The sequence below is a fragment of the Oceaniglobus trochenteri genome, from assembly GCF_020529025.1.
Taxonomy (GTDB): domain Bacteria; phylum Pseudomonadota; class Alphaproteobacteria; order Rhodobacterales; family Rhodobacteraceae; genus Oceaniglobus; species Oceaniglobus trochenteri.
This window is the reverse complement of sequence record NZ_JACNMM010000020.1, coordinates 1-53698: the sequence shown is the minus strand read 5'-3', so window position 1 is coordinate 53698 and position 53698 is coordinate 1. Positions and strand designations below refer to the sequence as shown.

The 53698-nt window shown below is 65.4% G+C and carries 67 protein-coding genes and 1 tRNA gene; 23 read left to right on the top strand and 45 right to left on the bottom strand.

Annotated elements, in window-relative coordinates; all coding sequences use genetic code 11:
• Nucleotides 1-250 precede the first annotated feature (250 nt).
• The 6 genes from H7828_RS21830 to H7828_RS21805 all read right to left on the bottom strand — a co-directional run bounded on the left by H7828_RS21830 (nt 251) and on the right by H7828_RS21805 (nt 7241).
• Complete coding sequence (locus H7828_RS21830) at nt 251-2344, bottom strand: hypothetical protein (protein ID WP_226783194.1); 2094 nt, start codon at nt 2342-2344, stop codon at nt 251-253.
• Nucleotides 2341-2892: a hypothetical protein gene (locus H7828_RS21825; RefSeq protein ID WP_226783193.1), complete on the bottom strand. Its 552-nt coding sequence runs from the start codon at nt 2890-2892 to the stop codon at nt 2341-2343. Before H7828_RS21825 ends, H7828_RS21830 begins: the two co-directional genes overlap by 4 nt.
• On the bottom strand, nt 2892-5111 hold the full coding sequence (locus H7828_RS21820) for a phage tail protein (RefSeq protein WP_226783192.1): 2220 nt from the start codon (nt 5109-5111) through the stop codon (nt 2892-2894). The genes H7828_RS21825 and H7828_RS21820 overlap by 1 nt, the downstream gene beginning before the upstream one ends.
• Nucleotides 5108-5713 carry a phage connector family protein gene (locus H7828_RS21815; RefSeq protein WP_226783191.1) on the bottom strand — a complete coding sequence of 202 codons (606 nt, stop codon included), beginning with the start codon at nt 5711-5713 and terminating at the stop codon, nt 5108-5110. Before H7828_RS21815 ends, H7828_RS21820 begins: the two co-directional genes overlap by 4 nt.
• Nucleotides 5714-5768: 55 nt before the next feature.
• Nucleotides 5769-6227 (bottom strand): hypothetical protein, encoded by a 459-nt coding sequence (locus H7828_RS21810; protein WP_226783190.1) that lies wholly within the window; start codon nt 6225-6227, stop codon nt 5769-5771.
• A 63-nt stretch (nt 6228-6290) separates the two neighbouring features.
• Nucleotides 6291-7241: a phage capsid protein gene (locus H7828_RS21805; RefSeq protein ID WP_226783189.1), complete on the bottom strand. Its 951-nt coding sequence runs from the start codon at nt 7239-7241 to the stop codon at nt 6291-6293.
• A 352-nt stretch (nt 7242-7593) separates the two neighbouring features.
• Here H7828_RS21805 and H7828_RS21800 point away from each other — a divergent pair, with 352 nt between their 5' ends.
• Nucleotides 7594-8037 (top strand): type II toxin-antitoxin system PemK/MazF family toxin, encoded by a 444-nt coding sequence (locus H7828_RS21800; RefSeq protein ID WP_226783188.1) that lies wholly within the window; start codon nt 7594-7596, stop codon nt 8035-8037.
• Nucleotides 8038-8222: 185 nt separating this feature from the next.
• Here H7828_RS21800 and H7828_RS21795 read toward each other — a convergent pair whose 3' ends face one another.
• The 4 genes from H7828_RS21795 to H7828_RS21780 are packed head-to-tail and all read right to left on the bottom strand — an operon-like array spanning nt 8223 to nt 10555.
• A complete protein-coding gene (locus H7828_RS21795) occupies nt 8223-9176 on the bottom strand; it encodes a hypothetical protein (RefSeq protein ID WP_226783187.1) in 954 nt (317 codons plus the stop codon).
• Nucleotides 9085-9480: a hypothetical protein gene (locus H7828_RS21790; protein WP_226783186.1), complete on the bottom strand. Its 396-nt coding sequence runs from the start codon at nt 9478-9480 to the stop codon at nt 9085-9087. The genes H7828_RS21795 and H7828_RS21790 overlap by 92 nt, the downstream gene beginning before the upstream one ends.
• The gene (locus tag H7828_RS21785; protein ID WP_226783185.1) at nt 9477-9710 is read right to left on the bottom strand and encodes a hypothetical protein; all 234 of its coding nucleotides are present in this window, start codon (nt 9708-9710) and stop codon (nt 9477-9479) included. Before H7828_RS21785 ends, H7828_RS21790 begins: the two co-directional genes overlap by 4 nt.
• On the bottom strand, nt 9707-10555 hold the full coding sequence (locus tag H7828_RS21780; protein ID WP_226783184.1) for a BRO-N domain-containing protein: 849 nt from the start codon (nt 10553-10555) through the stop codon (nt 9707-9709). The genes H7828_RS21785 and H7828_RS21780 overlap by 4 nt, the downstream gene beginning before the upstream one ends.
• 269 nt (nt 10556-10824) lie before the next feature.
• Between H7828_RS21780 and H7828_RS21775 the strand changes: the two genes are divergently transcribed.
• A complete protein-coding gene (locus H7828_RS21775; RefSeq protein WP_226783183.1) occupies nt 10825-11019 on the top strand; it encodes a hypothetical protein in 195 nt (64 codons plus the stop codon).
• Nucleotides 11020-11042: 23 nt separating this feature from the next.
• On the opposite strand, the gene H7828_RS21770 is transcribed toward H7828_RS21775, so the two are convergent.
• The 18 genes from H7828_RS21770 to H7828_RS21685 form a co-directional block, all read right to left on the bottom strand.
• A complete protein-coding gene (locus tag H7828_RS21770) occupies nt 11043-11276 on the bottom strand; it encodes a hypothetical protein (protein ID WP_226783182.1) in 234 nt (77 codons plus the stop codon).
• 201 nt (nt 11277-11477) lie between these two features.
• On the bottom strand, nt 11478-13127 hold the full coding sequence (locus H7828_RS21765) for a portal protein (protein WP_226783181.1): 1650 nt from the start codon (nt 13125-13127) through the stop codon (nt 11478-11480).
• Nucleotides 13124-13315 carry a hypothetical protein gene (locus tag H7828_RS21760; RefSeq protein WP_226783180.1) on the bottom strand — a complete coding sequence of 64 codons (192 nt, stop codon included), beginning with the start codon at nt 13313-13315 and terminating at the stop codon, nt 13124-13126. Before H7828_RS21760 ends, H7828_RS21765 begins: the two co-directional genes overlap by 4 nt.
• Before the next feature lie 11 nt (nt 13316-13326).
• Nucleotides 13327-13845, bottom strand: coding sequence for a hypothetical protein (locus H7828_RS21755; RefSeq protein ID WP_226783179.1), 519 nt, complete (start codon nt 13843-13845; stop codon nt 13327-13329).
• The gene (locus H7828_RS21750) at nt 13827-14171 is read right to left on the bottom strand and encodes a hypothetical protein (RefSeq protein WP_226783178.1); all 345 of its coding nucleotides are present in this window, start codon (nt 14169-14171) and stop codon (nt 13827-13829) included. The genes H7828_RS21755 and H7828_RS21750 overlap by 19 nt, the downstream gene beginning before the upstream one ends.
• A gap of 17 nt (nt 14172-14188) precedes the next feature.
• Nucleotides 14189-14599, bottom strand: coding sequence for a hypothetical protein (locus H7828_RS21745; RefSeq protein ID WP_226783177.1), 411 nt, complete (start codon nt 14597-14599; stop codon nt 14189-14191).
• Nucleotides 14600-14672: 73 nt separating this feature from the next.
• A complete protein-coding gene (locus tag H7828_RS21740; protein ID WP_226783176.1) occupies nt 14673-14936 on the bottom strand; it encodes an Acb2/Tad1 domain-containing protein in 264 nt (87 codons plus the stop codon).
• The gene (locus H7828_RS21735; RefSeq protein WP_226783175.1) at nt 14937-16739 is read right to left on the bottom strand and encodes a hypothetical protein; all 1803 of its coding nucleotides are present in this window, start codon (nt 16737-16739) and stop codon (nt 14937-14939) included.
• Between the two features lie 238 nt (nt 16740-16977).
• Nucleotides 16978-17643, bottom strand: coding sequence for a hypothetical protein (locus H7828_RS21730; RefSeq protein ID WP_226783174.1), 666 nt, complete (start codon nt 17641-17643; stop codon nt 16978-16980).
• Nucleotides 17644-18077: 434 nt separating this feature from the next.
• Nucleotides 18078-20018, bottom strand: coding sequence for a DUF927 domain-containing protein (locus H7828_RS21725; protein WP_226783173.1), 1941 nt, complete (start codon nt 20016-20018; stop codon nt 18078-18080).
• Nucleotides 20015-21016 (bottom strand): hypothetical protein, encoded by a 1002-nt coding sequence (locus tag H7828_RS21720; RefSeq protein ID WP_226783172.1) that lies wholly within the window; start codon nt 21014-21016, stop codon nt 20015-20017. The genes H7828_RS21725 and H7828_RS21720 overlap by 4 nt, the downstream gene beginning before the upstream one ends.
• Nucleotides 21013-21243: a hypothetical protein gene (locus H7828_RS21715; protein WP_226783171.1), complete on the bottom strand. Its 231-nt coding sequence runs from the start codon at nt 21241-21243 to the stop codon at nt 21013-21015. Before H7828_RS21715 ends, H7828_RS21720 begins: the two co-directional genes overlap by 4 nt.
• Nucleotides 21240-22388 (bottom strand): DUF7146 domain-containing protein, encoded by a 1149-nt coding sequence (locus H7828_RS21710; protein WP_226783170.1) that lies wholly within the window; start codon nt 22386-22388, stop codon nt 21240-21242. The genes H7828_RS21715 and H7828_RS21710 overlap by 4 nt, the downstream gene beginning before the upstream one ends.
• A gap of 1 nt (nt 22389) precedes the next feature.
• Nucleotides 22390-22578, bottom strand: a complete 189-nt coding sequence (locus H7828_RS21705; protein WP_226783169.1) for a hypothetical protein — start codon at nt 22576-22578, stop codon at nt 22390-22392.
• Nucleotides 22578-23513 carry a helix-turn-helix domain-containing protein gene (locus H7828_RS21700; RefSeq protein WP_226783168.1) on the bottom strand — a complete coding sequence of 312 codons (936 nt, stop codon included), beginning with the start codon at nt 23511-23513 and terminating at the stop codon, nt 22578-22580. The genes H7828_RS21705 and H7828_RS21700 overlap by 1 nt, the downstream gene beginning before the upstream one ends.
• Nucleotides 23513-23878, bottom strand: a complete 366-nt coding sequence (locus H7828_RS21695) for a hypothetical protein (RefSeq protein WP_226783167.1) — start codon at nt 23876-23878, stop codon at nt 23513-23515. Before H7828_RS21695 ends, H7828_RS21700 begins: the two co-directional genes overlap by 1 nt.
• A complete protein-coding gene (locus H7828_RS21690; protein ID WP_226783166.1) occupies nt 23871-24059 on the bottom strand; it encodes a hypothetical protein in 189 nt (62 codons plus the stop codon). Before H7828_RS21690 ends, H7828_RS21695 begins: the two co-directional genes overlap by 8 nt.
• 142 nt (nt 24060-24201) lie before the next feature.
• Nucleotides 24202-24522, bottom strand: coding sequence for a hypothetical protein (locus H7828_RS21685; protein ID WP_226783165.1), 321 nt, complete (start codon nt 24520-24522; stop codon nt 24202-24204).
• A gap of 86 nt (nt 24523-24608) precedes the next feature.
• Here H7828_RS21685 and H7828_RS21680 point away from each other — a divergent pair, with 86 nt between their 5' ends.
• The 12 genes from H7828_RS21680 to H7828_RS21625 all read left to right on the top strand — a co-directional run bounded on the left by H7828_RS21680 (nt 24609) and on the right by H7828_RS21625 (nt 29183).
• Complete coding sequence (locus tag H7828_RS21680) at nt 24609-25226, top strand: helix-turn-helix domain-containing protein (protein ID WP_226783164.1); 618 nt, start codon at nt 24609-24611, stop codon at nt 25224-25226.
• Nucleotides 25227-25228: 2 nt separating this feature from the next.
• Nucleotides 25229-25585, top strand: a complete 357-nt coding sequence (locus tag H7828_RS21675) for a hypothetical protein (RefSeq protein WP_226783163.1) — start codon at nt 25229-25231, stop codon at nt 25583-25585.
• 86 nt (nt 25586-25671) lie between these two features.
• A complete protein-coding gene (locus H7828_RS21670; protein WP_226783162.1) occupies nt 25672-25932 on the top strand; it encodes a hypothetical protein in 261 nt (86 codons plus the stop codon).
• Nucleotides 25932-26237, top strand: coding sequence for a hypothetical protein (locus H7828_RS21665; protein ID WP_226783161.1), 306 nt, complete (start codon nt 25932-25934; stop codon nt 26235-26237). Before H7828_RS21670 ends, H7828_RS21665 begins: the two co-directional genes overlap by 1 nt.
• A gap of 112 nt (nt 26238-26349) precedes the next feature.
• Nucleotides 26350-26487: a hypothetical protein gene (locus tag H7828_RS21660; protein ID WP_226783160.1), complete on the top strand. Its 138-nt coding sequence runs from the start codon at nt 26350-26352 to the stop codon at nt 26485-26487.
• Nucleotides 26468-26725, top strand: a complete 258-nt coding sequence (locus H7828_RS21655) for a helix-turn-helix transcriptional regulator (RefSeq protein ID WP_226783159.1) — start codon at nt 26468-26470, stop codon at nt 26723-26725. Before H7828_RS21660 ends, H7828_RS21655 begins: the two co-directional genes overlap by 20 nt.
• Nucleotides 26722-27042 carry a Rossmann-fold NAD(P)-binding domain-containing protein gene (locus H7828_RS21650; RefSeq protein WP_226783158.1) on the top strand — a complete coding sequence of 107 codons (321 nt, stop codon included), beginning with the start codon at nt 26722-26724 and terminating at the stop codon, nt 27040-27042. The genes H7828_RS21655 and H7828_RS21650 overlap by 4 nt, the downstream gene beginning before the upstream one ends.
• A complete protein-coding gene (locus tag H7828_RS21645; protein ID WP_226783157.1) occupies nt 27039-28211 on the top strand; it encodes a hypothetical protein in 1173 nt (390 codons plus the stop codon). Before H7828_RS21650 ends, H7828_RS21645 begins: the two co-directional genes overlap by 4 nt.
• Entirely contained in the window at nt 28208-28414 is a 207-nt protein-coding gene (locus tag H7828_RS21640) for a Lar family restriction alleviation protein (RefSeq protein WP_226783156.1), read from the top strand. Before H7828_RS21645 ends, H7828_RS21640 begins: the two co-directional genes overlap by 4 nt.
• Nucleotides 28407-28664, top strand: coding sequence for a hypothetical protein (locus H7828_RS21635; protein WP_226783155.1), 258 nt, complete (start codon nt 28407-28409; stop codon nt 28662-28664). The genes H7828_RS21640 and H7828_RS21635 overlap by 8 nt, the downstream gene beginning before the upstream one ends.
• Entirely contained in the window at nt 28661-28864 is a 204-nt protein-coding gene (locus tag H7828_RS21630) for a hypothetical protein (protein WP_226783154.1), read from the top strand. Before H7828_RS21635 ends, H7828_RS21630 begins: the two co-directional genes overlap by 4 nt.
• Nucleotides 28865-28946: 82 nt before the next feature.
• Entirely contained in the window at nt 28947-29183 is a 237-nt protein-coding gene (locus H7828_RS21625; RefSeq protein ID WP_226783153.1) for a hypothetical protein, read from the top strand.
• 81 nt (nt 29184-29264) lie between these two features.
• Here the strand turns inward: H7828_RS21625 and H7828_RS21620 are convergent.
• Nucleotides 29265-29340: transfer RNA gene (locus H7828_RS21620), tRNA-Lys, on the bottom strand.
• A 141-nt stretch (nt 29341-29481) separates the two neighbouring features.
• On the opposite strand from H7828_RS21620, the gene dapF reads away from it, so the two are divergent.
• Genes dapF through H7828_RS21595 form a run of 5 tightly spaced genes read left to right on the top strand, consistent with a single transcriptional unit; the run spans nt 29482 to nt 33423 of the window.
• Nucleotides 29482-30285, top strand: a complete 804-nt coding sequence (dapF, locus tag H7828_RS21615) for a diaminopimelate epimerase (protein WP_226783198.1) — start codon at nt 29482-29484, stop codon at nt 30283-30285.
• A complete protein-coding gene (gene mtaB / locus H7828_RS21610) occupies nt 30282-31529 on the top strand; it encodes a tRNA (N(6)-L-threonylcarbamoyladenosine(37)-C(2))-methylthiotransferase MtaB (protein WP_226783152.1) in 1248 nt (415 codons plus the stop codon). Before dapF ends, mtaB begins: the two co-directional genes overlap by 4 nt.
• Entirely contained in the window at nt 31526-32140 is a 615-nt protein-coding gene (locus H7828_RS21605; RefSeq protein ID WP_226783151.1) for a glutathione S-transferase, read from the top strand. Before mtaB ends, H7828_RS21605 begins: the two co-directional genes overlap by 4 nt.
• A gap of 23 nt (nt 32141-32163) precedes the next feature.
• Nucleotides 32164-32790, top strand: a complete 627-nt coding sequence (locus H7828_RS21600) for an FMN-binding negative transcriptional regulator (RefSeq protein WP_226783150.1) — start codon at nt 32164-32166, stop codon at nt 32788-32790.
• A gap of 30 nt (nt 32791-32820) precedes the next feature.
• Nucleotides 32821-33423 carry a glutathione S-transferase gene (locus H7828_RS21595; RefSeq protein ID WP_226783149.1) on the top strand — a complete coding sequence of 201 codons (603 nt, stop codon included), beginning with the start codon at nt 32821-32823 and terminating at the stop codon, nt 33421-33423.
• On the opposite strand, the gene H7828_RS21590 is transcribed toward H7828_RS21595, so the two are convergent.
• The 12 genes from H7828_RS21590 to iolD form a co-directional block, all read right to left on the bottom strand.
• Nucleotides 33424-33882: a hypothetical protein gene (locus H7828_RS21590; protein WP_226783148.1), complete on the bottom strand. Its 459-nt coding sequence runs from the start codon at nt 33880-33882 to the stop codon at nt 33424-33426.
• A complete protein-coding gene (locus H7828_RS21585) occupies nt 33882-34364 on the bottom strand; it encodes an RNA pyrophosphohydrolase (RefSeq protein WP_226783147.1) in 483 nt (160 codons plus the stop codon). Before H7828_RS21585 ends, H7828_RS21590 begins: the two co-directional genes overlap by 1 nt.
• 168 nt (nt 34365-34532) lie before the next feature.
• Entirely contained in the window at nt 34533-35867 is a 1335-nt protein-coding gene (locus H7828_RS21580) for a S41 family peptidase (RefSeq protein WP_226783146.1), read from the bottom strand.
• Nucleotides 35868-35874: 7 nt separating this feature from the next.
• Nucleotides 35875-37011 (bottom strand): murein hydrolase activator EnvC family protein, encoded by a 1137-nt coding sequence (locus tag H7828_RS21575; protein ID WP_226783145.1) that lies wholly within the window; start codon nt 37009-37011, stop codon nt 35875-35877.
• The gene (gene gpmI / locus H7828_RS21570) at nt 37008-38525 is read right to left on the bottom strand and encodes a 2,3-bisphosphoglycerate-independent phosphoglycerate mutase (protein ID WP_226783144.1); all 1518 of its coding nucleotides are present in this window, start codon (nt 38523-38525) and stop codon (nt 37008-37010) included. The genes H7828_RS21575 and gpmI overlap by 4 nt, the downstream gene beginning before the upstream one ends.
• Before the next feature lie 122 nt (nt 38526-38647).
• Complete coding sequence (gene rlmH, locus H7828_RS21565) at nt 38648-39118, bottom strand: 23S rRNA (pseudouridine(1915)-N(3))-methyltransferase RlmH (protein WP_226783143.1); 471 nt, start codon at nt 39116-39118, stop codon at nt 38648-38650.
• 12 nt (nt 39119-39130) lie between these two features.
• Entirely contained in the window at nt 39131-39502 is a 372-nt protein-coding gene (gene rsfS / locus H7828_RS21560) for a ribosome silencing factor (RefSeq protein WP_342592313.1), read from the bottom strand.
• Between the two features lie 178 nt (nt 39503-39680).
• Complete coding sequence (locus tag H7828_RS21555) at nt 39681-40523, bottom strand: class II fructose-bisphosphate aldolase (RefSeq protein WP_226783141.1); 843 nt, start codon at nt 40521-40523, stop codon at nt 39681-39683.
• Nucleotides 40520-41374: a 5-deoxy-glucuronate isomerase gene (locus H7828_RS21550; RefSeq protein ID WP_226783140.1), complete on the bottom strand. Its 855-nt coding sequence runs from the start codon at nt 41372-41374 to the stop codon at nt 40520-40522. The genes H7828_RS21555 and H7828_RS21550 overlap by 4 nt, the downstream gene beginning before the upstream one ends.
• A gap of 12 nt (nt 41375-41386) precedes the next feature.
• The gene (iolC, locus tag H7828_RS21545; protein WP_226783139.1) at nt 41387-42364 is read right to left on the bottom strand and encodes a 5-dehydro-2-deoxygluconokinase; all 978 of its coding nucleotides are present in this window, start codon (nt 42362-42364) and stop codon (nt 41387-41389) included.
• Nucleotides 42361-43200 carry a phytanoyl-CoA dioxygenase family protein gene (locus H7828_RS21540; protein ID WP_226783138.1) on the bottom strand — a complete coding sequence of 280 codons (840 nt, stop codon included), beginning with the start codon at nt 43198-43200 and terminating at the stop codon, nt 42361-42363. Before H7828_RS21540 ends, iolC begins: the two co-directional genes overlap by 4 nt.
• Nucleotides 43201-45072: a 3D-(3,5/4)-trihydroxycyclohexane-1,2-dione acylhydrolase (decyclizing) gene (gene iolD / locus H7828_RS21535; protein ID WP_226783137.1), complete on the bottom strand. Its 1872-nt coding sequence runs from the start codon at nt 45070-45072 to the stop codon at nt 43201-43203. It lies immediately after the preceding gene.
• A 109-nt stretch (nt 45073-45181) separates the two neighbouring features.
• On the opposite strand from iolD, the gene H7828_RS21530 reads away from it, so the two are divergent.
• From H7828_RS21530 to H7828_RS21520, 3 genes are read left to right on the top strand one after another with little or no spacing between them, the layout of a single operon-like run.
• Complete coding sequence (locus H7828_RS21530) at nt 45182-46285, top strand: Gfo/Idh/MocA family protein (protein ID WP_226783136.1); 1104 nt, start codon at nt 45182-45184, stop codon at nt 46283-46285.
• A gap of 12 nt (nt 46286-46297) precedes the next feature.
• The gene (locus H7828_RS21525; protein WP_226783135.1) at nt 46298-47185 is read left to right on the top strand and encodes a sugar phosphate isomerase/epimerase family protein; all 888 of its coding nucleotides are present in this window, start codon (nt 46298-46300) and stop codon (nt 47183-47185) included.
• A gap of 7 nt (nt 47186-47192) precedes the next feature.
• On the top strand, nt 47193-48350 hold the full coding sequence (locus H7828_RS21520) for a Gfo/Idh/MocA family protein (protein WP_226783134.1): 1158 nt from the start codon (nt 47193-47195) through the stop codon (nt 48348-48350).
• Nucleotides 48351-48435: 85 nt separating this feature from the next.
• Here H7828_RS21520 and H7828_RS21515 read toward each other — a convergent pair whose 3' ends face one another.
• The 4 genes from H7828_RS21515 to H7828_RS21500 form a co-directional block, all read right to left on the bottom strand.
• Nucleotides 48436-50928: a GcvT family protein gene (locus H7828_RS21515; RefSeq protein ID WP_226783133.1), complete on the bottom strand. Its 2493-nt coding sequence runs from the start codon at nt 50926-50928 to the stop codon at nt 48436-48438.
• A gap of 176 nt (nt 50929-51104) precedes the next feature.
• Nucleotides 51105-51611, bottom strand: a complete 507-nt coding sequence (locus tag H7828_RS21510; protein ID WP_226783132.1) for a pyridoxamine 5'-phosphate oxidase family protein — start codon at nt 51609-51611, stop codon at nt 51105-51107.
• 3 nt (nt 51612-51614) lie between these two features.
• Complete coding sequence (locus H7828_RS21505) at nt 51615-51812, bottom strand: CsbD family protein (protein WP_226783131.1); 198 nt, start codon at nt 51810-51812, stop codon at nt 51615-51617.
• Nucleotides 51813-51920: 108 nt separating this feature from the next.
• Nucleotides 51921-52907: a 2-hydroxyacid dehydrogenase gene (locus H7828_RS21500; RefSeq protein WP_226783130.1), complete on the bottom strand. Its 987-nt coding sequence runs from the start codon at nt 52905-52907 to the stop codon at nt 51921-51923.
• A gap of 148 nt (nt 52908-53055) precedes the next feature.
• Between H7828_RS21500 and H7828_RS21495 the strand changes: the two genes are divergently transcribed.
• Nucleotides 53056-53571 (top strand): SH3 domain-containing protein, encoded by a 516-nt coding sequence (locus H7828_RS21495; RefSeq protein ID WP_226783129.1) that lies wholly within the window; start codon nt 53056-53058, stop codon nt 53569-53571.
• The last annotated feature ends 127 nt before the right edge of the window (nt 53572-53698 follow it).

Here is a 53698-nt window from a genome sequence, read left to right as displayed (position 1 = left end):
GTCCCCGCGGGATCGTCAGATCCGTCATTCTTCGGGGGTGGAGTGCGGTTGACCGGCACTTGCACCGCTTTGGGCAAACGGGGACTGGCAGTTGCATCGTCCCTCGCACCCCGGCCAGCAGGTTCCGGTTCGGGGCGAGTGTCCCTGACCTTGCGCGGTTCAGGTTCCAATACCTGCGGCCTCACCGCAGGTGTCAACTTCGGCCCTGGCTCGCCGCGATCTTCCGGCGCCAATCCAAATTCCGTCATGCTCATTCGCGCGAACCTTCGATTAGGTCACGCAAACTGAAGACGAAAGTCGCGCCTTCGGTATCCTCTACGAAATACGGCTCCCCCGAACGCTCATAGCGCAGGTAATAAAGGTCATCGGCCCCAGGTAGCTTGATGAACCGCACATCCCGGAACAATCCAGCAGCACGCTCGGGGGGGCCAAGAACCGGATCTTTCCCGTTTATGCTAGCCGCACGCAACCCTCGCAGGATAATCTCATTGTCCTTTGCTGCGAACTTGCGAAGACCATAGCCTTGATTGTCCCGCCAACCATCAAGCTGATCTTCGATGCGATCATAGGCATCCTGAACCTCGGCCGCCGTCATGTCCGGCGGCAACAGGGTGGGTTGGCCGTTGATCGTCTGGACGCCTCCCTTGGCCTTGCGGGGGCTGTCATAGGGGCCAAGGCCGCCATTGGCTTCGTGCAGCGCCTGGCGATAGACATCCTCGTCGATGTCGGCGCCGGGATCGATGCGCCCCATGCGCGCCGCATAAAGCGCATCGGCCGCTGCGATCGTCTCGGCCTGCAGGGCCTGCCCGCCCCGCACATCGGCATAGATGTCACCGATCTCGGAAAAGGCCGCATCCTGCCGCGACCGTGCCGGGGGCAGGCTGACGTTGCCCTGGGCCAGGGCCTGCTGTCCCTTGAACAGCTCTTCGGCCGTGACGGGGTTCAATCCGCTGGACAGCATCCGGCCGACATGACGGAACACCGGATCATCCGACACCGTCTCGAACAACTCGGGCGCTTCGGTCAGGCCGCCGTGAAGCGCGGCGGCCAGAACCGTGCGCGCGTGCGGGTCGGCTTCGGGCCCCGTCTGCTGTTTCAGCGCGGCCCTCTGTTCGGCATCCAGCACCGCCAGATCATCGATATAGCCGTTTTCCTGAAGGTATCCGGCATGACGCACCCGCGCCGCGATGCCCCGGGCATAGGCTTCGGGATCGGCCGGATCGAAGTCGGGCAGTTCCGGGAACGAAAGCACGTTGTCCTTGGTCCCGGCATAGGCGACGGCGTCGCGCTTCCACCCGGCCTCGGCCTCGGCCAGGGCATCGCGCAGCACCTTCTCCCGCTCGAGCTGGAAAGGCTTCTCGACAGGATCGTTGCGCTCTCTCTGCAAGGCCTGGCGCAGCTCCTGCGGCGTCAGCAGTGCAAGGTTCGGGATCTCCAGCGCGAGATCATAGGCGGCCGAGGCTTCGGCATAGGCCGGGTGGGCCTGCACCTCGGGATCGTTCAGGCGCGCCACGTCCTTCAGCTGGCGCCCGGATTTCAGAATGGCGGTCGCATCGCTCAGCCAGTCGCCGATCCCGGCCTTGCGTTCACGATCCGCCTTTTCGCTGGCGCGCTCAAGCTCGGCCGCCTCGGCATCCAGGCGCGCCTGCGCCTGCACCTTCTTGGTCGCCAGTGTTTCGGCACCCAGGCCGTCATATATGCCCGCCTCGGCGGCAGTCAGGAAGGCTGCCGGGTCTTCCGCAATCAGGGAAGTCGCGCTGGCGTTGTCGGCATCGCCGATCAGCCTCACCTTGCGCAGTGCGCCTTCGTCGGCCGTGATGGTTCCATCCGTCACCAGGCTGTCGATCTTGGCCAGGCCGGTCGACAAGAGCTCGTCGCGCGTTTCGGGGTCGGAACGGGCCGCCTGGTTCAGCGTCTCGTGACGATAGGTGATCCAGTCCGCTTCGCGCTGCTGCTGACCCAGTGCGATCGCGCGTGCGCCCAAGGCGTTGGCGTGCGTGTTGGCCAGGCGATCGAACCCGATGTCCAGGCGGTCTCGCACGCGCGGGTCCTGCCCCTCGATGTACCTGGCCTTCAGCTCGGCCACCCGGGGGCCCCACTGGGCATCGATCTCGTCGGGGTCGGTCATCTGGTCGAATTCCAGACGCAGCTGACCGATGTCCCTGGTGAAGTCGGTTTCAGCCCGGGCAGTGGCGCGGCTCAGCCGGTCTTCCACGATCCGCGTGCCGACCTTGTTCATCACCTGGCCGAATTGCTCGATCGCCTCACCGGCACCGTTGGCCTCGACGCGGACCTGGGGGGCACGGCCAGGCCGTGCATTGCTCTGGGGAACCGTCAGCGTCATCGCAGAAGCTCCGGCCAGATGTCCGGGGCATCATCCAGCAGGGTGCCCGCCGCCGACAGGCCACCCTTGAACAGGGCGGTGCGGCCCCGCGCGCGCAGGGCGCGCTGCTCGGCGCTCAGCTCGGTCTGGCGGGCCTGACCGCCCGCGCGCACCGACTGGCTTTCATAGGACAGCTCGCGCGCCGCATTCTGGCCCAGCGTCACCGCCGTGGGGCTGTCCAGTGTCACGCCACTCGCAACCAGCTGGGCCGACTGCTGGCGGATCGCCGACATGAACTTCATGCGCGACCGATGATCCTCGATCGCATTGATCTGGGCTTCAGTCTGCTTCTGCTCTTCGATCAGCGCGACGTTCTGCTTTGCCGCGCGGTATTGCGAAATGCCCGAGAACAGCGCACCGCCCATCGACACCAGGGTGCCAAGGCCCTGCAGCGATGCCAGGCCGGTTGCAGCGGTCGTGGTACCGGCTAGCGCGCCAGCGCCGGCCGCCGTGGCGGCACCGCCTGCCCCCGCCGCGCCAAGAGCGCCAAGAATTGCCGGAACACACATCAGCCGCCCGCCTCTTCCACGACTGGCACCGAGGCCAGGATTGTCAGGGGTGCACCGCCGTCAGGCCGAAAGCGGTAGAACACTTCGCCGGCATGGCCACTGGGCACCGGGATCTCGCAGGGGCCGCTGTAGGTGGTGACCAGCTCTGCCGCGACCTTGCGCGGCAGGATGCCCTGCGCCTGGCCGACGCGGTCGGGTTGGCCTGCATCACGTTCCACCGCCTGCACCTTGCCGGCGGCGCTGCGATGCACCTGCAAGCCCAGCCCCGAGTGCAGCCGCTTGCGCCGACCCAGGCTGTTGCCATCGCGCGCCGGTGCCTGCACCGGCAGGGTTTCCACCTGGTGCGTATCGTCAAACAGCCCGATAAAGGCATGGCCCACCTTTTCGGGAAGGACGATCGACCCATCGCCAGCGACGGTCAGGTCGGGAAACTGGCCCTGGTCTGTCCAGGCCGTCACGGTCTGCCCCGCCAGATGCGGCACGCTGAAGGTATCAATCGCGGGATCCGCGGTGATGTCGGCGGCCGCGAACAGGTGGTTGGCCTCGCTCAGGGCCTGGGTGCCCGTCAGGATGCCATAGGTCAGGGATTGCTGTTCGAACATGCGCACGACCTGGCCATCGACAACGCGGCGCACGACCAGGTCCACCACGTCGACGGCGCCTGTCGGGTCGGCGGACACCGTCACGCTTTCGACCTCGCCGCCGGCCACCGGAACGGTTGCCCAGCCCAGAACGTCCTGATCGGGGTCATAGATCATCAGCGCCAGATCGGCATTGCCCAGGCGCAGCCATGCCATCTGCTGGGGCGACGATTGCCAGACGATGTCGCGAAACCCCGAAGCGCCGATATGGTCGGACGGCAGGCTCAGTTCGCGCGGGCGGTTGGCGTCGCGCTGCAGGGAATAGTCGATCTCGAACAGGCGGGCGCCGTCGCGCGCGATGAAAATCGGGTTGCCCGCCGGCGCAATGGGGGTCGCATCGGCCGATCCGATGGAACTGTCCCGCCCGAAGGTGGCCGTCGTGGGGCCGATCCCCTGTTCGCCGCTGGTCGAGCGGGTGGAATACTCCTCGCCCAGGGCGCCGATATGAAGGGCGCGCGCACCGCTGCGCAGCCACAGGATGCGGTTGACGCTGGAGCGCCCGGCGATCGCATAGCCGAACGAACCGTCGGCTTCGCTGCTGGGCTCGAAATCATCGAAGGCCCCCGCCGCCGAGAACCAGACGGTGCGCGGATCGCTGGCCGTCGCCGCTGCGACAAGCCGCTGATCGTGGATCTCGATTGCCGCCGGATGGCCAAAGCGGCCGGACCAGGCGCCCTCGGAAAAGCGATAGGTCGGACTGGAAACGCAGGGGGCGGGCACGGCCTCGATCACCTCGGCCGTGGCCGATGTCGGGCTGTCGATCGCGGTGATCCGCACGATCCCGATCCCGTCGGAAAGGAACTTCCACGAGGTCCCGTCTTCGAAATCGTATTTCTGAACCCCCGATGTATGCACCGGCGGGTTCACTCCGGTATCCGTTCCGGCGGTCAGCTCGTAGATGTTTGCCCCGTACCGCATGACATCGCCGACCGTGACGGAGGTATTCCCCGACCACAGCGCGATGTCCGAATAGTCCTCGCCCTCAAGCCGCAGAAGGCTGCCGACATGATCCGCGACGAAGAAGTCCTCTGAAGCGGTCAGCGTGATGGTGCCCGTCGCCGCCGAACACTGGATCGTCAGATCCTCGTCCAGGTTCTGAACGCGGAACGGCCCGCGATCCAGCGCAAGAGGCGCAATCGTCCAGTTGTCCAGCGCGAAGCGGCTCAGCTTTTGCACCGGCTGAAGGCCATCACAGAAATAGATCACATCCGCCGACTGCACCCATTGAAGCCGGTCGATGGCCGCAAGGCTGTAAGGGGTTTCCAGTTCATAGGGCGAACCGCCATCCATGATCAGGGCGCCATAACGCCATACCCGCATCCGCCCAGCGGTGAACTCCAGCACCACGGCGTCGTCACGGGCAAACTCGAACGGGATAAGGCGCGCGCGCGCATTGTTGCGGGTGTAGCCTTTGAACAGGGTGCCGGGCGCCCGGGTGAAGCCGCCCTGGCGCAGGGGAATGAACCCGCGACACACGGCCAGCCCGGTCTGGAAGCGCTGATAATCGTACCGGACACGCAAAAGCGGCGAAATCTCACCGCTTGAAAAGGCGTTCTGGGGCGGGCTGAAACGGGTCACCAGGTTGCCCCCGCGACCCAGTCATCCGACCAGCGCGCATCGCGCCCGTCATAACGGGCGGACGATGCCGAACGGGCGTCGATCCGCTCCGCATCCTGCAGGGTTTGCTGGCCTGCGGTGGCCAGGTCCGCGATCTTCGTCCGGGTTGCCATCCAGCGTGGCGCCAGCAATGTCGCCAGGCGATAGGAAACCGCCGTCTGGAAAGTGGCGGGCAGCTGCGCCTCGTTCTCGATCCGGGCCGTGTAGCGCACCGTCAGCGGCCCGGCGACATCCGCCCGCAGGGTCAGACCGTCAATGCGCCAGCGCACCGTCACGGGCTGCACTTCGCGCAGTCGCACGCAATCGGCCGGCACAAGGAAGGCGAAGGGCAACGCCGGGTCGACGATCTGTGGTGCCTCCAAGGCAGCCTCGGAAAGTTGGCGATAGGTGCTGGCAAAGGACCAATCGCAGGCTTCAAGGCAGCTACGCAAGGCGACCGGGTACTGCTGCAGGGCATCCTGCGCCTGCTCGCTGTCATCCTGGAACGACGATATCGGCCCCATTTCCATGAAACGGAACGCTTGCGCGGCGATGCTGCTGGCGGCGATGGGCGTTTCAGGCATGGGTGCGATCCGGCAACGGGAAAAGAACCGGGCCGCACTGGCGGCCCGGGGCAGGTCAGGCGGTGATGTACTTGATCACGAAGGGCATATTGCCCGCGCCGGTCGCATTGGCCTCGGCGTGTTTCCACAGCGCGATGTTGCCGCCGGGATCGGCCGCAAGGCCAAGGATTTCCCACAGCCGCTTGCCATGGTTGGCATCGCCGAAGGCGAAGGGCGTGATGGTGTTGCCGCCGCTCTTGGCGACATCGATCAGCGCGTCGGCATCGCTTTCGGTGCCGATCACGATCTGGGCAAAGCCGTCGTTCTCGACATCGAACTGGGTGCCCGGGTCCATCAGGCAGTTGGACGGCAGATCGGCCAGGTGATACTTCGACCCGTTGCTGTCGGTGGCGGCATTGAGAAGGATGCCGGTCATCACCACGATCCGCCCGCGCGCCACCGCCGGATCGGGCGGACGGCTGGCAGGGTCATAGGGATCGTGGATCAGGCTGGATGTTCCGTTGATGATGGCCATGGGGCCCTCCGTTCATGTTTCAGACAGGAAAACGGCTGGCCCGCCCGGGCCAACCGGGGGGCATCAGGTCTCGGCGCAGAGAACGACGCGCACGCCGCCATCTTCGACGCGGGCGGCGTCGACATAGGCATCGGCGTAGATGTAGGGCAGGTTCTTGGCGGCCGTGTCGTTCCACATGTCGCCCTGAACATCCTGCCAGAAGCCGGCGATGATGTTCTCCTTGCTCCAGATCGGGCACATGCGATGGCCGGCACTGTTGGTGGGAAGGCGGTTGGTGAACATCCAGTTGATGCCCAGAAGGCGGCCGGGCTTGCCCTCGCGGATGTTCTCGACATCGAAGGGGTTCAGCGATGTCTTGGTTTCCAGCGCAAGGTTGATCAGGTCCGTCTTCTGCTTGGGCGTGATCAGGCCGAAGATCTGCATGTCGGTCTCAAGGCCGAATTCTTCCAGCTCCATCGCCTCGGTCGCGGCGCGCAGCTTCAGCGCGGTCAGCCCATGGGACGTGCCGCTGTCGCCCAGATCGGCCGCCAGGATGTTGCCGCTGGGCAGGGCCACGGCAGTGCCGGGCGTCTTGCCCTCGGCCACGCTGCCCAGGATACCGCCACCCGCGACGACATAGGGGCCGTTCTTGCCCTGCTTGCGCACGCCCAGGATGCGGTCATAGACCCCACGCTCGACCGTCACCACGGTGTTCTTGCTCAGCATGGACGTGGGGTCCATCGCCTGGTCGAACTTCTCTTCCTTGGTGATGTACTGGCCGGTCTCGATGACCTTCGGGCGCACCAGCCACCGGCGGCTGCGTTCCGGGGGGTTGTCCGGGTTGCGGCGGGAGTAATCCTCGCCCTCGATGTAATCGGTCTTGCCGACCAGGTCGGCAATCGACTGCGCCTCGCCGTCGGCATCCACGACGGTCACGGCCTCGCGCAGCGGATTGCGCGTCTGCTGGGCGACCATCATGATGTTGGATTGATACGTCAGGCGATGATGCGCCTCGACAAGCTGCTGATAGGACATCCAGGTCCCCTCCATGAAAACTGTGTTGGTGAGTTTTCGGAGGGGTTACCCGGCAAATCCGGACCCGCGCCTGACCGTATCGTGGCCTGCCCGGCGGTCTTTCCCGCAGTCATCCGGACCCCACGATGCGGGGTTGCCCATTGGGTTTAGGCATATTCTGGGTTTAGAAACAATGTCAAGAAAAAACGCGGCGAAGCTGGTTCGGGAAGTTGATGAGCAAGTACTTGGGTGGAAAGACTCGCCCACCAACAATTGGTATGCTAAATGCAAAAGAGGGAACCACTACATGTAGTGGCGCCCCCTAAAGAAACTGCTGTCGAGCAGAGACTGTGCAAAAGAGGTGTCACACAGAATGGACACCCAAGTCAATCTTCGGCAGCCCCATGAGGGCAGTTATTTGGCGATCGGCTTCCATCCTCGAGCAGGGCAAATTTTGGTATGTGACTTTGAGGGGTTCGTCGAACCTGAAATGGTCAAGGTTAGACCTGTTATGGTGATTTCGCCCCGCCTTCCTTATCGATCATTCATCGTCACGATTGTCCCGATCAGCTTGACAGCGCCAACCCACTGCGAACCGTATGTCGTCCAGCTTTCCAAGAACTATCACCCCAAAGAATGCGACACGCTGCCCTGTTGGGCAAAATGCGATATGGTGATGAATGTAGCGCGGAGCCGCCTTGACGGGTTTAAGGTTGACCGCCGAAAATATCTCACACCGACTGCCGATGCCGAAGATCTGCGTCGTGTTAAACTTGGCGTGATACACGGCTTGGGGATGCAATCGCTCTTGAAGTAGCTACTACTGACTTGATCTGGTGGCGATGCCGCACTAGGTATGATGCGTATCCCGTCTATCGGGCTTTAAGACCTAGAGCACTAGGCAGGTTGGCCACCGAGCGATGACAAGCTCAGGTCAGCCTAGATATTGTCAATGTCCTTGAAAGCCCCGCCTTGGCGGGGCTTTCTTGCTTTCTTCACCCCCTACTGCGCCGCGATCTTCGTCAGCGCATCCATCTTGGTGCGCAGCTCCTTCACCGCCCGCTTGTCGCCCTTGCTGGTTGCCTCGTAGTAGGCACCGCCCGGGCTGGTCTGCTTGGAGATTTCGGCGCGCGCCTCGGCGGGCGTCATTCCAAAGCCGCTGGTGCCCTTGCCCAGGCCAAGCCCGCTATCCTCGCCCATCATCGCGCCGGCAGCCTGGAAGAGGCGCATGACATTGGCATCGCCCGTGTCGGGCTTCAGGGCCATGAAGACCGACTGCATGGCGGCATCATCCAGCCCCGCCGCCTGGGCCAGGGCCTGCGCGCCCTGCTTGGCCTGGGCAATGCGCGCCGGGGTCTGATCGCCCCATTCCTTCTGAAGCGCACCCATCATCTCCGCCTGGGCGCCGGCCAGTTCGGTGTCGGCATCGCCCAGCAGCGAATTGACCCGTTCGGCATAGGCGCCGACCATCGCGTCCAGTCCCGCCTGGGGGATGCCGTGCTGGTGCGCGATTTCGCGGGCGGTCTTTTCGAACCCCTCGTCCCAGGTCACGCCCTCGGCCAGGTTGTCGGGCCGGGTGATCTCGTACTTGTCGGGGCTTTCGGGGATCCCGAACAGCTCGCCGTTGGCCTTCATCCAGTCGGCCACCGGCTGGTCGGCCTTGGGCCGGGTCAGCAGCTGGTCGGCCGGCACGCCCAGGCGCTTCTCGGCGCTGATATGCCCGTCGATGATCTTGGGCAGCGCCGCCATGGGATCATCCACCGTCAGGCCCTTGGCCGTCAGGTACTGGCGCTGACCATCGGAAAGGCTCGAGCTTTCCCACCACTTGGGTGTCGGGGGTGTCCCGGCGCCCTGCCCGCCGGCGTTACTCGTCGCCGTATCCGTAGGCGTCGTCTGAGTTGGAGGCGGGGTGCCGCCAGCCGTCGTGTCGGTCGTATCTGTGGTTTGGTCGGTCATGGTTCAGCTTCTCCTGCAACTGGTTCAACTCGAGGGGGGTAAGGCTCATCATCGCCAACAGCTTGACGGCCATGTCGCGCTGGCCCTGCTCATAGGCCAGACGCACGGGGTCGATCGGATCGGGCGCCGGATAACCATCGACATAGCGCTCGGCGCGCAAGGCAAGGACACCACCCACCCGGATCAGATCGCCGGCCATTTCCGGCTCTGCCCGATAGGCGCGCGTCCAGCGCAGGGCTGCATCGTGCGCAGGATCTGCCTTGGGGATCAGGGCACGGACGATGGGGATGCGGGCGAAGATCATGGGGTTTCTCCAAATTCATCGCGTGCCATGGCCCGGGCAACGTCTTGCGCCCGACGCCGGAAAAGACCGTTCGCCTCGAACAGCGAAAACACCGCCCGCCCCCGATCGGGCGTCCGGTCCAGATGCGGCTCCAACAAGGTCAGAAGGGCGCGCTCGATGCCTTCGGCATTGTTCAGGGCATCCATGATGTCTTCGGCGTGATCGAACCGCCGCTGCGATGCGCCGCTCATGCCGCCACCTCGCGCAGCAACATCCCCGGCACAACGATGCCGCGCACCGACTGGCGCGCGATGGTCAGGGTGCCGGCATGAATTTCGACGCCCGGCAGGGCCATAAGCGCACTGCGATGCCGCCCGTCGCACCACGGCGTGTCGCGGTAAAGATGCAGAATGCCGGGATGGGCGTTGGCGACGAACAGCCCGGACTGCACCATGCGCAAACCCAGCGGGGCAAGCGCAACGTCAGTATGCGCAAAACCGCCGTCCAGATGATGGGCAAGCCCGTTCAGCAGATGATCCAGACACGCCTGCCCCTCGGCTGGCGATACGGTCAGCGCTTGGCCCGCCGTGGCCAGCAACAGCGGCGGAAGGGGCGAACGTGCCCACATGCTGCGCCCGGCCTTGGTGCCACCCAGAAGCCGCGCTTCGCGGATCATCGACAACCACAATTCGGCATCCCGCGACGTGCTGTCGTCGAGACCACCGCCGGTGGCAGGTTGATCGATGCCGGGATGATCGTATCGCCCGGTACGCCGGATCGCGGGCAGAACCTCGGCCGTGATCCACTTGCGGAACCGGCGCGCCTGTTCCTTGCGGCTGGTCAGGACAAGAGCGTAAAGACCGCTTTCGTTGATGATGGTCGCGTTCGGGTTTCCGCGAATACCCTCGATAGTATCGAGGGTATTCAGATTGATCTTCTGCCGCTCGTCGTTGTCGAGCCGCGACACGGCATCGCTCGGATTTCCGATTTCCAACACCCGGCACACATCGGCGGCGACGAACCACGGATCGTCACCGCGCATCACGACCCGCACGGCCTGCTCTTCAAAATCAAATGGAATAACATCGGCGCTCATAACTGGCCCCTATTGGTTCGATTGAACCCGGGGCCGTCGCCAAACAGGTGCCCGGGCAACAACAGGTTGGCGAACCGGCCAATAGGAACCGGCAGGGCCGAAACCCTCCCATTGCGCCCGGACATGAGTAAAGCCGCACTTGTGGCGCGGCTTTTCGAGCGCCTATTGACAGACAGGTCGCCAAACCCGGCGCGAACTTTTCCCTCGCGCACCTTGAAGGTGACGGTATAGCATCCTTCTGTCAACAGGATCGTGAACGGGAAAAAACTATGGACAGCAAAGAAACGGGCGCCATCGCCGCCTTCTGGATCTACAAAATTGGCAGCTTCGCGACATTTGCCTACCTCACAGCCATGGATAGTGCCGACTTCAACGCCTGGAACTGGCTGATCCTCATCCCGATCAACATCTTCCTGGGGATCATCTGGCCGATCTACTGGGGAATTCTGCACTGGATAATGTGAGCCAACGATAGCAGTTTCCGGCGCTAATCCTCGAACTGCGGGGCGGGACAGCCGACGCTTCCGCCCAGCCGACACTGCCAGTAGGCCACAGCGTCCTCGCTGTTGAACCGGGCAGAATTCAAATGATCGTCGATTTCCTGCTGCGCTTCCGCCTTCACTGCTCGAAGGTTGAAGATGTTTGCACGATCCAACTCCTGTTTGTACCAGCCAAGCAAGCAATCGCGATGTTGATCCACCTCGCTCAGATATTCTTCCATCCGAGCTTCGCAATCTTTGGTTGAGGCGACGGACTGATATGTCTGATTTTGATCGATGCATGTTGGCGGAAATGGCTCCCAACACGTCGGGAAGCCGACAGTTGATGTTGGTACGACCAAGAGAAGAGCCATCAAACACATGCGCATGACCCCTATATTGGGATGGATGGGGCGAAATCGCAATCTTGCAACCCTCGACGTTCACCGTGCCCCCCCCATGCCCGGCGCCATCGCCTGGACGGCGCTGCCCAGGTCCTTGGCCACGCCGCCGCCTGCCTGCACCATCTGCATCATCTGCGCCTGTTGCTCGGCCTGGGCGCGGGCCTCGGCGATCTTGTCGGCCTCTTCGCGCGGGCGCAGCATGGTGGCCGGGCCGCCGCGCGCGGCGTGCAGGGCCTCGATCGTGGCGTCGGGGTCCAGCCGCTCGATGTAGCGCGGGTTCATCTGGGCCAGCGGCGCGATGTCGCTGATGATGCGCACGATCGCGGCACCCTCGGCCGACCGCTGCGCCGCGGCCGCCGCCGACAGATAGGTCACCTCGATCGCGGTGCCCTCGGCCCCTTCGGGGGGTGGCGGGATCTGGCCCGCCCGCCACAGTAGCGCAAAGCGGCGTTCGATCTTCGGTGCCAGGTATTCCTCCTGGATGCGCCCCATGTGCGGCGCCATGAGCCGTTGGCGCTCTTCGGTGATCTCCATCACTTCCGTGGCCGTCATGCCCGTCCGCCCGGCCAGCGACATCAGCGAATAGTGGAAGGCATCCTTGATCTCTTCGACCTTGGCGCTTTTCTCCTCCATGGTCAGCCCGATGTTGCCGGTATTGTTCAGCGGGCGCACCAGGGGATCGCCCCGCATCGTCACGCTGCCATAGATCACCTGTCCGGGCCGCACGAAGCCGTTCAGCGGCCAGGCCTCGCGGTCGGGCGCCAGAAGCGTCGGATCGGCGGCAAACTGGGCCGCCCGGATCGTGGCCGCGTCCATCTGGTGATGCACGCGCGCGGCGGCCAGCGCGGTAAAGCCGGGGCCGGTGCCCACGGAGAACCCGCTGTCCACTTCCCAGCGCGGCACGCTGAAGGGCATCTCGGCATAGCCGCTTTCGCGGATCACGGCGCAGCCTTCCTCGCTGACATAGGTGGACAACCACCGCTTGCCCTTCGGGCCGAACTTGCCTGCCTGGTAATCGTAGTTGCGATGCACATGCTGGTAGAACACCAGCTTGTCGGTGCTGCCCTTCTGGGCCATGTCCTGGACCTTTCCGGGCAGGGCATCGCGCCCGAACATCTGCATCGCCGCGCGGGCGTTCAGACGAAACCGGCGCACCACCTCGGTCACGCGGCCGAAGGCGTCGATGTCCCAGACCACCTCGGACAGGCTCAGGGTGACATCCATGATCTTGCGCTCGGCCGTGACCAGCTCGTCGTACTGTGCGGCGTTGCCGAAGGCCGCGATGTCGGAATAGAGCTGGATCGCGGCGGAATAGAACGGCGACACGGCCGGCCGGAAACTGGCCAGCACCCGGCGCGTGGCATCGTCCAGCCATTCCTTCATCGGCTGGAAATCGTTCAACTCGGGGTCGGATGTCTGAAGGCCCATCCACTTGTTGGCCGGGTTGGTCAGGGCACCATAAAGCCCCGACGCAAAGTTGCTCTGCGCAACGATCGGCGCCGACGACAGCGGCTTTTGCAGGGTGCGCTGCACCGAACTGTCGGTACGGAACCCGCCCCGCTGGGGGCGGATCAGGCGGGCGATGTCTTCCCAGTCACCCTCGAACTGGGTGCGGTCCTGTTTCAACTCGGTCCAGCGGCGCATCGCCTCTTCCGCGCGTGGATCCTTCTCGATCAGCGAATGCTTCATGCCACGCGCCCGCCAAGCTGGCTGGTGGACTGCCCCGAGGGGATGCCCATGGCACCGGTCAGAACATTGGCCGCGGCTCCCGACCGGCGCCGGCGCAGGCGCGCCTCGATGTCGGACTGGCGCATTGCTTCGCTGTTGTCATAGGCCGCGATCTTGGGCGCGGAAACCTTGGGGGTGGACAGGCACATGGTGATCTCCTTCAGAGGCTGGAAATGAACGCGAATTGACGGAAGGTGCCGGCGCCCTTCGGGGGGAAGCCCGGCAAATCGGCCTCGTGGCGAAAGCCGACGGATTGCAGCAGGGTTGCGGCCCGGGGATGCCCCGCCCAGCAGCGCGCCTCGATCCGGGCGATGCCGTTCTGGCGCGCATAGATGCCCATGTCGGCCCGGATGCGCCGGGCCGCGTGAACCAGCTCGCGGCGAAACCGGTTGTGGTCGCGCGACAGAAGGGCCGCCTGGGCCACGCCGCCCTGGCCGGTGTGCGACAGGCCCAGCACGGCAAAGGGCACAGAGCGCGCGCCGCGCGTACTGACCAGCACCAGGGACAGCAGCCGCGCGCTTTCAACCGACCGCCAGTCGGCAAACAGCCCCGGCGCGGTGACGCTGGCACCGCGCGTGGCCTCGGCCTCCAGCCAATCCCAACCGTCCAGGTTCTGGAACACGGCCCAGGCATCGCCGTCGTTGAAGGGGCGCGCCTCGATCATCCCCAGAACCTCCACCAGGGGCGCCGGGCACTGGATACCACCGCGCGCACACGCTTCAGGTCCGCCCTGATATCGCCACTGCGCACCGGTTCCGGCCGCGCCTGCGCCAGGATGCCCGCAATCGGCGCAGGCAAATCCGCTGGCTGATCCTCGATCCGATCGCCGGTTTCGGTGCGGGTGGCCCAGGCCTTGTCGACAAGCGCGTCCTGTTCGGCACCGAAATAGCCGGGTTCACAGAACAGACAGCGCCGCAGAAGAAGCGACCACCCTTCGCTATCCTGCTCGAAGCGGAACGTGCCGTTCGGCCCGACAACGATCACGCTGCCGGGCGGAAGGTCCATTCTGGTCGGGATGCCGCTCATCCCGCGGCGTTCAACGCGCGACGCGCTGCGTTGCCCCAGTTGATGACGGCCTGCATCTCGCCGCCACGGGCGCCGGCCTCGATCCCGGCCATCTTGGCATAGGTGCGCCCCTCGGAAGTGGTGCGCAGCTTCAGACCCTCCCGCGATTGCAGATCGCCGATCAACTCGACCCGGTTGTGCGGCGCCTCGGCCGCGATCCGCGCGGCCAGGCGGCGCCAGGTCTCGGCCCGCTGCACCTTGGCGGCGTCCTTGACCGCTTGCGCTTCGGCCTCCTTCGCCGCCATGGCTTCGGCATCAGCTTTCACCTTTGCCTCGGCATCCTTCGCCGCCTTGGCATCGGCTTCGGCTTTCGCCTTCTCTTCGGCGTCCTTCGCCGCCTTGGCGTCAATCTTGCTGTCTTCGGACATGGTATTTTCCTTTCAGGGTTGATTGATCATGCGATGTCAGGAGAACCCGACATCGCACTTGCAAAAATTCAGGTCACAGATCGGCGGTGGCCGCCGCCACAGCGAACATGCTGGCGCCTTGCATTTCCGTGATGGCGATGGCGGCCTCACGCCCACCCGCACCGCGCGCATCACGAATGACCTCGCATTCCGAAACGAAGGCGGCGGCCAATGCCTTCAGGCGATCGACCTTTGGCATTTTCGAGGGGTTGAACCCCATCCGAACCAATTCGGCCGCGCTGCTCGAGATCGTTACCTCTTCATCCGGCAAGGCCGCCGTGTGAATTTTCAGGTGCATCTATCGTCCCCCATATGGGTTGAGCACATCGTGCCCGGTTTGCAGGCCGCCCTTCATCCCCGACAGGGGCGGCCCTCCGTTGTGGCCCATGCGGCCACGGCGATTGTCGGGAAAACTGTTGGGGCTGATCCCGTCGGCCCGGTGTTCGGACAGCGCCACATATTGCAGCGCGTCATGCACGTTGGCCTCGGTGAAGCTCTTGTCGGGGATCTTGCGCTTGTCGCCGCTGGCGTTCACCGCATCGGTCCAGACATAGCGCGCTTCGAACCCCCGGATCAGCATCTTGCAACTGGGATCGATCAGCAGCCCGGGCTGCCCCCCGTCCAGGTATTCCAGCGCCGCGCGCACGGCCTCAAGGCGCGGGCTGATCCGGTTCGTGCCCAACCGCTGGGGACGGATCGCGAAGCCGGCCGACTGGGCCACCAGGCGGTTCCAGGTGTCGTTCTCGTCGGCCGCCTCGCTGGCGCCGTGTTCGCCCGCCATGTCGCCCCAGCCCGCCTCGATGCGCAGCCCGAAGAACCGTTCGTCCAGCAGGTCGCGCAGGCGGTTGCCAAAGACCTTGGCCAGCAGGCGCTCCTGGGGAAAGTGCATCTCGGCGTAGACACGCCAGTGGAAGGGCGGCACGAACTGACACACCACGGCCGCACCCTTCAGGCCCTGGTCAAGGCCGATCCGCAGCGGTTCACCCTGGATGATGTCCAGCGGCCCGTCGCTGACATGAACCCGCCGGTTGAACTCGCGCTTGAAGACGGGCTCGCCCACGCGCAGGTAAACCACCTTGTTGTAGACCAGCCGGTCGATCATGTCGCCGCGCCCGGCCAGCTTCATCGACGCGATCTGGCGGGGATAGTAGGCGGGCGACAGGTTTTGCAGGTTCTCGGCGCCGGGCTGGCCATAGCCTGGCTGGTTGAAGAATTCGATCGTGATCGGGCGGGTGCCCTGGGGAAGGGCCGCCGTCAGCTCCGCCGCGATCCGCATCCGCTCCTCGGCATCGTGGAACACCCGGAAGGTCCAGTTGTCTTCGTCCGGCGCGTTGAAGTCGCAGTCGATCTGCCCGTAGCTGCGCAGATCCTCGGGCAACCCGGCAAAATGTTCGCGGGCGGGCCAGCGGTCGATCCGCCCGATCCCCACGGTCAGGATCTCGACCGGCATGGTGTCGGCTTCGTTCAGGTCGATGTCGGTTGCCTGGATACCGCGCATGGACGCGATGATGTCATCGCCGAAGGCCATGAACTCGGCCACGAACTCGATCTCGCCGTGCCCGTCGTCGAACCGGATCACATGGGTCACCGGATCGCCCCGCCCGCCCGACCAGGTGCCCATGCTCTTGGGAAACTGCTCCAGGTAGCTGGGGATCGTGGTCGACCACAGCTGGCGATAGGTCTCGCGGATGTAGAGCACCTTGTAGCGCCGCACACCGTCGATCTTCGATCGCGGCATCATGATCGCCCGGCGCAGCTTGCGCTTGTTCTTCGTCGTGGTCTTGCCCGACCCGACCGGCCCCTGGATCGCGACCACATCGTCGTCGGACCAGTAATAGGCCTCGGCCATCGGCCCCGGGAAGGTCACCACCGGATCAAGATCCAGCTTGTCAGCCGCACCCGGCAGGTCTAGGCTCGCAACTGCCTCCTTCGCTGACAGACCTTCCAGCGCATCATCCGTCACGCCCCCGGCCATCGGCCCGGCGGCATTGCCCCCCTCGCCCCCGGCCATCGGCCCGGCGGCATTGCCCCCCTCGCCCCCGGGCGCCGAACGGGCAACACACCCCCCACCCCATTTGAACAAACCAAGGTTCGCGCTCATAGGCTCACCTCGGAGCAGGCCAAAATGCTGTATGGGGTCACACAGAGGGGGAGAGAGACTGACGCGGGCAGGCCCCCCCGGGGGGTCGCCGCCGCGCGGATCGGCCCGGCCAGGACCGCCGCCACGGTGCGGCACTCGTTCACCGGGAAAGCGGCGCAGCGGGCGATGTCGCCCCGTGCAGAGCATCCGCCGCACTGATTTTCAATCAGTTGCAGAACCGGGTTTTTGCCTCGGGATTTCAACGGCTTGGCCCTTTCGTCCGAGTGTCGCCGTCCGAACCGGGCTGGCCCGCTTTGCTAACGTCCTGTTTTTGCTGCATTTCATGGCGCAGGTCGGCGGGCAGCATCCGAACGTCCGAACGGGGCGAAACATCGCGCATCGCGCGGCCCTGGTCGCGGCTGGGGGCGGCCGGGACATGGACGTGCACCGCCTGCTGCACCGTCACGTCCGGCGTGGCCTTGGGCGCGCCATAGGGCATCAGGGCATCGGCGGCGCGCAGCTGGGCCACCAGCACCTGCTGGAACGTCGCCAGGCGCTGGGGCAGCGTCTGGACCTTGGGCGCGCCCTTGACGCTGGTGGCACCGGCCTCGGCCCATGCCAGGATCCGCTCGGCCTGCGCCATGGCGGTGGCGATGGCGTCCTGCCCGCTGGTCAGCCCGGCGATCTCGGCCAGCACGTCCTCGGGCATCCGGTATCCCTTGACCGCCAGGAACTCCCGCAGCTGGTTCAGCGCCTTGCCCTTGCCGCGCTTGCCGGTCCCGTCGCCCTCGCCCTGGTCAACCATCTGCGCGCCGTCCACCTCGTCAGGCAGCAGCGACAGCTGGCGCACCGCCTCGCGGTCCCCCTCGAGCCGTTCGGCCATCTGGCGGGCCAGTTCTTCGTATTGCGTCGGGCGCCCCGGCATCAAAATGCACCCTTTTCAAGGGCTTGGCCGGAAATGGGCAGGCAGGCGGCAGCGGGGGTAACACGGAATATCGGGATTGTGTTACCCTGTGTTAGGGCCTGTGTTAGGCTAAGCCGCTGTTTTCCATATATATATCTACCCCTAACACAGTAACACAGAGAGAAAGAGAGTGCGCAGGCGCGCGCGCGCGCGTACGTGCGTGTGCGTGTAGGGTTCGCGAAACCTTGTGTTAGCGTGTTACCCCCGGCGCAAACGCCATGTAACCCACGGAAAACAAAGGGAAACAGGGCTAACACAAGGCTAACACAAGGGCTAACACACTGTGTTACCCCTTCCCCCCGCCGCAGCACGCGAATTCCGGCCTGCATAACAGGGTGCGGGAGGGTTGGAAAGGCGTGGCGCGCCAAGGTGTTAGCGGATGTGGTCATGATCGGTCAGAAGTCGCTTATGTCGGAGATGTCGGGTGAAGAGGACGGCGGCGCGTACCGCGCCCCCGACTGTTCTTTCTGGGGAAAGGCCAGGATGCCGGGCAGCGAGGTGAAGGGCACCAGCGTGGCGCGGGACGATACCTTGGCGAAGGTCCGGCTTACGCCACGCTCGACACCCGGCAGACGCTCGGCGGCCTGTTTCCAGACGCCTCCGGCCCACTGGGTGCCTTCGAAAATCTTCAGCATCTGGCAGCGTTTGGAATTGGCGATCGCCAGCCGGGCGTTCTCCTGCTGTCCCTCGACGCGCAGACCATAGGTGGCGATCAGCCCGTTCACCTGGTCGGGCATGGTGTTGTCGCTGGGTGCCCTGGCACCGGGCAGATTGGCGGCATAGGCCAGCCATTCGGCCACGGGCATCTGACGGCCATTGCGCCAGGGGTCCAGGGGTTGGCTCAACAGGTGCGTCAGCATGTCGTCGGCGTTCGTCGGATCGTCGTCCGGCTCGTCCTCCAGCGCCTCGCCCAGGCGTTCGACCCAGTTGGCCGCCACGTCGGCGCGGATGTCGTGGGGCGACAGCAGCATGTCGGCCAGGGCCATGACGGTGCCATAGTTGTCGGCGGCACGGCCGTGGATGTCGGCCTTGGCCAGGGCCGCGTGCCAGACGCCCTGACGCTCCAGCCAGGTGGGCCAGGCATCGATCAGCGCACGGCGCAGCTGCGCGCCGATGCGACGCAGCCGGCGCAGGTCCAGCGTCAGGCGCGGCGCACCCTTGGGGATCGGCTCGAGGTCGAAGACGATCAGGCGCGACTTGTCCTGTGCCTCAAGCGGCGGGATCAGGATCGAGGAGAACAGGAACACCGAATAGATGTTCGCGCTGTGCCCCTTGTGATCGGCCGATCCCCGCAGGGTCATCCCGCCCGACGACGCGATGCGCGCCAGCTTGATGATGTCACGCTCGCGCAGACTGCCCCGATCGTCGGGCTCCAGCTCGTCCAGGGCAACGGGCAGGCAGGACGCGCGCAGCTGGCCCTGGATACCGGCCTTGGTGCTGTCAGACGACTGCACCAGCCCGCTTTCGCCGCCATGCACCGCCAGCAGAAGGCGCTGCAGCTCGGACTTGCCCCGCGCCCGGTCGCCGGTGAACCAGCCGACCGGGCGCCAATCCAGCGCACCGCCCAGCATCTGGGCGGCGATGAACCCCATCAGCATGTAGGGGTCAAGCTCGGGGCGGCGGAAATACCACCGCCGCAGATCGCCCAGCAGATCCTGCGCCGCCTCGCCGCGCCCCGGGGTGTCCGAGGGGAAGGGCGTGGCCTCCTGCGCGGCATAGGTCTTGCCCGCATATCGGCCGGGCGACTGCCATTCGCCGTTCACCATGATCTTGGTGCCGCAATGGACGATCAGCTTGCCATCGTCATCGACCCAGCAGCCTGCCCCGCGCAGGGACCGCGCCGGGGACCACACGCCCTGTTCGTCACAGGCCGCCATCATCGCCAGACTGGCAGCCGTGGCGTCATAGGTCTTCATGTTCTGCTCGAAACCGCCACCCGGTGCCTTTTTCATGGCCTTGAAATGGCTGCGCAGAAGCGGCAGGCGCCCGCCGAACAGGTGGCTGATCTCGGCCGCCTTGTGGTGTTCGATCCCGATCACCTGGCCGCGCACGTCCTGATACCAGCACCGCTTGCCCTCGACGCCCAGGGCCTTGACCGGGCTGCCCTCGAAGATCTCGCCGTGGGGGCGCTTGGGCTTGCCACGCTTCCCGCCCCTGCCGCTTTCGGTCGGGGGCGGGCCGCTGTCTTCTGGCGCATCGGGGCCCGGATCCTCATGATCGCGGTGCAGATCGGCATCGGCCCCCTCGGCCCGGGTGCCTTCGATATGGGCGGCCAGGTCGGTGATGTTGTCGGGCTGGGCGGGGACCGGGCGATCGGGCGACTTCGGCGGGCTCATGATGGCACCGCATCGATGTTGCCGCGCCCGACCGTGAAGCTGTAGGCGACAACCCACGGGTTCTCGTCCCAGCCGAACCCGCGCCTGGCGTTCAGGGTGTCCCAGAGGGTGCGAAATTGGCCCAGGACCGTCTCATCGTCGGTAAGGTCCGGGTCGGCCCCTGGCGCGTTGTAGTACCCAGGACACCCCTCGGCACCGGCATCTGTGGAGCTTATCTCCTGCAACCGCTGCACCCGCACATCGGTGACGGTCAGCGTCAGTCGGCTGGCCCAGCGGGGCATGTGGATAGAGGGGCGCCAGATGGCTTTCCCATGTTGGGGATGATCGGGCAGCTCTCCGTCGGCGCGAAAGCCCACGACACTCCGCCTGCCTGGGCAAGCCGGAATACCCATCCGCCCTGCGTTCGACGACTGCCGTTCGGGCGGGAGCTCGTCCTGGAAGAACTCTTGCCATGCCTCTCGAACCCACAGACGGTCTCCAGACTTCGGCAGATGTTCGATGTCGTGACGCGCGCCGCCGTCCCAGCAGGCGATAAACCCGCTGCCGTTCCGCGCGACACTATGAGGTGGTGGCAGGTCTTTCCGCGTCCAGAACACCCGCCGCGTCTGGGTTTTGCTACCGTCCAGCAGAGCGCGCACCATGGGGACGGAGAAGATCATGGATTTCTCCCTCATAGCGGCACCTCGACCGGCAGTGACCGCAGAAAGGCATTCGCCTCCGATGCGGTTATGCCCCCCCACCAGTCGGGTAACCGACGTGTCCGCACCGCGGGCCAGATCGACACCGATCACGGCGCCATGTCCGTTTCGGGACAGGCCATCATAGTGATCGCGCCGGTTGCTGATGATGTGGTGCCGCAGCTCGGCATTCAGTGCGCGGGCGATCCAGTCTGGATGTGCACGGCGGGCATAGGGCATCGCGCGGATAACCGCCTGCAACTCTGCCTTGGTCATCCGCTTGACATAGCAGGTCAACCATGATCCATCGGTCACCCTCATCCCGCCACCTCGCGGAGCCGGTAACGGATGATCCGGTGGTCAAGGTAGCACTCCGGCAGCGTGTCCCAATTCCAGGTCGAGTACTCCCCTGGCGCAGTCACATCACAGGCCTGCATCTCGCCCACCTCGTCGCGGCCGTTCTCGGTTACGACGTTCATCCACGCGCCTTTCAATGCCGGGCGCGGCTTGCCGTCATGTTCTATCCACGGGCCCCATTCCTCGCTCATCGCGCCACCTCGCGCCGCTGGTCGCGGGTCTCCTGCGCCAGCAGGGCGCGCCATTCGTCGTTCAGGTCCTTGCAGCCCGGGGTGCGGGGCAGATAGACGCCGGCGCGCCGCCCTTCGGCCCGGTGCGCCTCCAGCGCGCGGTTCAGCGGGGTCAGATCGCCGTCGTTGTCCCCCAGGATGATCACCTCGGCCACGTTGGCGGGCAGGCGCACCTGGGCAAAGTTGCCGATGGCGATGGCGGTCAGATGGCGCGCATGGGGCAACATCATCATCGCGGTCAGCGCGTCCTCGATGCCCTCGGTGATGTAGACGCGGGTGCCGGGCGGGCACATCGCCAGGCTGGGCGGCTTCTTTCCGTCCGGCCGGGTGCCGCGCCAGAGGTTGATGCAGCCGCCCGCATAATTGCCCAGCACCATCTTGGCCTTGGGCAGGGGCGCCTTGCCCCAGACGCCATCGCGCCCGCGCGCCAGCCAGGTGCGGTGGGTGCTGACATGCTTGCCGTCGCGCGTGATCGCGGCCACCATGGCCGGGCCTTCGCCTTCGAAACATTCGCCCGTCTCGGCGTCGATCTGCTTGAAATAGCAGGCGGGCGCATAGCGCAGCGCGCCGGGCTGGCGGCCCAGGCGGCGCAGGTCGATGGCGCGCTGGTCGCGCAGATAGGCCTCGACCGGCGTACCGGCGATGCCGGGCTGCGCCGACAGCCAGATGGCCTGCGCCTGGCGCGCACGCCGGGCCTCGGTGGCGCGCAACCGCGCCTCGGCTTCCTTGCGCTGCGCCTTGGCCTTCTCGGCCGCCTCGGCCCGGATCCGGCGGGTGGCAGGATCTTCGGTATCCAGCCCCAGATAGGCGCGCGCCTCGCGCAGGGCATCGGCATTGCTGCACCCGAGGTGCAGCTTGATCAGGTCCAGGATGTCACCGAACTGTCCGGTCGCCTTGTCCTGCCAGCTGCCGGCCTTGGCCCCGGTCAGGCGCACCCAGAAGCTGCCGACGTTCCGGTCGGCCCGCCCCGGGTTCAGGGTGAAATAATTGCCCTGGTTCTCATAGGCGCCCTTCACCCAGGGCGCATAGTGATAGGCGACGCCGGGCATCTGCGCCAGCAGAAGCGACTTGATCTCGTCCAGCGTATGATAGGGGCGCGCGGTCATGTCAGGCCAGCGCGATCGTCGTGGTCGTCAGCAGCGCGCTGCGCAAGGGACAAAGATGCTCAACCGCCGCACCCATAGCCAGGCGGGCAACAGCCGCCTTCACGTCCGGATGGACAGGCTTGCGCTTCCTCATGGCGTCCAGCCTGGCGATCATTTCCGGCGACGGCAGTTCGTTCAGAACCCCCACCATCACGCCACCCGCGCCTTCAGCGCGACGATCAGCGCGTCGATCGCGCCGATCACCGTGCGGTCGGGGCAGATCGCGTGCCAGCGGTCCAGCACGTCCTGGACATTCAGCTCCATCAGCTGCGCCACGGTGCCCGCCTTGTTGCCGCCCTTCATGTGTTCGGCCAGCATCAGGTCCATGTCGGGCTGCCAAAGGGGCGTGCTGCCCAGCGTCTCCAGCCGGTCCCAGACCTTCTGCGACACGCCATCGGGCGCCACCCGGGCGGCGACGATCCGCGTCACGGCATGGTGGAACCCCTGCGCCCGACGCCCCAGCTTCGCGGCGATCTCGCCGTTGCTGGCGCCGGCGGCGTGCATCTTCAGGATCGTCTCGGTTTCCCGCGGGCTGTAGGGATCGGCGGCCGGGATCAGATCCGGCGATGGAGATGCGTCGCCGCCCGCCTCCGGCAACGCGGATGCGACGGGTTCCGGCCCGCCGTCATCGGGGCCTGCACCATCGGCAACCGCGGCGGCGCCCATGGCGGGCGGGCCCGCTGGTATTTCGTCCTGTTCCGGCGCGGGGTCCGGGCTGGCTGTATCCGCCGGCGCTTCGGCCGGTTCTGGTGCGGGGCCCGGCCCGAGGGTCGGAACAGGATCAGCCTGGCGTTTCGCCAGGAAGGGATGGCCCGACCGCTGGAACGCCTCGCGCAACGACGTGGTGCCCGCCGATGCCGGGGCGGTGGCGCCATCCTCGAACCAGATATCCAGCGTCAGGCCCAGGCTGCCATGGCGCACCGACACGTCGCAGCCCTCATAGGCGCAGACGCTGGTGACGAACTTGCGCGCCAGGTCCATGACATCCAGCTGCCGGCCGGCGGCACAGGCACGCTCATCCGCCTCGGCCCAAAGGCGCTCGATCTCGCGCAGCGCCCTTTCGTTTGCCTTGAAATCACCGTCCATCACGCCACTCCCCTGACATTGGGCCCGGCGTCCTCGAGGGCGCTTTGCATCAGCGCCGCGCGCCAGGCGAAAAAATCGGCCAGCTTCTGGCGCAAATCCAGAAGGGCCATGTTGTGATCCTCGCGCACCCCCTCGCCGTGGCGCAGGGGATCGCGCAGGTTGCCGTAGGCCTTCACCGCCCGCGCCGCCGCCACGATCGGCCCGATCCAGCGGTGCGCCCCGTCGACCGATGACATTTCATCCAGCGCGACGATCATGAACATGCTGTGGTTGGCATTGGGGAACGGGCTGATCAGCGCCGCCGCCAGGGCCTGCACGAACAGCTGTTCATGGGCCGTCAGCTTGGGGCGCAGGGGATCAGCCATCGCGCGCCTCGGCCTCGATGGCGATCAGGTCATCGACGGTCAGCGGCACGGCCACGAAGGGCCGCAGCCCCTGGAAACTGTAATGGGCAGGGGAAAAATCTGTGGGCGGCGCAACCCTCATCGCCCGCACCACGCGGCCGCCGGGCATCCGCACCGTTGCGCTCACGCCGTCTCTCAACATGCCGCGCCCCCGGAAACGAAAAATCCCCGGGGGGTGAACCGCACACCCCCCGGGGAAGTACGCCGCGCGGGAACAGGAAACGCGCGCGGCGTGGCATCGGCCCGGGACACCGGCAGCGCGGTGGGGAGGAGGCACGATGCGTTCATTGCGCCGCCATCCTGTTCAGGACGCGGGGCATCTCCATGCTGCGACGGCTGGCCAGTATGGCCTCGATCTCGGCACTCTCTGCGCCGTAGATCAGGTGATCCGCCGTCAGACCCAGGCCGTGCTCGTTGGAGTAATCCAGCAGGCGGCGCATGACGATGGCACTGGGGAAATCCCCGGCCGCGCGCCCCTTGGCCGCATGGCGCCAAGGATAGCCCGATTTGCGGTCATACTGTGCCGCCTCGGCCACATCCTCGATATGGCCGAACAGGGCTTGGGCTACTTCCAGTGGTGTCAGGTGGCAAGTCATAAGCCACATCTAGGCTGAACCGATTTGGTAAATCAATTACTTTTTTTGTACATTCCGCTCGCGAATTGGTAGTGCCAAGTCACTACCTGTCACCAATGGATGACAAATGGTTCAAGCAACGCCAGAAGATCGCGGGCGTGACAGCCGATGAGATTGCAGCCCGGCTTGGGCGCGACCGTTCGCTGATCTCGCGGATCTATGTCGGCCGACAGGCCATGACCCTGGAACAGGCCCAAGCCTTTGCCGAAGTTCTGAACGTGCCGCTGGACGAGGTGCTGAAGCGCGCCGGCGTCCTCGATGAACCCAAGGCCCAGACATTTGCGCCCGGGTTTGCCGAAAGCGACGCCGCGCCCTACCGCGCCGCAATACCCGAGATGCGCAAGGCGCAGACCGTCGCAGAATACTTCGGCGGCAATCGCCCCGGCGTCGATGTGTGGCGTGTCCAGTCGCAATCGATGCTGCTGGCAGGCTATCAGCTCGATGATTTCATTCTTGTCGATACCCACGCCGCCGACCGTGCCGCGCCCGGCGACGCCGTGCTGGCACAGGTTTACGATTGGAACCAGGGCACCGCGCGTACAGTATTTCGCCGCTTTTCACCACCGGTCTTGGTCGCGGCCAGTTCGCTGCCCGAAGATGCGGGTGTGTTCATTGTCGACAACAACAACGTCTCCATTCGCGGCAAGGTCATTGCCAGCTGGCGGCAGGCCTGACCGTGACCCAGCGCCCCGCAGCCATTGCACGCCGCATCCAGGCCGAGACACGAAAGCCCATGCGCGAAATGGACGAAGATCTGATCTACCTTCTGGAAGGCGAATTGCGGCGGGCCATCAAGGCTCACGCGCAGACACCTGCCTTCATTGCGTTCTTCGCCGGGCTTTTCCTGATCAACGGCGCCGTCTTCGTGGCCGCCGGACCGGAGGGAAACCGTATAGGAACGATCACAGCCGTGATCCTTCATAGCAGCGGCGTGGCCTCATCTTTTACGCTGGCCTTACTGGCCGAAAAGGCAGCGATGCGCCACCTTAAGGCGAAGTACCGACACTGGATGGGTGAGGACGCGGATCACTAATTTAGTACAACTTACCAATTTTGTATTGACAGTAGCGGGTGGCGACTCCTAACTCTTGTGCAGAACACGCACAGGAGTTTCCCCAAATGTCCCTTTCCCACCCCGAAACCTGCATCGTGCCCCCCGCATCGGGCGGGCCGATCTGCGACCGCACGCTCGACCTGGTCGCCCGCCACATGGAGCAGGCCAGCAACGGCACCCCGATCAGCGACGACGCGATCGACCTGGTGCAGATCTGCGTGGCGCCGCTGCTGCGCGAACTGCAGGGCCACCGCGCCCGCGCCGCCGCCGGCTTCGACATGCCCGCCACCGGCAACGTGGTGCATCTGCCCCGGGGGAACCGGTGATGGACACCTACGATCACGCCAACCGGCAGGCCTGGAGCGATCTGCGCAGTGCCATGTTCAGCGCCAATCTCGATGAACCGGCCGTCGCCACGGCGATCGCGCGCGGTGAACTGCCCGTCGCCTGCCTGATCGTCGGCACCATCCAGAAGATCGACCAGGGCAATGCCGCCGAACGCGCCGCCAATCTGGCCGACCTGGAACAGGAAATCGTCGAATACATCGAAACATCCCAGGGCCGCGCCGCCATGGTGCAGACCCTGCATGCCATCCTCGGCCGCGCCCTGGCGCGCGCCCCCCGGCACTAGGCGCCCCGGCGCCAGGCATCCCGCTCACGGGACCAAAGGGGGGCCGCCATCCCCAACGCCCCGAAACTTCCGGCCGTCCGGCGGCACGGCCGGGTCAGAGACAAGGACGGACATGATCCTCGCCTCGATCGCGATCATCGTCACAACCGCCTCCGGGTTGATCGTGCTGGCGCATTTCCTGCGCGTCGCACTGCACCGCCTCGAGGCCAGGAAAAGGAAAGGGCCATCCCATGGCAAAGACATTCATTGACGCGGCCGAGGTGGCGGAACGCCTCGCCCTGTCGCGCCCGGGCTTTCTTCTCAAGCGGCAGGACCTGGTGGAAAACGAAGGGTTCCCCGAACACATGCCCCACTGCGCGCGCCCGCTGCTCTGGCGCGCCTCCGAGGTAGAGGCATGGATCGCCCGCCAGGGCCTGCCCCGCACGGCACCCGTCACCCGCGTGGGGGGCAACGTGGTGCGGCTGGAACGCATGGCGGCCTCGGCATGAGCGGCGGCAAGAAGGCGCAACAGCGCGATCACGCGGCACGTTCGCTTGTAACAACCATGGTCAATTTGTGCTTTGTCAACGCCGCCATGAATGGCATTGGCCGCATGAATGCCACCCAACTTCTAATTGAAGATCTGATCGTATTCATGGGCTCCGCCGACAAGGTAGCCACTGCCGAAATTCTGGAACAAATGGCCGCTGCTGTGCGGGCAGGTGGATCGCAGAACGCCAGCGCCGAATGCCTCAATTCGATCATCGACCACTGGACGGTGCTTGGCGCGATCGAAGACGCCAGACACCAGGACACTCTGCAATGACCCGCGCACCGATCACCGAAAAGGTCACCGGCCTGCGCCAGCGACGGCGCGCCGACGGCAGCTGGCGGGTGTGGTGGGAACCCTCGGCCAAGGCCCGCGCCGCCGGGGTGCTGACGGTCGACCTCGATGCCGACCGGCCCACCTGGTCGGTGCGCCAGGCGCGGCGGCTGAACGACGATGCCGGCCGCGCCACCACCCCCGGCAAGCGGCGCGCCTCGGGCACGCGCAGCATGACCGCCCTGATCGATGCCTACAGCCGCGACCAGCTGACCGAGAAAGCCGCCGCCACCCAGGACAGCTATCGCGGCCTGATGAAACTGATCGACGAAAAATGGGGGGACGAACTGGTCACCGACATGACCAAGTCGGTGCTGTACCAGTGGGGCAAGGCATTGCAGACCGCGCGCGGCACCACCCAGGCCAAGCGGCTGACCGCCATGTGCTCGATCCTGTTTTCCTACGCCGAACTGCTGGGCTGGCGGCCGGAAAACACCAACCCCTGTTTCCGCCTGAAACTGGCCACCCCGCCAAAGCGCACCCGCGTTGCCACGCTCGACGAATTCGAGGCGCTCGAGACCGCCGCACGCGCCGATGGCGCCATGGCCATGCACCATGCGCTGCTCTTCGGGCTGTTCACCGGCCAGCGCCTGACCGACATCCTGAACGCGCGCCTCGGCGACTTTCGCCAGGTCACCCGGCCGGCCAGCGCCACCGCCCCCCAGCGCACCGTCTGGGCCTGGAAGATCCTGCGCAGCAAGCGGCGCACGGCAGGCCTGCTGGAACTGCACCCCGAACTTGAACGGGCGCTGACGGAACGCCGGGCCCAGACCGACGATCCCGACGCACCGCTGCTGTCGGATCGCGGCAATGCCTTCACCATGGACCGTTTCCAGAAGGCCTTCGCCGCCCTGCGCAGCGCCGCCGCGGCACAGGCCCCCAGCCTGACCGGACCGGATCCGCTGTGGTTCAAGGACCTGCGCCGGACGGCCGGCGTCTGGGCCCGTCACGGCGGCGCCGAACGCCAGGACATCGGCGATCTGCTGGGCAACACCGTCGCCACCGACGATCAACTGGCCGATGTCTACATGCCCGCCAGCTTCGAAACCGCCGCCCGCGCCATCAACGCGATCAGGCGGCCGGCCAAAGACCGGAAAAGGAAGAAGGCATGAGCGCGCCGTTCCTTCTGCCCTGCCCGTTCTGCGGCGGCAAGGCCTACACCGACCGATCAGCGGACTGCACGGCAACGCCCTCGGTCGGATGCGAGGATTGCGGCACGCACAATGTCGCCGAAACCATGGGCGAGGCGATCATCAAATGGAACGCCAGGACATCCCGCCCCAAGACCTTCCCAGAAAGGAACAATCATGAATGACTTCGCTCGACTGGAAACCCATGAAGGCCTTCAGGTCCTATCCCGGATCGAAGCCAAGCAGGGCAGCAACGGAGAGTATGGTCCGCATCTTATCACACGGTGCGATCCATCTGTGACCGTTGAAATCCACGAAGGCCCCTGGTCGGATGACGACGATGGCTGGGACGCCGCGGAAAAGGCACTGGCACAGAAAGACCTGGCAAGTTTTGCTCGATCATCAGTCGCCGCCTGCAAAAGGCTGCTCAAATGAGGGCCCTTCAAGAACCGCTGTCGGACCACACATCGAACCCGAACCGCGACGATTACTGGACGTGCTGCGCCTGTTACACCGACTTGTACAACATCGGCGAAGGCACCCATACCTGCCCGGCCTGCGGTCACGTCCTCGAATGTTCGATCGAAATGGAACCGGCCTGTCACGCGAGACTGGTGGAAAGGGACCACGCATGAAACCGCATGGTTGGTGGGTCTTTCCCTTCATGATCGCAAGCGTCGCGATGTGGGTCGGGATTTTCTACGTTCTGGTGGCGCAATGAGTGCGGTTCAAATCAAGGGCCAGGGCCGCGCCTTCACCCTGTCGATCGACGGCCGGGATCTGCGCACGATGCAGGGCACCTACGATCAGGCGATCACGATGGCCCACAAACTGGAAACGGCCGCCCGGCGCAAGCGCCGCCCCTGTCTCGGGTGCAAGACCAGCTTCACCAGCACCGGTCATCACCACCGGTTCTGCCGCTTCTGCCGCGCTGAAATGAGGGCAATGGGGTGATCGTCCGAGTCGGACAGCTTCGGACGCTCGGACGGACAACTTTCCAGAGCAACCACAAGACGATGTTTCTACTACGAAAAGTGGTGAGCCCGTCGGGGTTCGAACCCGAGACCTACTGATTAAAAGTCAGTTGCTCTACCAACTGAGCTACAGGCCCACTGCGGCGCTTGCTACCCGTAGAGGATTTTGGGGTCAAGCGGAAATCCGACCTAAATTTTTGCTTTCTCTTCCAAAAGGTCAGGACGCGGGATATATGGCCGCCATGCAGGACAACAGTGCAGGAAAAACCGTGCAGTTCATGAAGTTTCACGGACTGGGCAACGATTTCGTCGTGATCGACCGCCGCGCCGGCGGGCCGGTGATGACGGCTGCGCTGGCCCGGGCCCTGGGCGACCGGCACCGCGGCGTCGGATTCGATCAGCTGGCCCTGATCGACAACGACGAATCTGGCGATGTGGCGCTGACCTTCTTCAACACCGACGGCAGCACGGCAGGTGCATGTGGCAACGCCACCCGCTGTATCGCGCGGCATCTGATGGACGACACCGGCGTCACATCCCTGACCCTGCGCACCGAACGCGGCGTGTTGCAGGCCGTGGATGCCGGCGGGGGGCTGACCTCGGTGAACATGGGCGCGCCGCTGCTGGAGTGGGACCAGATCCCGCTGGCCCGTGCCATGGACACCCTGCACCTGCCCATCGCGGGCGATCCGGTGGCGACCGGCATAGGCAACCCCCATTGCACCTTCTTCGTCGACGATGCCGAAGCCGTGGACATCACCCGTTTCGGCCCCGAACACGAACACCATCCCCTTTTCCCCGAACGCACCAACGTGCAGGTCGCGCAGATTGTCGCGCCCGACCACCTGCGCATGCGGGTGTGGGAACGTGGCGCGGGGCTGACGCTGGCCTCGGGGTCGTCCTCCTGCGCGGTGGCGGTGGGTGCGGCGCGGCGCGGATTGACCGGGCGGCAGGTGCGAATCGACCTGGATGGCGGAACGCTGCATATCGACTGGCGCGAGGATGGTGTCTGGATGACCGGCCCCACCGCCCATGTCTTTACCGGCGCCCTGACGCCCGCATTCCTGGCGGCCCTGGCATGAGCGCGCCCGTCTTCGCCACCCTTGGCTGCCGCCTGAACACCTATGAAACCGAGGCGATGCGCGAGCTGACCGCCGCCGCCGGCGTGGAAAACACCGTTGTCGTAAACACCTGCGCCGTCACCGCCGAGGCGGTGCGCAAGGCCCGGCAGGAGATCCGCAAGCTGCGCCGCGAAAACCCCGGTGCGACGCTGATCGTCACCGGATGCGCCGCCCAGACCGAGCCCGAGACTTTCGCCGCCATGCCCGAGGTGGACCGGGTAATCGGCAACACCGAAAAGATGCAGCCCGCCACCTGGCAGGATCTTGGCACCGAGAAGGTGCAGGTCGATGACATCATGTCGGTCACCGAAACGGCGGGCCACCTGATCGACGGGTTCGGCACCCGCAGCCGCGCCTATGTGCAGGTGCAGAACGGATGCGATCACCGCTGCACCTTCTGCATCATCCCCTATGGGCGCGGCAATTCGCGGTCCGTGCCCGCCGGTGTGGTGGTGGACCAGATCAAGCGCCTGGTCGGGCGCGGCTATAACGAAGTGGTGCTGACCGGCGTCGACCTCACCAGTTGGGGCGCCGATCTGCCGGGCCAGCCGCGCCTTGGCAACCTGGTCATGCGCATCCTGAAGCTGGTGCCCGACCTGCCCCGCCTGCGGATTTCCTCGATCGACAGCATCGAGGTGGATGAAGACCTGCTCGAGGCCATCGCCACCGAACCGCGCCTGATGCCGCATCTTCATCTGTCGCTGCAACATGGCCACGACATGATCCTGAAACGGATGAAGCGCCGTCATTTGCGCGATGATGCCATCCGCTTCTGCGAAGAGGCCCGCCGTCTGCGCCCCGACATGGTGTTCGGGGCCGACATCATCGCCGGGTTCCCCACCGAAACGGACGAGATGTTCCAGGGCTCGCTTGACCTGGTGCGCGAATGCGATCTGACCTGGCTGCACGTCTTTCCCTATTCGGCCCGTCAGGGCACGCCCGCCGCGCGGATGCCCGCGGTGAACGGCACCGCGATCAAGACCCGCGCCGCCGCCCTGCGCGCAGCGGGCGATGCGCAGGTGGCACGGCATCTGGCGGCCCAGCAGGGGGCAGATCACGCCGTCCTCATGGAAACGCCGCGCATGGGCCGCACCGCGCAGTTCACCGAAACCCTGTTCGACACCGATCAGGAGGTGGGCGCGATCGTCCCCGCCCGCATCACGGGCCGCATCGACGGCCAGTTGCAGGCCGTGCGCCAGTCGTGACGCCGATCCTCTGGTCCTTCCGCCGCTGCCCATTTGCCATGCGGGCGCGGCTGGCGCTGGATGTGGCGGAAATTTCCGTCGAACACCGCGAAATCCTGCTGCGCGACAAACCCGCCGCGATGCTTGCGGCCTCGCCCAAGGGAACGGTGCCGGTTCTGGAAACCCAGGGTGGCGTGATCGACGAGAGCCTTGATGTCATGCACTGGGCGCTGCGCCGGAACGATCCCGGAGGCTGGCTGGACCACGCGCCCGGGGAGGCCGCCCTGATCGCCGCCAACGACGGGCCGTTCAAACAGGCGCTGGACCGTACGAAATACCCCAACCGCTTTCCCGAAAGCGACCCCGTGCAGGCCCGGCAGGCGGCGGCAACCCATCTGGCGGGGCTGAACGACAGGCTTGGACAGCACGCTTCGCTTTGCGGACCACGCGATACCCTTGTCGATGCGGCGCTGTTTCCCTTCATCCGCCAGTTCGCGATGATCGACCGGCCCTGGTTCGACGCACAGCCCTGGCCCCACCTTCAGGCCTGGCTGAACCGCCACCTGGAAAGCGCCCGCTTTGCCCGGATCATGGTGAAACATCCGCTTTATGAGGCACCCCAAAGCGGCTAACCCTGCCCCGACAGGAGAACGCCATGCACCCCAACCCCGCCTTCCGCACCACGCCCGACGCGCAATCGCTGGCCTTTGCCCGTGAACGTGGCTTCGGTACGCTGGCGCTGAACGCCGAAGGTGGCCCCCTTCTGGCCCATGTCCCCTTCCTGCTGGACGACACCGGCGAAGGCGCCGATCTGCATCTTGTCCGCTCGAACCCCATCCTGCGCCTGCTGGACCACCCGCAGGAGGCGGTGATCGCGGTGCAGGGGCCCGATGGCTATGTCTCGCCCGACTGGTACGGCGCCCCTGATCAGGTGCCCACCTGGAACTATGTCGCCGTGCATCTGCGCGGCACCCTTGCGCCGCTTGCGGGCGACCGCCTGCGCGACGTGCTGGACAGGCTTTCGGCCCATTTCGAACAGATGCTGACCCCCAAGACCCCCTGGCACAGCGACAAGATGAGCGACGGCCTGATGGAGCGGATGATGCGCCAGATCGCGCCCTGCCGCCTGACGATCACCGCCGTCGACAGCACATGGAAGCTGGGCCAGAACAAGCCCGACGCCGCCCGCAGGAATGCCGCCGCGCAGATGGCCGCCCAGGGCATCGGGCAGGACACGGCCCTTCTGGCGGCCTTGATGGACAGCCCCCCGCCCAAGGCCTAGGGTGCGGCAAAATCAACAGCGGAGTCCGCCATGCAACTGTTTCAATCGCCCGCCTCGCCCTTTGTGCGCAAGGTCGTCGTCACCCTGCACGAAACCAGCCAGACCGGTGACGTGGAACTGGTGATGGTGACGACAACGCCCGTCGACTCGGCCTCGGAAATCCTGCCCCACAACCCCACCGGCAAGATCCCGACCCTGTCGCGCCCCGATGGCCCCGCGCTTTATGACAGCCGGGTGATCTGCCGCTATCTCGATGCCCGCGCGGGGGGCAAGCTTTACCGCGACGCCCGCATCTGGGATACGCTGACCCTTGAGGCGACGGGCGATGCGATCATGGATGCCGCCGTTTCGATGACCTATGAGCGCCGGGTGCGCCCCGAAGAAAAACAGTTCGACGGCTGGATCGAGGCGCAGTGGGGCAAGATCGCCCGCAGCCTCGACACGCTCAACAGCCGCTGGATGAGCCACCTGAACGGGCCGCTGGACATGGGGCAGATTTCAGTCGGCTGTGCGCTTGGCTATCTCGACCTGCGCCACGACGCGCGCGGCTGGCGCAACGGCCACGATGCCCTGACCAGGTGGTACGAGACCTTTGCACAGCGCCCGTCGATGCAGGCCACCCGCCCCGCCTGATCAGCAACCGCCGTTCAGGCAGGCGGTCATCTGGTCCAGCGTCGCTTCGTCCGGGGTTGAAAAGGCCCGGCCGGGGCACGGGCTGACCTCAAGGTGATAGCCATCGGTGCGCCGTTCCAGAAAGGCCAGTTGCAACAGGTCGGGCTGCAGGGTGCCGCACCAGGGGCCAAGGCACCGGGCGTCAAGCGCGACGCGAAATTCCAGCGGCGTGCTGAATCCCTCGCCGGTCAGCCCGAGACCGGTGAAGGTGGCCGGAATCGTCACATCGCCCGCGCCCGGTTCATGGCTTTTCGGCAAGGCTTCGGCATCGAAGGCGAAACTGCCATGGACGACGATATAGGATTCCTCGGCCGCGGCGGCCTTTTCAAAGGCGTCCTGCGGTTCGATCCGCTGACAGGACAGCGCCGCCGCCTGGTGGCCCACCGCGCAAAGCGCCATGGCAAGAAAGACCCGGCGCATCAGATCCGCCCCCCGAACGCCGTCATCACCTGTTCATAGACCGCACGTTTGAACGGCACGATCTGATCGACCAGCTGGTCCTTGGGCAGCCAGCGCCATTCGGAAAATTCGGCCGGGGGCTGGGTGATGTCGATCCGGTCATCCTGCCCCAGAAAGCGCATGAGGAACCAGCGTTGTTCCTGCCCGCGATACCGCCCCTTCCACAGCTTGCCCACCAGATCGGTCGGCAGGTCATAGCGAATCCAGCCCTCGGTTTCCGCCTCGATCCGCACCAGATCGGGGGTGACGCCGGTTTCCTCGCGCAGCTCGCGCAGGGCGGCGGTGCGGGGGTCTTCGCCCTTGTCGATGCCGCCCTGGGGCATCTGCCAGGCGGCGGCGCTGCTGTCGATCCGCTGACCAACAAAGACCTCGCCCCGGGCATTGGCCAGCACCACGCCGACACAGGGCCGATAGGGCAGTTTCTCGATCGCGTCAGGGGTCATCTCTCGCTCCGGTTTTCTTCGGTTTCACAGGTTGCCCGGCAGCTTTCGCCCGTCATTCGGCGGCACGGCTGTTCCGAACGTTGCGAAAGTGGTCGCGGCCCAGGCCCCGGGGCGCTTTGGGCCGTGACGGTATCGGGCGCCCCGAAACCGACGGGGCGCCCGGGTGCCTCACTCGTTCGGGCCAAGGGCGGACAGGCCCTTGAGGATGTCGATGGCATAGGCCAGCTGGTAATCCTCATCGCGCAGCTTCGCGGCCTCGGCGGCCTTCTCCTGCTCTTCCAGGATGATCTTGCGCTCATCCTCGGTCACCGAATCGTTGCTGATCGCACCGCGCAGATCGGCCTCCGAGCGGCTGGGGCGGTTCGTGGCATCCTCTTCCTCGTCCACCTCGCGGCGCGGCGGCTGGGCCACCACGATGTCGGGCGACACGCCAAGGCTCTGGATCGACCGACCCGAGGGCGTGTAATAGCGCGCCGTCGTCAGGCGCATGGCGCCATCGCCGCGCAACGGCATCACCGTCTGAACCGAACCCTTGCCGAACGACTTGGTCCCGATCACGATGGCGCGGCGGTGATCCTGCAGGGCGCCGGCGACGATTTCACTGGCCGAAGCCGAACCGCCGTTGATCAGCACCACCAGCGGCTTGCCCTGGGCCAGATCGCCCGACGTGGCATTGTAACGGTCGCTGTCGGCCGGATCGCGGCCCCGGGTGCTGACAATCTCGCCCGATTCAAGGAAGGCGTCGGACACGCGGATCGCCTGGGTTAGAAGGCCACCGGGATTGTTGCGCAGGTCCACGACAAAGCCGTTGACGTTCTCGATACCGCCGGCCTCTTCCACCTGCTTCTTCAGGCCCTCTTCCAGGTTGGGATAGGTCTGATCGTTGAAGGTGGTGATGCGCAGAACCACCGATTTGCCCTCGGTGCGGGTGCGCACCGCCGTCAGCTTGATGGTGTCGCGAATGATCGAGATGTCGAAGGGTTCGGTCTTGCCCTCGCGCACCACGGTGATGATGATCTCGCTGCCCACCGGGCCGCGCATCAGGTCGACCGCATCGTCCAGGGTCAGGCCCAGAACCGACTCGCCATCGACGTGGGTGATGAAATCGCCCGCCTCGACACCCGCGGCATCGGCCGGCGTGCCATCCATGGGCGCGACGACTTTCACAAAGCCCTCTTCCTGCGTCACCTCGATCCCGAGCCCGCCGAATTCGCCCCGCGTCTGCACCCGCATCGCCGCCGCATCATCGGCCGACAGGTAGCTGGAGTGCGGATCAAGCGAGGTCAGCATGCCGTCGATGGCCGCCTCGATCAGCTGCTTGGGTTCCACCTCCGAGACATATTGCGCGCGGATCCGCTCGAATATGTCGCCGAACAGGTCCAACTGTTCGTAGACGCTGCCGCCCTTGTCGTTCTCCTGCGCCAGAAGCGGCCCCGCCACCTGCGTGGTCAGAAGAATGCCGGCCAGGGTGCCGCCGAGGGCGGCGATTGCAAATTTTCTCATCTGTCGATTATTCCTCATCCATTCGGAACCACAGGGCGGGATCCATCGGGTCTGGCCCGTCTCTCAACTCAATGTAAAGCGTTTCCTGTTGCGTTTTTCCATCCTCATCGCGCATCGGAGCGTCGAAACCCGCAAGGTCCGGCGAACCATTGCCACCCATCAGGCCCACCGGCGTATCGGCGGGAATGACCTGACCGGTATCACCATAAACCTGTTCCATCCCGGCCAGAACCATCAGATAGCCCGTCGCAGGCTCGAGGATCATCACATTTCCGTAGTCCAGCAGCGGACCGCGATAGCGGATCGTCGCGGGCCAGGGCGCCGTGACCAATGCGCCGGGCGCCGTCGCGATCAGCAATCCGGGCCGACGCACCCCCGCCGCGTCGGACTGTTCGAACCCGGCAATGACCCGGCCACGCACCGGCAGGCGCAGATCGCCCTGCGCCTGCGCGAAATCGGGCAGATCGCGGGCGATGTCATCCTCGGGCAAGACTGTCAGGCCGCTGGCGAAACCTTCCAGGGTTTCGGTGCTTTCGATCAGGCGCTGCATCTGCTCGGCGTCTTCGGTCATGCGCCGGGGCAGGTCCACCCGGTCGGAAATGGCGGTGGCCAGCCGGGTGCGCGCCTTCTGCACACCGCTCAGCCCCGATTGCAGCGTTTCCGCCGCGCTGGCCTGAAGCGCGCGCAGGGTGGCGATTTCGCCCAGGTCGGTGCGCAGCTCTGTCACCTCGGCCAGGACGGCGGGGGTCACGTCCGACAGGATCATGCCGGACCGCGCGGTGCCGATGGCGCCCGAGGGATGCAGCAGAAGCAGGGCTTCGGGGCTGCCCTGCATGGTCTGAAGCGCCGCCAGAAGCCCGCCAAGGCGCGCTGATTCGCGGTCGAAACGGGCGCGGATGTCGGCCTCGCGCCGGTTGGCCTGGCGCAGGCCCTCGCGCAGGGCGGACAGCCCCGCCTCATAGGCGCGCACCGTCTGGGTCAGGGCGGCGATCCGGTTGCGCGACCCCTCGGCCTCGGCCAGATCGCGCGCCGCCTGGTCAAGCTGCGCTGCCGCCCGCCGGGCGATGGCCGCCGGATCGGCCTGGGCCAGGGCCGCAAGGGGGGCCACGGCCAGCGCAAGGGACAGGACAGCGGCGCGGATCATCGCTGAATCAGGGTCTTTCCGGTCATTTCCTTCGGCAGGTCCAGCCCCATCAGGTCCAGCAGCGTCGGCGCCAGATCGGCCAGCCGCCCATCGCGCAGCGCCACGCCTTCGGGCCCGCCGAACAGCGCGACGGGAACAAGGTTGGTGGTGTGGCTGGTGTGCGGGCCGCCGGTTTCCGGGTCGATCATGGTTTCGCAATTGCCGTGATCGGCGGTGAGGATCATCGCGCCCCCGGCTTTTTCCAGCGCCGCCACCACCCGGCCAAGGCCGCTGTCCACGGCGGCGCAGGCCGCCTTCGCAGCCTCGAGATCGCCGGTATGGCCCACCATGTCGGGGTTGGCATAGTTGCAGACGATCAGGTCGTATCCCTTTTCGATCGCCTCTACGAAACGGTCCGTCACCTCGCCCGACGACATTTCCGGCTGCATGTCATAGGTCGCCACCTTGGGCGATTTCGGCATCGCGCGGTCTTCGCCCTCTTGCGGGGTTTCGCGCCCGCCATTCAGGAAGAAGGTCACATGGGGGTATTTCTCGGTTTCGGCCAGGCGGAACTGGGTCTTGTCGTGTTTCGCCACCCATTCGCCCAGGGTGTTGACCAGCACCTGCTTGGGGAAAACGGCGGTCCAGAATTCGTTGTGGGCCTCGGAGTAATCGACCATACCCAACCGTGCCGCCAGTTCGGGGCGCGGGCCCCGGTCGAACCCGTCGAAGGTGTCGAACCCGATGGCGGCCAGAATCTCGCGCGCGCGGTCGGCGCGGAAGTTCAGGCAGAACACGCCGTCACCGTCCTGCATCCCTGCATAGCCACCGATCACGGTGGCGGGGATGAATTCATCGGTTTTCTGCGCGTCATAGGCCTGTTGCAGCGCGTCATGCGCGGTGTCGGCACCGGCGCCCTGCCCCTGCACGATGGCGCGATAGGCCTGCTCCACCCGCTCCCACCTGTTGTCGCGGTCCATGGCGAAGTAGCGCCCCGTAACAGTCGCGATGGTGGTGTCGGGCGAATGTTCCTGGACCATGTCGATGAAATTGCCCGCCGATACGGGCGCTACGTCGCGCCCATCGGTGATGGCGTGGATCAGGACGGGAACGCCTTGCAGTTCTATCAACCGGGCCGTCTGGATCAGATGCGCGATATGCCCATGCACGCCACCATCCGACACCACCGCCAGCAGATGCGCGGTGCCACCAGTATCCTTCAGCGTGGCGATGAAATCCTGCAACGGCGCCTTGTCGCCATAGCTGCCGTCCTCGATGGCCAGGTCGATCTGGCCAAGGTCCATCGCCACCACGCGGCCCGCGCCGATGTTGGTATGACCCACTTCGGAATTGCCCATCTGCCCCTTCGGCAGCCCCACATCGGGGCCGAAGGTGACAAGGGTTGCATTGGGACAGCGCGCCATGATGCGGTCGAAGGTGGGGGTATCGGCCAGGGCCGGGGCGTTGGCCGATCTATCGGGGTTGAGGCCCCAGCCATCGAGAATGCACAGCACGACAGGTTTGGGAATGGTCATTTCAACGCCTCATCTGGTTTGCCGCAGTGATAGCGCGATCCGCGCCCGACCGGAACCGGCCGCGCGGGGTGGTGAGGGCAGGATTTGAGTATTTTTGGCAAGAAAGAGGGGCGCGTGGTGCATCACGCCCGGTGGTAGGGCCCGTTCGACAGGATCGAGGCGGCGCGGTAAAGCTGTTCGGCCAGCATCACCCTTACCAGCATATGCGGCCAGACCATGGCGCCAAAGGACAGCGCCGCATCCGCACCGGCGCGGAAATCGGGCGCGAGGCCGTCGGCGCCGCCGATGACGAAGGCCAGATCGCTGCGCCCCTGGTCGCGCCAGGTGGCCAGTTGATCGGCGAATTCGGGTGAGGAAAACCGCCGCCCCCGTTCATCCAGAACGCAGATCAGCGCGCCGGTGGGAACTGCACGGGCCAGAAGGGCGGCCTCGGCTGCCATGCCGCCACCCTTCTTGTCCTCGACTTCGGCCATGGTGGCGGGGCCAAGGGCAAGGGCGCGGCCTGTCCGGTCGAACCTGGTGAGGTAGTCATCAACCAGCGCACGCTCGGGGCCGCTGCGCAGGCGGCCCACGGCGCAGATATGCACACGCACGGCGAAAGACGATCAGGCCGGAGCCTGACCCTGCTGCTGACCGGGGTTCAGCCACATCTTCTCAAGCTGGTAGAATTCGCGCACTTCGGGGCGGAAGACGTGGACGATGACATCGCCCGTGTCGATCAGCACCCAGTCGCCGGCATCCTTGCCTTCGACCTTGCACAGGCGGTCATGGTCCTGCTTGAGGTGATCGGTCAGGTTCTGGGCGATCGACATGACCTGACGCGACGAACGACCCGAACAGATGACCATGTAGTCACCCATTTCGGACTTGCCGCGCAGATCGACGGTGACCACATCCTCGGCCTTGTCGTCGTCCAGGGATTTCAGAATCTCGGAAAGAAGCTGCTCGGAGGTCAGCGTGGAACCTTCGGCAGTCATGCGTCGGGCCGGGGCAGCCACAAGCGAGGCTGCATCTTGAGACAGGGACAGATCATTGTCCTCCTTCAAAGCACGCCGTCGGGCCCCGGCGCAGGGCATGGCAGGAACATAGCATCGCGGACCACAAATCTCAATGGAGGGTGCCGCGACAGTTTGCAACCCGGCAAAAAGGCGCGGTTCACCGCCGCAGATCCGGCGCGCCAAAGGCCGAGATCACCTGGCAGGCCGCCGTGAAAAGGGATTCGTGAGTGTCTTGCAGGATCTGCACCCGGTCGAAACGCGCCTGATCGGCGTTGACGGCGGCGCGCAGCGCGGCCCCGAAGGCCATGCGCAGCTCGGTCCCGATGTTGAACTTGCAGACCTTGCTGCCGGTGGCCAGTGCCCGGCGCTGCGCTAGCGGCACGCCCGAGCCGCCGTGGATCACCAGCGGCACATCGGTGACCGCCTCGATGGCGCGGATGCGCGCCTCATCCAGGCCACCTTCCCTCTCCTGCTGCAGATGCACGTTGCCGACAGAGATGGCCATGGCATCCACCCCTGTTTCGCGGGCAAAGCGCGCGGCTTCGTCCGGGTCGGTGCCGGCGGACCCTTCGCCGCCGGAATAGCCGACAAAACCGATTTCGCCCTCGCAGGAAATGCCCGCACCATGAGCCATTTCCGCGATCCGCACCGTTTCGTCGATGTTCTGCGCCAGCGGCCTGCGCGATCCGTCGAACATGAGCGAGGTAAAGCCCGCATCAAGGGCCTGCTGGCAATCCTCGTAGGTATAGCCATGATCGAGATGGGCCACGACGGGCACCGACACGCTTTCGGCCAGGTGGCGGAACATCGCCCCCAGCACCGGCAGCGGCGTATGCGCCCGGCACGACGGCCCGGCCTGCAGGATCACCGGCGCCCCAAGCGATTCGGCGGCCATGGTGAAGGCGCGCATGTCCTCCCACCCCAGGGTGACAAGGCCACCCACGGCGTAGTTGCCGCGCAGGGCCGGTTGCAGGACATCGGAAAGCGTGGCCAGTGTCATTTGAACTTTGCGATCATGTCCTTGATGCCGGGGATCGTTTCCAGCTGATCGGCATGGGAGGGTTGGAAATACTGCACCAGGCTGCGCTGGGACAGCCCGCCGAGGATGGTGAAATAATACATCTCGTACCCCGGCAGAACGGCGCAGGGGTGATAGCCGGAATCGAGGCAGATGGTCGAACCATCCACCAGGTGATAGGCATCGCCCGACTTGCCGTCTTCGCGTTGCAGCATCTGCACGCCGCTGCCGTGGTTGGGCCGGAAGCGGAAGTTGTAGGTTTCGTCGTGGCGCGTCTCGATCACTTCGTCGCCATCGCGCCGGTCGGTGTCATGCTTGTGGCTTGGAAAACCCGACCAGCCGCCCTGCCCGACGGTGAACAGCTCGCTCACCAGCAGGCGGCCCACACGGTCATGGTGCTTGTTGCCCAGAATGTGCTTGATCTTGCGATGGGTCTTGGTGTCGTCGCTGCCGTATTGCACCAGGTCGAGTTCGTCGCTGCGCACCGCGAAGGGGTAAAGCACCTTGTCGTATTTCGCCCCGGCCACGAAAACCTCGGCCGCGTCGGTGGTGCAGACCATGGTGGCCTTCGCCCCGGTGGGCACATAGACGCCCTCGGGCTCTCCGTCCCAGACATCGGTGGTGCGATTGCCCAGCCCGCCGACCTTGAACCCCTCGATTTCGACATCCACCGTGCCGGTGGCGGGCACGATGCAGGTTTCATATCCGGGCACGGCATATTCGAAGGCCTGCCCCTTCGTCAGCTTGACGATGTTGAAATAGTTCAACGGCACGCAACTGTCGTTCACATCGACGATGGGCTTGTTCTGGTTGTCGAAGGGGGCAATGTGCATGGGTCTTGTTCCTTATGCGTTGGGGCCGGGATGGCGGCCCAGGAAGGCGTTCAGTTCGGCCGGGTCGGGCATGGCGGGGGCGCAGCCGGGGCGCGATACGGTGATGGCCGCGCAGGCCGATCCGCGCAGCACAGCGGCGCGCAGGTCTTCGCCCGCGGCCAGCGCCGCCATCAGCCCGGCCATGAAGCTGTCGCCCGCGCCGGTGGGTTTCAGGGCGGTGACGGGATAGATGCCGGTGCGGATCTCCTCGCCGCCGGAAAGGGTGATCGCGCCCTTCTCGCCCATCTTGTAGATCACGATGCCTGCCGTGCTGGCGGCCAGATCGCGGGCCTTCTTCAGCCCCTTTTCGATGCCCCCGGCCATGAAACCGAATTCCTCGTCATTGCCGACGATCACGTCGGCCAGCGCGCCGGCGCGGCTCAGCACCTCTTCGGCCACTTGCGGCGAGGGCCAGGAATAGGGGCGGTAGTCGACATCGAAGATGATGGGCAGCCCCGCCTTTCGGGCCAGATCGAAGGCATGAAAGGCCGCGCCGCGCGAGGGTTCGGCGGCAAAGACCGTGCCCGCCGTGATCAGCGCGCCATAGGCGGTGTAATCCACCGCCTCGACATCGCCCCTGTCCATCTGGAAATCGGCGGCCCCGTTGCGGTAGATCACCGTCTGGTGATCCTCGACCCGGCTTTCATAGACGGCCAGCGAATTACGGTATTCCCCGCCCACGGGTTTCACATGGGTGGTATCGACGCCGTAGTGGTGCAACTGGTTCACGCAATAGCGCCCGATGGAATCGTCGCTGACCCGCGTGACGAGCGCCGCCTTGCCGCCGAACTTGCAGATTCCGGCGGCGATATTGGCCGAACTGCCCCCGAGGCCCGCCTTGAAGGTCACGCCATCCTCGGTGCGGGTGCCGGGGGGATCGGGGAAGAAATCCATCCCCGCCCGCCCGATCACCAGGAAATTGTTCTGCCGGATTCCGTCAAGCACCGTCATACCCGGCCCGCCGCGTTTTCGGGGCGCGCGGAATCCAGCACCTCGGGATAGCGGTAATCGAAGCCCATGAGCTGTCGCAATTCCGGGCTGGCCGCGTCGAGGAATTCATCGGGCAGCGCGCCGCGCATGTCCTCAAGCGGTTTCACCCACTTCGGCAGATAGTTGATGAGAACGGCCGAGCGGTCATGATCCGACCGGTTGGGCATGGCGCAATGCCAGGCCACGCCAAAGAACAGCGCCACATCACCAGGTTCGCCCAGCATCCGCTGCGCCTGCCCGTGAAAATCGTCGTCCTCGGTGGGATAGCGCAGTTCCTTTTGCGAACCCGGCACATAGGCCGTCGCGCCGCTTTCCTCGGTAAAGGGATCAAGGATCACCGACACCTGCGCGTTCATCGGAAAGCTGGCATTCAGGCCGATGGGGTGCGTGTCGGGCTTGTGGAAATCCCAGTATGGGTAATCGACGTGCGGCTCTTGCCCCGGGCCACCGGGCAGGATGCGGTTGGCCGCGATACTGCCCATGATGAACTCGGTCCCGAGGAACCGGCGCAGGATCGCCATGATCGTGGGCTGGGTGGCCATCTGGGCAAAGACATCGCCCTTGGCCAACAGGTTCCAGACCCGGCGTTGCAGGTTCAGCTTGCCCTCTTCGCGGGCGGCGCCCTGGAAATGGGTCACCTTCTCGGCCTCGCGCTCGGAATGCTCCATGATGATCGCGCGGGCCTCGGCGATCTGATCGGGGGTGAACAGCCCGGAAATCAGGACGGCACCGTCGCCATGCAGCAATTCGTCGACGATGATCGCGGGATCGGCTGTTTCAGCGGTAAACCGTTTCATTCAGATGCCCTTTCGCTGGCGCACCCGGGCGCTTTCGGATTCCTTGTGCGCCTCGGTCACGCTGTCGTGGTCCGAGACATGGGGCGTGCCCACCTCCCACCAGGCATGGCCGCCCGTGGTCCACCCCTCGTAGGGGTCCACCTGCATGACGATCACGCTTGTCTTGTCGGCCGCCTTGGCCCGTTTGAACGCCTCGGCCAGTTCGGCGGGGTTGGCCACCGTTTCCGCATCGGCCCCCATGGCGCGGGCGTGGGATTCGAAATCCACGGCAAAGGGGTTGATGGCGGTGGGCGTGTCGGCGATCAGGTTGTTGAAACTGTCCTGGCCGGTGTTGTTCTGCAGCTTGTTGATGACGGCGAACCCACCGTTGTCCAGAACGAGGACGATCAGCTTCTTGCCGGTCAGAACCGAAGAATAGATGTCGGAATTCATCAACAGATAGCTGCCGTCGCCACAGAAGACGATGGTATCCTGCTCCGGCTCGCCCTCGGACTGCGCGATCCGCGCGCCCCAGCCCCCGGCGATCTCGTATCCCATGCAGGAAAACCCGAACTCCACGTCCACGGTGCCGGTCTTCAGGGTGCGCCAGTTGGCCGTCACCTCGGCGGGCAAGCCCCCGGCGGCCGCCACGATCCGGTCGGCCGGATCACACAGCCCGTTCACCACGCCGATCGCCTGGGCATAGGAATTGGGCCGGTTGCCCGGGCGCACGTTGTCGGCAACGTAATCGTCCCACCTGGCGCGTTCGGCCTGCGCGGCCTTCCGCCAGCCTTCGGGCGCGCGGTATTCGCCAATGGCGGCGTCCAGCGCCGTCAACCCCAGCTTCGCATCCCCCACCACGGGCAGCGACATGTGTTTGCCCGCGTCATGGCGGGCGGCGTTCAGCGAGATGAAGCGCGCATCATGGGCAAAGGCCGTCCACGAACCGGTGGTGAAATCCTGCAACCGGCTGCCCACCGACAGGATCACATCGGCTCGCTCGGCCAGCCAGTTGGCGCAATCCGATCCGGTCACACCGACAGGGCCAAGGTTCAGCGGATGATCGTTCACCAGGTTGGCGCGCCCGGCGATGGTTTCGATCACCGGAATGCCGCGGGATTCGGCAAAAGCGGTCAGCTCGGCCACCGCGCGCGAATACTGCACGCCGCCACCAGCGATGATCGCGGGGCGCGCAGCGCCCGAGAGAAGAGCGGCCGCTTCCGCCACCTCTTCCGCATCAGGCGCCTGACGGCGAATGCGATGTACCTTATCGGCGAAGAAGGCGACGGGATAATCCCATGTCCACCCCTGCACATCCTGGGGCAGCGCCAGGAAGGCCGGCCCGCAATCGGCGGGGTCCAGCATGGTCGCCACTGCGGCGGGCAACGTCTGCACCACCTGCGCCGGATGGGTGATCCGGTCCCAGTACCGCGATACCGCCTTGAACCCGTCGTTCAGGCCCAGCGCCGGATTGCCGAAATGTTCAAGCTGTTGCAGCACCGGGTCGGGCAGCCGCGTGAGGAACGTATCGCCGCACAACAGCAGCACCGGCAACCGGTTGGCATGAGCCAGCGCCGCCGCGGTCATCAGGTTGGCGGTGCCCGGCCCGGCGCTGGCGGTGCAGAACATGAACCTCTGGCGCAGGTGGTACTTGGCATAGGCCGCGGCGGCGAACCCCATCCCCTGTTCATTCTGACCCCGATAAAGCGGCAGCACGTCGCGGTGATCGTACAGCGCCTCGCCCAGACAGGTGACATTGCCGTGCCCGAAGATGCCAAAGCCGCCGCCGCAAAGCCGGGTCTTCTCCCCGTCGATCTCGATGTATTGGGCGGCCAGGTAACGCACGATGGCCTGCGCCACGGTCAGGGTGACGGTTTCGGGTTGGTCGCTCACTTCATTCTCCCTGTGTCGCTTTGCAGATTGGCCATTGACCCGGCGGTCCAGTCAAGGATACGCCTTTTGCAACCGGTTGCAATCGGTTTCTGGAATCGAAGGGGGCCACATGGCACAGATCGGGATCGGGGTGATCGGCGGCGGCTATATGGGCAAGGCCCACGCCATCGCCCACAGCGCGGTCGGCGCGATCTTTCAGACCGCATTGCGCCCGCGCCTCGTGTCGATCGCAGGGTCGACACCGGAAAGCGGCGCGCGCCATGCCCGGGCCTTCGGCTTTGAAAAGGGCGCCGAAAACTGGCGCGCCGTGGTGGACGACCCCGAGGTCGGCGCCGTGGTCATCGCCGCGCCGCAGTCCACCCACCGCGCGATTGCCGAGGCTGCGCTTGCCCTTGGCAAACCGGTGTTCTGCGAAAAGCCGCTGGGCGCCGCGCTGGAGGACAGCCGCGCCATGGTGGCAGCGGCCGAACAGGCCAGCGTCGTGAACATGAGCGGTTTCAACTACATCCGGACCCCCGCCTCGCAATTCGCCCGTCAGCTTCTGGCCGAGGGTGCCATCGGCACGCCCACCTTCTTTCGCGGCGAACATACCGAGGACTTCCTGGCCGATCCCACCGCCCCCGCCACATGGCGCAGCCGTGGGCGGGCCAATGGCTGCATGGGTGATCTGTCGCCCCACATGATCAACGCCGCCCGCGCGCTGATGGGGCCGATTGCCGCGCTGTCGGCCCAGATCGAAACGGTGCATCCCGAACGCTGCGGCGTCGCGGTCGACAACGACGATCAGGGGCAGATGATGGTGCGCTTCGACAGTGGCGTCACGGGTCACCTGATGTTCAGCCGCGTGGCGACAGGGCGCAAGATGGGATATGCCTATGAAATCCACGGCACGGCGGGCGCGATCCGCTTCGATGGTGAGGATCAGAACGCCCTCTGGCTCTATGAAATGTCCGGGCCGCATGAGACGCGCGGCTTTCGCAAGATCCTGACCGGCCCCGACCACCCCGATTACCTGCCCTTCTGCCAGGGGCCGGGCCATGGCACCGGCTACCTCGACCAGATCATCATCGAGGCGAAGGATTTTCTTGAGGCGATCCACGCGGGCCATTCGAAATGGCCGGATTTCCGCGAGGGCATGGAAGTGAACCGGGTGGTCGAGGCCGCCTTTGCAAGCAATGACACAGGCACCTGGGTAAAGGTCGCCGATTTCTGAAAGGACACCCCAATGATCACCATCGGCAACGCCCCCTGTTCCTGGGGGGTCGAATTTGCGAACGATCCGCGCAACCCCGACTGGCGCCGCGTGCTGGCCGAAAACGCCACCGCCGGATACACCGGGATCGAACTTGGCCCCGTCGGCTTCATGCCCGAAGACCCGGCCCTGCTGGCCGAAGCACTGGCCGAACACGGCCAGACCCTGATCGGCGGCGTGGTGTTCCGCGCCTTTCACGACCCGGCCCAGTGGGACGATGTGATGGACGGCGCGCAACGCACCTGCCGCGCACTCACGGCCCACGGCGCCAAACACCTCGTGCTGATCGATTCCATCTCGCCCCGCCGCGCCCCCACGGCCGGACGCGCGGACAAGGCCGAACAGATGGACAAGGCCGAATGGACCGCCTTCCGCGACCGGATCGCCACCGTGGCGAAACTGGGCGCCGAGGAATACGGGTTGACCGTGGGCATCCACGCCCATGCGGCCGGCTTCATCGACTTTGAACCCGAACTTGAACGCCTGCTGGACGACGTGGACGAGGCGCACCTCAAGATCTGCTTCGACACCGGGCACCATTCCTATGCCGGCTATGATCCGGTCGCCTTCATGAAGCGGCACATGGGCCGGATCAGCTACATGCATTTCAAGGATATCGACCCGGCAGTAAAGGCCCGGGCGGTCGAGAACCGCACCGGGTTCTACGATGCCTGCGGCCAGGGGATCTTCTGCAACCTCGGTCAGGGCGACGTGGATTTTCCCGCCGTGCGGCAGGTGCTTCTGGACGCCGGATTCGATGGCTGGTGCACCGTCGAACAGGATTGCGACCCCGAGGGCGCGACCGTGCCGTTGAACGACGCGAAGGCGAACCGCGAATACCTGCAATCCATCGGGTTCTGAGGGCATCATGGCAAAACTGAACTGGGGCATGATCGGCGGCGGCAAGGGCAGCCAGATCGGACCGGCACACCGGCTGGGCGCCGGGCTGGACGGGGCGTTCTCCATGGTGGCGGGCGCGCTGGACCATGACCCGCAGGCGGGCCGCGCCTTTGCGGGCGACCTGGGCATCGCGCCCGACCGCGCCTATGGCGATTGGCGCGAGATGCTGGCGGGCGAAAAGGGGCGCGCGGATCGCTGCGATCTTGTCACCGTGGCGACCCCCAACGCCACGCATTTCGAGATCACCAAGGCCTTTCTGGAAGGCGGGTTCCATGTGCTCTGCGAAAAGCCGATGACGATGACCGTCGAGGAAGGCGAGGAGATCGTGAAGATCGCCCGCACCACCGGCCGCATCTGCGCGGTGAACTATGGCTACAGCGGCTATTCCCTGGTCCGGCACATGCGGGCCATGGTGGCGCGCGGCGATCTGGGCGCGGTGCGGGTGGTGGTGGCGGAATTTTCCCACGGCCACCACGCCGACGCCGCCCAGGCCGACAATCCGCGCGTGCGCTGGCGCTATGACCCGGCCCAGATGGGCGCATCGGCGCAGTTCGCCGATTGTGGCATCCACGCCCTGCACATGGCCAGCTTCGTGACGGGGCAAGAGGTGGAGCGGCTGAGCGCCGATTTCGCCTCGACCATCCCCTCGCGCCAGTTGGAAGACGACGCGATGGTCAATTTCCGCATGTCGGGTGGTGCTGTCGGGCGGCTCTGGACCAGTGCCGTCGCCGTCGGGCGGATGCATGGGTTGACGATCCAGGTTTTCGGCGAATTGGGCGGGTTGCGCTGGTCGCAGGAACAGCCCAACCAGCTTTACTGGACGCCCACCGGGGGCCGGGTGCAGGTGATCGAGCGCGGCGAGGCGGGCCTGTCGCCCGAGGCCGACCGCACCAGCCGTGTCACCATCGGCCATGCCGAGGGGATGCCGCTGGCCTTCGCCAATATCTATGCCGACCTGGCCGAGGCGATCCGCGCCGAAAAGGGCGGGCGCCCCATGGACGCGGCGGCCGATCTTTACCCCCGCGCCGAGGATGGGTTGCGCAGCATGGCGGCAGTGCACACGGCCGTCGCCTCGGCCCGCGAGGGCGGCGTCTGGATGGACGCGCGCCCCCCGATGCTGCGCTGAACCGGCAAGACCTGCGCCGGGGGCTTCTGTCGGAGCCTCCGGCGGGGATAATTGAAGACCAAAGATGGGGGCGGCGGCGCGGATCTCAGCCGTTCACGCGGATGCGGGCGTTTTCGGGGTCATGCGGGCTGTCTTCGGTGACGGTGGCCTTCCACAATTCGCGCTGCATCCGCACCTTCAGTTCGGTGCCCGGTTCGGCCAGGTCGGGGCGGACATAGCCCATGCCGATGCTCTTGCCGAAAGCCACGGAATATCCCCCCGATGTCAGGCGCCCCACCCTTTCATCGCCGTGATAGAGCGCCTCGCGCCCCCATGGGGCGGCGTCGTCGGAGCCGTCAATCAGCAGAGTCACGCATTTCGAGCGGACGCCGGTATCAAGCATGGCCTGCTTGCCGTGAAAGTCCTTTTCCAGATCGACGAAGCGGTCCAACCCGGCCTCAAGCGGGGTGGCATCGCGGCCCAACTCGTTTCCGAAGGCGCGGTACGACTTTTCCTGGCGCAGCCAGTTCTGCGCCCGCGCCCCCACCAGTTTCAACCCGTGGGGTTCGCCCGCCTCCATCAGCCGGTCGAAGAGATGGTTCTGCATCTCCATCGGATGATGCAACTCCCACCCCAGTTCGCCGGTATAGGCGACGCGGATGGCGAGGGTGGGCACCATGCCCAATTCGATGTCGCGCGCCGACAGCCAGGGAAAGGCCTTGTTCGACAGCGCAATCTCGGGGTTGGGATCGCGGATCAGCGCCCCCAGCACATCGCGCGACCGTGGCCCGGCCAGCGCGAAGACGCCCCATTGCCCGGTCACGTCATGCACATGAACGCTGGCGCCGCCGCGGGCCATGAAATCTTGGGCCGACTTTTGCAGGAAATCGGCGTCATAGGCCTGCCAGGCCCCGGCCGAGATCAGGTAATAGCCATCCTCGCGGCGGCGCACGATGGTGTATTCGGTGCGCGTGGTGCCTGCCCCGGTCAGCGCATAGGTCAGGTTGATGCGCCCGACGCGGGGCAGCTTGTTGGTGGTGAACCCGTCAAGAAAGGCGGTCGCACCCGGGCCCGACACCCAATGCTTGGTGAAGGCCGAGGCATCGATCATCCCGACGCCCTCGCGGATCGCCCGTGCCTCGTCCACCGCGTATTGCCACCAGCCGCCGCGCCGGAAACTGCGGCTGTCGTGATCGTTGTGGTCGATGGTGGCGAAGTAATTGGGCCGCTCCCATCCGTTGACCTGGCCGAACTGCGCGCCGCGCGCCTTCATGCGGTCGTAACAGGGGGCGGTCTTCAGCGGGCGGGCGGCGGGGCGTTCCTCATCCGGGTGGTGCAGGATGTAGACATGCTCATAGGCCTCTTCGTTCTTCTTCATGGCGTATTCGGTGGTCATCCACGATCCGAAGCGTTTCGGATCAAGCGATGCCATGTCGATTTCGGCTTCGCCCTCGACCATCAGGTCGGCCAGGTACTTGCCCGCCCCACCCGCGGCGGTGATACCAAAGGAGAACCCCTCGGCCAGCCACATGTTGCGCAGGCCCGGCGCGGGGCCGATCAGCGGGTTGCCGTCGGGGGTATAACAGATCGGGCCGTTGAAATCGTCCTTGAGCCCGCAGTTCTCACAACTGGGGATGCGGTGGATCATCGCCATGTACTGTTCCTCGATCCGTTCGAGATCAAGCTGGAACAGGTCGGCGCGGAAACTGTCGGGCACGCCGTATTCAAACCGGGCGGGCGCGTCTTTCTCATACACACCCAGAATCCAGCCGCCGCGTTCCTCGCGCACATAGCTTTGCGCGTCGGCGTCGCGGATCACCGGGTGTTCGGGGTGGGTCTTGCGGAATTCCACCAGGGCGGGGTCCGGCTCCATCACGATGAACTGGTGTTCCACGGGAATCGCCGGGATCTTCAGCCCCAGTAGGCGCGCCGTGCGCTGCGCGTGGTTGCCGGTGGCGGTGACGACATGTTCGGCATGGATCACCACCTGTTCGTCCGAGGCCACCAGATTGCCGCCCTTTTCCACCATCTTCGTGCAGGTGACATCCCAGTGATCGCCGGCCCAGTGATAGCCATCCACCTGCCACTTGCGTTCGATGCTGACACCGCGCTGGCGGGCGCCCTTGGCCATGGCCATGGTCACGTCGGCGGGGTTTATGTAGCCGTCGGTGGGGTGATAGATCGCGCCTTCCAGGTCATCGGTGCGGATCAGCGGCCAGCGGTCCTTGATCTGGGCGGGGGTCATCCATTCGAAAGGCACGCCGCAGGTTTCGGCCGTGGCCGCATAAAGCATGTATTCGTCCATCCGCGCGCTGCTTTGCGCCATGCGCAGGTTGCCGACGACCGAGAACCCGGCGTTCAGGCCGGTTTCTTCCTCAAGCGTCTTGTAGAACCTGATCGAATAGTCGTGGATGTGGGTCGTGGCATAGGACATGTTGAAATAGGGCAGAAGGCCCGCCGCGTGCCACGTCGACCCCGAGGTCAGTTCGTCCCGCTCCAGCAGCATCACGTCGGACCAGCCTGCCCTGGCCAGGTGGTAGGCGATCGAGGTGCCGACGGCGCCGCCGCCGACGACCAGAGCTTTGACGTGGGTTTTCATCTGCCGATTCCTTGCTGAAGCGATTGCCGCCACTGTGCCCATTGTCGGGCCAGACGGACCACGGGTGCCGACGCAGTTTCAGCCGAAACCGACGCGCGGTGTCAAATCCGCCCACCAGACGCGAAAAGGGCCGCGCCATGGCTGGCGCGGCCCTTGAAAAATCACTCGTTAAACCATCACGCGGCGTTCTGGAAATTGATCACCACGTGTTCGCCCACGTCGGGTTTCTTGTCTTCCGACATGTTGGCCCGGGCCACTTCAAGCCCGAAGACCAGAGGGTTGCCTGTCGAGGTCCAAAGCGCGGCCTCGTGCAGGGGCATCTGCAAGAGGCAGATGTCCGGATCATCGCGCCCCTTGTCGAACCAGGAGGCGGCAACCACCGACCATATCTCGTCCAGCTTGGAGGCGTCTTCGCTCTGGCTCAGCGGGCCCGACATGCAGGCCCATGTGCGTTGATCGGACCCGGTGACGGTGAAATGGGCGGTCGCGCCCATTCCCGTTGCCCTTACCAGATCGGTCTTCAGCGAGGTGATGAACCACAGCGTTGCCGTGTCGCTGTCGAAGTGGTGGGTCATGGGCTGCATGTGCTGCCCTGACCCTTCCACCCCCAGCATGCCCGCCTGAACGTCATTCAAGGTGTCGAACAACGCCTTGCGTGCATCGGTTTGGGACATGCCGCTCATGGCTCAGTTCTCGTTCAGGAACTTGTCCACTTCCTCGCGGGCCTGTTCCTTGGTCTTGCCATAGCGTTCCTGGATGCGGCCTTCCAGCTGCTCGCGGTTGCCCTCGGCCTTGTCCAGGTCATCGTCGGTCAGGTCGCCCCACTTCTCCTGAACCTTGCCCTTGAATTGCTTCCAGTTGCCTTCGATTTGATCCCAGTTCATGTACTTCGTCCTTTCGGTGTTGCGAATTGCTTACTCAATGCCCGCAACGCGCCGAAGTTCCATGACCCGCGAAAAATCGATGGTTTACCAATGCCCTTCCAAGGGCTGTCACAGCATGGAGGGCACCACCTGGTCAGGTGGGCGATGACCGTCGGCGAAGGTCTTGATGTTGATGATCACCTTCTCGCCCATCTCGATCCGCCCCTCCAGCGTGGCACTGCCCATGTGCGGCAGCAGCACGACATTGGGAAGCTCGCGCAGGCGGGGGTTGATCTCGTGACCGCGCTCGAACACGTCCAGACCGGCGCCCGCGATTTCGCCCGCGCGCAGGCCACGGGTCAGGGCGTTCTCGTCGATCACCTCGCCGCGCGAAGTGTTGACGATCACCGCGCTGGGTTTCATCAGCTTCAGCCGCCGGGCGTTCATCAGGTGGAAGGTGCTGGGCGTGTGCGGGCAGTTGACGCTGACGATGTCCATGCGGCTGACCATCTGGTCCAGGCTTTCCCAATAGGTGGCGTCCAGCGCCTGTTCGGTTTCCGGGCGCAGGCGCTTGCGGTTGTGGTAATGCACCTGCATCCCGAAGGCCGCCGCGCGCCGTGCCACCGCCTGCCCGATCCGCCCCATCCCGAGGATCCCCAGCCGCCGCCCGCCGACCCGCCCGCCCAGGAACGCGGTGGGCGCCCAGCCGGTCCAGTTGCCCGACTGCATGGCGGCCAGCCCCTCGGGGATGCGCCGGGTGACGGCGAGAATCAGCGCCATCGTCATGTCGGCGGTATCGTCGGTGACCACGCCGGGTGTGTTGGAGACCAGAATGCCCCGCTGGCGCGCCGTCGCCACGTCCAGCCGATCCACCCCCGCGCCGTAATGGGCGATCAGTTTCAGCCGCTCGCCCGCCTGGGCCAGCAGCGGGGCGTCGATCTGATCGGTCACCGTGGGCACCAGCACATCGGCATTGCGCACCGCCGCGACCAGTTCGTCGCGCGTCATCGGCGCGTCATCGGTGCGCAGGGTGACGTTGAACAGCTCGCTCATCCGGGTTTCCACCACCTCGGGCAACCGTCGCGTAACGACAACACTCAGACGCTGACCTGCCATTGCCTACTCCCTTGAACTTTTATTCCCGGATGGGTTGGGTCAAAGTGACAAGGAACGGGGCGCGGCACAAGAGCGGCCGACAGACCCCGGCGCCGAAACATCGGCATCATGGGCAGCGATCGAGAAACCACAAAGTGGTGCAGGGCAAATGACAGGCAAAAATATCGGCTTCGGGGCGGTTCTGGCCGCCCTCATCGTTCTTTCGTCCGGAAGCGGCGCCGTTTCGGCCGCCGACAAGGTGGGTCCGGTGACCAACCTGCCGATCCCGCGCTTCGTGTCGATGAAGGCCACCGAGGGCAACGTGCGCCGCGGGCCGTCCCTCACCCACCGCATCGATTGGGTCTACAAGCGCAAGGACCTGCCGCTTGAGATCACCGCCGAATACGGACACTGGCGCCAGGTGCGCGACCATGACGGCGCCGGTGGCTGGGTGCATTACTCGCTTCTGTCCGGGGTGCGCACCGTGTTGATCGAGGGCGACCAGGTGAGACTTTTCGACCGCCCCGACCCGAATTCCGCGGTCGAGGCGATTGCCGAGAAGGGCGTCGTCGCACGGCTGGGCGAATGCATCCCCGACTGGTGCCGCATCCGCGCCGACGGCTACCGGGGCTGGGCCCGCAAGACCGCGCTTTGGGGTGTGGCCCCCGACGAACTGCGCGAATGACGGTAGTGGGTCAGTTTGAAATCAGAAAGTAAACCCTCGCGCGAGGCACCATTTGCACCGACCCGCGCGAGGCACTATCTTGGGTACATGACAAACAAGCCCAAAAGACCCCGTGACGCCAACCAGC

Coding starts and splice junctions, on each gene's coding strand:
- H7828_RS21830 (WP_226783194.1), bottom strand. CDS start 2,344: ATGACGCTGACGGTTCCCCAGAGCAATGCACGGCCTGGCCGTGCCCCC.
- H7828_RS21825 (WP_226783193.1), bottom strand. CDS start 2,892: ATGTGTGTTCCGGCAATTCTTGGCGCTCTTGGCGCGGCGGGGGCAGGC.
- H7828_RS21815 (WP_226783191.1), bottom strand. CDS start 5,713: ATGCCTGAAACGCCCATCGCCGCCAGCAGCATCGCCGCGCAAGCGTTC.
- H7828_RS21810 (WP_226783190.1), bottom strand. CDS start 6,227: ATGGCCATCATCAACGGAACATCCAGCCTGATCCACGATCCCTATGAC.
- H7828_RS21805 (WP_226783189.1), bottom strand. CDS start 7,241: ATGTCCTATCAGCAGCTTGTCGAGGCGCATCATCGCCTGACGTATCAA.
- H7828_RS21800 (WP_226783188.1), top strand. CDS start 7,594: ATGGACACCCAAGTCAATCTTCGGCAGCCCCATGAGGGCAGTTATTTG.
- H7828_RS21795 (WP_226783187.1), bottom strand. CDS start 9,176: ATGACCGACCAAACCACAGATACGACCGACACGACGGCTGGCGGCACC.
- H7828_RS21790 (WP_226783186.1), bottom strand. CDS start 9,480: ATGATCTTCGCCCGCATCCCCATCGTCCGTGCCCTGATCCCCAAGGCA.
- H7828_RS21785 (WP_226783185.1), bottom strand. CDS start 9,710: ATGAGCGGCGCATCGCAGCGGCGGTTCGATCACGCCGAAGACATCATG.
- H7828_RS21780 (WP_226783184.1), bottom strand. CDS start 10,555: ATGAGCGCCGATGTTATTCCATTTGATTTTGAAGAGCAGGCCGTGCGG.
- H7828_RS21775 (WP_226783183.1), top strand. CDS start 10,825: ATGGACAGCAAAGAAACGGGCGCCATCGCCGCCTTCTGGATCTACAAA.
- H7828_RS21770 (WP_226783182.1), bottom strand. CDS start 11,276: ATGGAAGAATATCTGAGCGAGGTGGATCAACATCGCGATTGCTTGCTT.
- H7828_RS21765 (WP_226783181.1), bottom strand. CDS start 13,127: ATGAAGCATTCGCTGATCGAGAAGGATCCACGCGCGGAAGAGGCGATG.
- H7828_RS21760 (WP_226783180.1), bottom strand. CDS start 13,315: ATGTGCCTGTCCACCCCCAAGGTTTCCGCGCCCAAGATCGCGGCCTAT.
- H7828_RS21750 (WP_226783178.1), bottom strand. CDS start 14,171: ATGGACCTTCCGCCCGGCAGCGTGATCGTTGTCGGGCCGAACGGCACG.
- H7828_RS21745 (WP_226783177.1), bottom strand. CDS start 14,599: ATGTCCGAAGACAGCAAGATTGACGCCAAGGCGGCGAAGGACGCCGAA.
- H7828_RS21740 (WP_226783176.1), bottom strand. CDS start 14,936: ATGCACCTGAAAATTCACACGGCGGCCTTGCCGGATGAAGAGGTAACG.
- H7828_RS21735 (WP_226783175.1), bottom strand. CDS start 16,739: ATGAGCGCGAACCTTGGTTTGTTCAAATGGGGTGGGGGGTGTGTTGCC.
- H7828_RS21730 (WP_226783174.1), bottom strand. CDS start 17,643: ATGCCGGGGCGCCCGACGCAATACGAAGAACTGGCCCGCCAGATGGCC.
- H7828_RS21725 (WP_226783173.1), bottom strand. CDS start 20,018: ATGAGCCCGCCGAAGTCGCCCGATCGCCCGGTCCCCGCCCAGCCCGAC.
- H7828_RS21720 (WP_226783172.1), bottom strand. CDS start 21,016: ATGAGGGTGACCGATGGATCATGGTTGACCTGCTATGTCAAGCGGATG.
- H7828_RS21715 (WP_226783171.1), bottom strand. CDS start 21,243: ATGAGCGAGGAATGGGGCCCGTGGATAGAACATGACGGCAAGCCGCGC.
- H7828_RS21710 (WP_226783170.1), bottom strand. CDS start 22,388: ATGACCGCGCGCCCCTATCATACGCTGGACGAGATCAAGTCGCTTCTG.
- H7828_RS21705 (WP_226783169.1), bottom strand. CDS start 22,578: ATGGTGGGGGTTCTGAACGAACTGCCGTCGCCGGAAATGATCGCCAGG.
- H7828_RS21700 (WP_226783168.1), bottom strand. CDS start 23,513: ATGGACGGTGATTTCAAGGCAAACGAAAGGGCGCTGCGCGAGATCGAG.
- H7828_RS21695 (WP_226783167.1), bottom strand. CDS start 23,878: ATGGCTGATCCCCTGCGCCCCAAGCTGACGGCCCATGAACAGCTGTTC.
- H7828_RS21690 (WP_226783166.1), bottom strand. CDS start 24,059: ATGTTGAGAGACGGCGTGAGCGCAACGGTGCGGATGCCCGGCGGCCGC.
- H7828_RS21685 (WP_226783165.1), bottom strand. CDS start 24,522: ATGTGGCTTATGACTTGCCACCTGACACCACTGGAAGTAGCCCAAGCC.
- H7828_RS21680 (WP_226783164.1), top strand. CDS start 24,609: ATGGATGACAAATGGTTCAAGCAACGCCAGAAGATCGCGGGCGTGACA.
- H7828_RS21670 (WP_226783162.1), top strand. CDS start 25,672: ATGTCCCTTTCCCACCCCGAAACCTGCATCGTGCCCCCCGCATCGGGC.
- H7828_RS21665 (WP_226783161.1), top strand. CDS start 25,932: ATGGACACCTACGATCACGCCAACCGGCAGGCCTGGAGCGATCTGCGC.
- H7828_RS21660 (WP_226783160.1), top strand. CDS start 26,350: ATGATCCTCGCCTCGATCGCGATCATCGTCACAACCGCCTCCGGGTTG.
- H7828_RS21655 (WP_226783159.1), top strand. CDS start 26,468: ATGGCAAAGACATTCATTGACGCGGCCGAGGTGGCGGAACGCCTCGCC.
- H7828_RS21650 (WP_226783158.1), top strand. CDS start 26,722: ATGAGCGGCGGCAAGAAGGCGCAACAGCGCGATCACGCGGCACGTTCG.
- H7828_RS21645 (WP_226783157.1), top strand. CDS start 27,039: ATGACCCGCGCACCGATCACCGAAAAGGTCACCGGCCTGCGCCAGCGA.
- H7828_RS21640 (WP_226783156.1), top strand. CDS start 28,208: ATGAGCGCGCCGTTCCTTCTGCCCTGCCCGTTCTGCGGCGGCAAGGCC.
- H7828_RS21635 (WP_226783155.1), top strand. CDS start 28,407: ATGAATGACTTCGCTCGACTGGAAACCCATGAAGGCCTTCAGGTCCTA.
- H7828_RS21630 (WP_226783154.1), top strand. CDS start 28,661: ATGAGGGCCCTTCAAGAACCGCTGTCGGACCACACATCGAACCCGAAC.
- H7828_RS21625 (WP_226783153.1), top strand. CDS start 28,947: ATGAGTGCGGTTCAAATCAAGGGCCAGGGCCGCGCCTTCACCCTGTCG.
- dapF (WP_226783198.1), top strand. CDS start 29,482: ATGAAGTTTCACGGACTGGGCAACGATTTCGTCGTGATCGACCGCCGC.
- mtaB (WP_226783152.1), top strand. CDS start 30,282: ATGAGCGCGCCCGTCTTCGCCACCCTTGGCTGCCGCCTGAACACCTAT.
- H7828_RS21600 (WP_226783150.1), top strand. CDS start 32,164: ATGCACCCCAACCCCGCCTTCCGCACCACGCCCGACGCGCAATCGCTG.
- H7828_RS21595 (WP_226783149.1), top strand. CDS start 32,821: ATGCAACTGTTTCAATCGCCCGCCTCGCCCTTTGTGCGCAAGGTCGTC.
- H7828_RS21590 (WP_226783148.1), bottom strand. CDS start 33,882: ATGCGCCGGGTCTTTCTTGCCATGGCGCTTTGCGCGGTGGGCCACCAG.
- H7828_RS21585 (WP_226783147.1), bottom strand. CDS start 34,364: ATGACCCCTGACGCGATCGAGAAACTGCCCTATCGGCCCTGTGTCGGC.
- H7828_RS21580 (WP_226783146.1), bottom strand. CDS start 35,867: ATGAGAAAATTTGCAATCGCCGCCCTCGGCGGCACCCTGGCCGGCATT.
- H7828_RS21575 (WP_226783145.1), bottom strand. CDS start 37,011: ATGATCCGCGCCGCTGTCCTGTCCCTTGCGCTGGCCGTGGCCCCCCTT.
- gpmI (WP_226783144.1), bottom strand. CDS start 38,525: ATGACCATTCCCAAACCTGTCGTGCTGTGCATTCTCGATGGCTGGGGC.
- rsfS (WP_342592313.1), bottom strand. CDS start 39,502: ATGACTGCCGAAGGTTCCACGCTGACCTCCGAGCAGCTTCTTTCCGAG.
- H7828_RS21555 (WP_226783141.1), bottom strand. CDS start 40,523: ATGACACTGGCCACGCTTTCCGATGTCCTGCAACCGGCCCTGCGCGGC.
- H7828_RS21550 (WP_226783140.1), bottom strand. CDS start 41,374: ATGCACATTGCCCCCTTCGACAACCAGAACAAGCCCATCGTCGATGTG.
- iolC (WP_226783139.1), bottom strand. CDS start 42,364: ATGACGGTGCTTGACGGAATCCGGCAGAACAATTTCCTGGTGATCGGG.
- H7828_RS21540 (WP_226783138.1), bottom strand. CDS start 43,200: ATGAAACGGTTTACCGCTGAAACAGCCGATCCCGCGATCATCGTCGAC.
- H7828_RS21530 (WP_226783136.1), top strand. CDS start 45,182: ATGGCACAGATCGGGATCGGGGTGATCGGCGGCGGCTATATGGGCAAG.
- H7828_RS21525 (WP_226783135.1), top strand. CDS start 46,298: ATGATCACCATCGGCAACGCCCCCTGTTCCTGGGGGGTCGAATTTGCG.
- H7828_RS21520 (WP_226783134.1), top strand. CDS start 47,193: ATGGCAAAACTGAACTGGGGCATGATCGGCGGCGGCAAGGGCAGCCAG.
- H7828_RS21515 (WP_226783133.1), bottom strand. CDS start 50,928: ATGAAAACCCACGTCAAAGCTCTGGTCGTCGGCGGCGGCGCCGTCGGC.
- H7828_RS21510 (WP_226783132.1), bottom strand. CDS start 51,611: ATGAGCGGCATGTCCCAAACCGATGCACGCAAGGCGTTGTTCGACACC.
- H7828_RS21505 (WP_226783131.1), bottom strand. CDS start 51,812: ATGAACTGGGATCAAATCGAAGGCAACTGGAAGCAATTCAAGGGCAAG.
- H7828_RS21500 (WP_226783130.1), bottom strand. CDS start 52,907: ATGGCAGGTCAGCGTCTGAGTGTTGTCGTTACGCGACGGTTGCCCGAG.
- H7828_RS21495 (WP_226783129.1), top strand. CDS start 53,056: ATGACAGGCAAAAATATCGGCTTCGGGGCGGTTCTGGCCGCCCTCATC.